Source organism: Marinobacter sp. EVN1, assembly GCF_000475375.1.
GTDB lineage: Bacteria > Pseudomonadota > Gammaproteobacteria > Pseudomonadales > Oleiphilaceae > Marinobacter > Marinobacter nauticus.
The window spans coordinates 1-57,671 of record NZ_AXCB01000023.1; the positions used below are offsets into that span (position 1 = coordinate 1).

Genomic DNA, 57,671 nt, shown 5'->3' on the forward strand with positions numbered 1-57,671 from the left:
GAACTGACTCATCCTGAGCAGCCCCGATTATAACCACCAACTTACAGAATACAAACCAACCATGCCTCATTCCTGAGGCATTCGCTGTAACGCTCAGCGTCTCTGCTGGTTGGACAACCACACACTCTGATACGGCTTCAGGGTGATTGACCCAGCCAGATCATCCACCTCCATTCCGGAGATCAAGTCTACCCAGCGATCCGTTCCGATCAGATTAATATCACTGAGCGCCACCTGCTGCACCTCGGGACTGATGTTATGGATACAGAACACCGACTGCTCCCGTCGCATGCTCTGGCGCCAGAACCCGAACAACTGCAACCCCAGGTGCAAGGTGAACTGCGTGGCGTTCGGATGGAACGCAGGTTGAGCGCGGCGTATGGCAATCAAACGCTTCAGCTCCCGGAATGCCTTGCTGTGGTGGGTCAGTGGATCTGCGAGAGTTTCCTCCAGTTGCGACAACTGCCATTGACTGCGGTTAATGGAGCGCAGGCGCCCGGTATGCTCCACCCGCGCCTGATCGTTCTCCGTGGCCAGCAAGCTGTGAATATAAAAGGCGGGAATGCCCTCGAGAGCCAGCATGATGGTATGCGCACACAGGAATCGCGCGAGCTGCCAGTGGTCAGCACCGCCTTCTGCGGTTCCTTTGAGGGCATCCCAGAGCGCAATGTTCATCTCATAGGGCTGATCCCGCCCGTCGGCCGTCCGGCGGTAGGACACCTTACCCCCAAACGACTCCATGGTGTTGATCAGGCGTTGCTTTTCATCTTCGGTCAGCAGACCATCTGTGGGCCGCAGACCAACGCCGTCGTGGGAAGCGATAAAGTTCAGATAGGTGGTGCCCAGCTGCGCCGGGGGCATACTCATCAGCCAGGTTTTCAGATGTCGGCAATTGCCGGTCACCAGCGTGTTGATCAGCAGGGGCGGCAACGAAAAGTTATAGATGGCATGGGCTTCGTTGGCATTGCCAAAATAAGTCAGGTTCTCCCGGTTAGGCACGTTGGTTTCGGTAATCACCACCGCGTCCGGCGTGTGATGTTCAATCAGCAAGCGCAGAATCTTGATCAGCTCGTGGGTTTGCTGCAGGTGAATACACGGCGTGCCCGGCTCTTTCCAGAGAAAGGCCACGGCATCCATACGGAAAATCATCACACCCCGTTCCAGGTATTGGCGGATGATCCCCGCAAACTCCAACAGTACCTGCGGGTTGGCAAAGTTCAGGTCTACCTGATCTTCACTGAAGGTGCACCACACATAGCGCTCGCCGTCGTCGGTCTGCACCGGATTGAGCAGGGGCGACGTACGTGGCCTCACTACCTGGCTGAGGTCGTCTTTCGGGTTGCCTTCAAAGAAATAGTCCTTACCCGGGTCGATGCGCTTCTTATAGTTTTCGAACCACCGGCTGCGGGCCGACATGTGGTTGATCACAAGATCGGACATCAACTTGTAGTCCCGGGCAATGGCCTCAATTTCCGGCCAGCCACCGTGACTCTCATTCACCGCCAGGTAATCCATCACCGAAAAGCCATCATCAGAGCTGAAGGGAAAAAACGGCAGTATGTGCACCGCGGAAACGGAGTCCTTAAGGCAGTCATCCAGGAAGCGCTTGAGCGTCACCAGTGGCTTCTCGTCCGATTGCTGAAGCGTATCCGCGTAGGTAATCAGCAACACATCGGTTTCGTCCCAATGGTTCTGGTGGGCCGGTGGGGCGTCGGCATTGGGCGCCAGCCCCATGGTGGCCAGTAACTGCTCCGCCAGAAAGTCACAATCTACCGAGGGATAGACGACCTCGAGCATACCTTGCAGCTTGCTCTTCAGTGGCTGAATCATGGCCGATATTCCTGATTGTCCAGTTCAACAGCCTCCAGCAGTTGCTCACGAATGTCCGGAATGGCACTGGTCACCCGGTTCCAGCTGGGGATGAAGGGGGTGTCCATGGGGTTATCCAGGAAGTAGGCACCGGCGCGCATCACATTCTGGGCAAACAATTCCACCGCCTTTTCTTCCTTGTGCCGATCAAAGCCGAGCCCGTTGATCACGGCGTCGTTCTGATAGGTTTCCACAAAATCCAGAGCAATACGGAAATAGGTCGCCTTGATGGTGCGGAACTTTTCATTGGAGAACACTTCGCCATTGGTGGCCAGCTTTCGGAACAGGGCCTTGGCGATATCCACGCTCATTTTGGACAGCCCTCGGCTGGCATCCTCCGGCGAGAGATCCTGATGCTTGTGATCGTAGACATCAGCAATATCCACCTGGCACAGGCGATTGGTGGCGTAGTTTCGTTTCATCTCCGAGAGCACACCAATCTCGAGCCCCCAGTCACTGGGAATGCGCAGGTCATTGATAACATCTGTGCGGAACGAGAATTCTCCGGCCAGGGGATAGCGGTAGCTGTCGAGGTAGTCGAGAAAATCGTTCGGGCCGCAGACTTTTTTCAGGGCACGGATCAACGGGGTTACCAGCAGACGACTGACACGGCCATTCATCTTGCTGTCGGCGACCCGGGCGTAATAGCCCTTACAGAACATGTAGTTGAATCCAGGGTTGGCCACCGGGTAAATCAACCGTGCCAGCAGGTCCCGCGAGTAGGTCAGGATATCGCAATCATGCAACGCCACCGATTTGCTCACCCCGGAGGCCAGGACATAACCGAAGCAATACCAGACATTCCGCCCCTTACCCATTTCAGTTGGGGCCAGGCCCTGCTCGCGAAGCTTGAGGTCGATGGCCCGCAAACGCGGCCCATCGTTCCACAGTACCTTGAACGGCTGAGGCAGTTCGGAGAAGTACTCCAATGCGTGCCGGTATTGTGCTTCATCGGCACGATCGAGCCCGATCACGATTTCTTCCAGGTAAGGCACCTTTGCCAGCTCCTGGACAATGTGTTTCAGGGCGGGGCCTTCCAGCTCTGAATACAGCGACGGCAACACCAGTGACATGGGCCGCGCTTTACGGAACTGAAGCAGATCGGCCTCGATGTCTTCTACCGGTCGTCGCACAAGATTGTGCAGGGTCGTTACTATGCCATTCTGGTAAAAGTCGCCCATGGCGCCTCTCCTTTACTTTTGGCCACACCAGGCGGCCTAGTAGCCGTACTCAAAAAGAAGATTGAGTACGCATTCGTTCCAACCCTCCGGGCCGGGCTTCAGGGAGCGCATGGGGTGCTTCTGCGATGGTAACTGGACCTGATCGCTGTTCACCCCGCGAATCACCACCGGGATATCCGCGGCCTCCAGCATGCGCTGGTCGTTCGGGCTGTCGCCCAATGCGATGGTGACTAGCGGCTCGCCCCGATAGTGCTCCCGGTATTGCTCCAGCAAAAAGCGGGCCCCCTCGGCTTTGTCGAAGCGCCCCATGGCGTGCCAGAAACGCCCCCCCTGCACCAGACGGAGCCCCTCACGCCCCAGTGCCGCACTGAATTGGTCCAGCTCCGGGTCACTGCCTTGCCAGATCAGCGGCTCCGTACCCAGGCGCTGCCGGGCCCGAGAGGCCTCCACCTCATCCAGGCCCGCAACCTCCGCCAGTTCCGCATCCGCCATATCCGAAAAGCCCCGAAACTGTGCACCTGCCTTTCTCTGCACCATAAGCGTGCGAAGGACCTGCTGGTGATCTGCTCCAAAATTCATCACCTGTTCTTCGGTGCGGCCCAGACAGCCCGCCGGGATAACCGCCGCCGCACCGTTCTCGACGATAAAGGGGGCCCGTATGCCCATCGCGTTTTGCAGATGGCGCATCTCGGCGGCGGTTTTACTGGAGTTAAAAATCAAGGGGATACCGTTAGCGGCCAACTTTGCCATGGCCGGCGATGCGGCCCGCCAGCTGTAGCTGTGATGGTCCAGCAAGGTGCCGTCCAGGTCGGTGAAAACTATCAGGTGTGGTTGCATTTGGTTCACCTGCTCTGCAATCTGTTGTTAGGCTTCAACCCTATACATACGCAGTATTCATACCAAAGCCAGGTCGTTTTATGAGCAACAACAGCTTTCAGGTGGAACATCGCTACCTGGAATTACCGGACAGCTTCTACAGCCGGGTACAGCCATCCCCCCTTTCTGAACCGCGCATGGTTTGCTTTAACCAGGCCCTGGCCAGCGATATGGGATTTCTGGTGCGGGATGAAAATGACTGGGCGGCCATTGGTGCCGGCGCCGAACTCCTGGAGGGGATGGACCCGGTCGCCATGAAGTACACCGGGCATCAGTTCGGCATGTATAACCCGGAACTGGGCGATGGCAGAGGCCTCTTGCTCTGGGAAACCGTGGGGCCAGACGGCACCCGCTGGGACTGGCACCTGAAAGGGGCAGGCACCACGCCCTACTCCCGCTTCGGCGATGGCCGGGCAGTACTCCGGTCAACCATTCGTGAATATCTGTGCAGTGAAGCCATGCATGGCCTGGGAATACCCACCACCCGGGCGCTGTTCATGATCAGCGCCAAAGACCCGGTGCGCCGGGAGTCCATCGAGACCGCCGCCGCTTTGATGCGGGTAGCGAAAAGCCACATCCGGTTTGGCCACTTCGAGTTTGCAGCCCACCATGAAGGGCCGGACGCCCTGAAAACATTGCTAGAGCATGTGATTGCCCTGCACTTCCCTCACCTGATCAGCTTGCCGGAGGACCAACGCTACGCCCGCTGGTTTGAGGAAGTGGTGGAACGCACCGCCAGACTAATCGCGAAATGGCAGGCCGTTGGCTTCTGCCATGGGGTGATGAACAGCGACAATATGTCGATTATCGGTGACACTTTTGACTATGGCCCCTTCGCCTTCCTGGACGATTTCGACGCCGGCTTCGTTTGCAATCACTCCGATCACGAAGGCCGCTATGCCTACAACCGCCAGCCCCAGGTAGGCTTTATCAACTGTCAGTACCTGGCCAATGCGTTGTTGCCGATCATGGACGAGGATACCGTTCGCCGGGGAATTCGACGCTATGAAACCGCCTACAACGAGCATTTCAAACACCAGATGCTTGCCAAACTGGGGCTGGAGGAAGCGGAGGAGTCAGATATGGGCCTGATCATGGACACCTTCAGCATGCTCCACGAACACCGCGTGGACTACACCCGGTTTTTCCGCGGCCTGTCCAACCTGCACGGCCATGGCACCGCGCCGGTTCGTGATCTGTTCGCAGACCGCAGCGTGGCAGACGAGTGGCTGGAACGTTACGAAGCCAGACTACAGAAGGAAACCCGTGGCCACGATGAACGGGAATACGCCATGCGCCGGGTAAACCCGAAGTACATTCTGCGCAACTACCTGGCCCAGCAAGTCATCCTGGAGGCGCAGAACGGCGACTATGAGCCAATGAAGGAACTGCTCAAGGTGTTGGAAAAGCCCTTTGATGAGCAACCCGAGTATGAGAAATACGCTGCCCTGCCACCGGATTGGGGGAAACATCTGAACATCAGCTGCTCTTCCTGAACGGCCGCTATTTCACCAGGGCATCTTCCTCATGTTTGACGGGCGCCAGCGCATCCAGCCTGGCGCCGTGTCGCATCATAAACAGCACCAGAAGAATCGCAGGCACGCCCATCAACCCCGCAATCAGGAAGAACTCGGCGTAGCCAAAGTTCGCCACTACAATCCCGGAAAAGCCCCCCAGGAACTTGCCCGGCAGCGTCATCAGCGAGCTGAACAAGGCATACTGGGTGGCGGTGAACGAGGCACTGGTCATGCTGGACAGCCAGGCAATCAGCGCCACGTTGGCAATACCGCCACTGAGGTTATCGGCACTCACCACCAAGGCCAGCGCCGCGATATCCGGTGGTTGCTGGGCTAGCAGCACGAATAGAAGATTGGTTGCCGCCGTCATGACGGCACCTGCCAGCAGTATCCGGCGCACGCCATAGCGCACCACCAGCACCCCACCGACCATGGAGCCAACAATGGTCATAAAAAACCCGAACACCTTGGTGACATCGGCCACCTGGGTTTTACTGAAACCCATAAAATCCAGATAGAACGGATTGGCCATCACCCCCATGGCAATATCCGAAATGCGATACACCGCCACCAGCACCAGAATGGCCACCGCCAGCTCCCGATACCGACGGAAGAAGTCCAGAAACGGGCCAGCCACCGCGGCATAGAACCAGCCAGTTAACCTGGCCAGGCGTTCCGGCAGGTGGCTTCGTTTCTCCACCTCTTCCTCAATTCGATGGGCAATGTCCTGCGCAGCCGCAAAATGGTTTACTTCCGGCTCTTTCACGATCAGCACCGTCAGGGCACCCACACCCACCAGCGCTGCCATTACCTGGTACGACACTTCCCAGGACCAGAATTCCGCCACATACAGTGCACCGGCGCCAGCCACCAGCAACGCCAGCCGATAACCAAAGATGTATGTGGCCGCTAACGCCGCCTGCAGACGCTCCTGAGCAATCTCAATGCGATAGGCATCAATGGCCACATCCTGCGTGGCGGAGGAAAAAGCCACCAACAATCCGAACAACGCCAGTGTCTCCGGAGCCGCCAGGGCGTTCGTCTGGGACATCAGGTACAACCCGGTGGCAATGCCCGCCTGGGCCAGCAGAATCCAGCTGCGGCGCTTGCCAAATAAACGGTCCAGCACCGGCAGTTTCAGCCGATCCACCACCGGTGCCCAGAACACCTTGATGGAATAGGTAATGCCAAGCCAGCTGAAAAAACCGATGGTGGCGGTCTCCACCCCAACGTCTGCCAGGCGGGCATTGAGGGTGGAAAACACCAGCAGAAAGGGCAGCCCCGCCGAGAACCCGAGAAACAACATGGCAATCACTTGCCAGCGGGTGTAGGTGTAGGCGGTATCCCGAATCAGGGCTACAACATTGGGGGGAAGATAAATAAGAGCCTCTCCGAATCAGTCGCGAAAGTTGTTGAACTGCAGCGGGATGTCCAGTTCTGCCTCACGCAACATGGCAATGGCTTCCTGCAGGTCGTCCCGTTTCTTGCCGGTAACCCGTACCTTGTCGCCCTGAATGCTGGCCTGCACTTTCATCTTCTGCTCTTTGATCATCTTCACGATCTTCTTGGCCATGTCCGTTTCAATACCCTGCTTCAGGGTGAAATGCTGCTTCACCAGCTTGCCCGCTTTGCTTTCGCCATCTTCCGACAGGGCACGGGTGTCGATGTTGCGCTTGGCAAAGGCCATTCGCATCATGTCCACCAGTTGCTCCAACTGGAACTCCTGCTCGGCGCTCAAAGTCAGGCGCTTGTCCTCCAGCTCGATGTCCGCCTCAACATTCTTGAAATCCCAGCGGTTACCCAGTTCACGCTTGGCCTGATCCACCGCGTTGGTAACTTCGTGCATTTCGATTTCTGAAACAATGTCAAAAGAAGGCATAGTCGTTATTCTCCAAAGGCCACGGAGGGGTATACTGTGGCGACAATTTGATTACGGATGTTCGAAACCGCCAAGAATACCAAGAGCTGTGGCGAACCGCATCTGACAATGGACTGGTAAGAAGTAGATAAATAATGCCAAACCTCGATCTTCCCATTCTCGTAGTAGACGACGCCAAATTCAGCAGTATGGTGGTGGGCCGTACGCTGCGAAATGCCGGATACCGCGACATACGCATCGCCAACAACGCACCGGCTGCCCTGAAACTCATGGAACAACGCCCGGTCAGCGTACTGATTGCAGACTGGCTGATGCCGGAAATGGACGGCCTGCAGCTGACCGACCAGGTTCGCCAGCAAGACGAGCAGAACAACCACTACACCTATGTGATTCTGCTCACCGCCCGCGAGAGCGTGGAAGCCTTGTCGGAAGCGTTCGACCGGGGTGTGGACGACTTCATCTACAAATCAGACATGACCAAACAGCTCATCCCTCGCATCTTTGCGGCGGACCGCATGGCAGACCGGCAGAACACCCTGCTGCGCGCCAACGCGCTGCTGGTGGAGAACAACCGGGAACTGGAATCCAGCAACATCATTGATCTGGAAACCGGGCTGACCAACAACAAATACGCGCGTCAGCGCTTGCAGAAAACCCTGCGCCACGCCGAATCCCGGGGCGGGTCAACCGCCTACGTCATGTGCGGCATCCGTAACTGGCAAGAGCTGAAGCGCAAACATCCGCCCAGCGTGATGAGCGAACTGTCGATCGGCATCGCCCGGCGCCTGAGCACATTGATTCGCCCGATTGATGCCCTGTGTCGGGTGGGTGATAACCAGTTTGCGATTGTCTCCTACTTTCCCAACAGTGATCACTGCACCACCACCGCGTTCCGGCGCATTTTTGACGGCATCAACCACAAAGCCCTGAAAACCACCGCCGGCTTCATCTCTGTGGAGGCCGGTATGGCCCTGTGCAAAGCCGATGCCCAGGACGGCACGCCAACAGTGCAGGATTTGGAGCGCGCAGCCGTGCAAGGATTGGTAGATGCCTATGAAACCCGTCGTTTCACCGAAACCACCCCGGAGATACGGGAAGGTGTGTAGCGATCACAAACAGTAACACTGGGACACACTTCACAAACAGACAGGAAAGGCGATCAGGCTTATTCTGACATTGTGGAATCAAGCAGTATCCACCCATGGCGGAGGAGCCGAGTAGTACCTCCGCCGCCATATGGGTACCGCAGGTGGATTCCTCAGGATCAACGAATTTTTCAGGCACTTTCGTTCTTTCCGAATTTCTTAAGCCAGCTTTTATAAGCTGGCTTTTTTATTGCCTGCGAAAATCCCCCGGCGTCTTACCCGTCGCGGCCTTGAACTTTCGGTGAAACGACGTGGTTTCGCTGTAGCCCAGGCGCAAGGCAATATCCGGAATACTCATGTCGGTATTCTGCAAATAGTCCTCCGCCATCTGCTGGCGCACCTCATCCAGCAATTTCTGGTACGACACCCCTTCCTGACTCAGCTTTCGCTGTAAGGTACGGCTGGTCATCCCAAGATCCTCGGCGACCATATCCTGACGGGTAATGCCCTCGGCGAGCTGTTTCTGGATGCTTTGCTTTACCTTGCTGGTCAGATCCGTGTCGGTGTCGAGCAACGCCAACTGAGACAATGCGTGTGCTTCCAGGGTTTTTCGCAATAGCGGGTCTGGCTGACGCAGGCGGGTTGCGAGCAGTGCCTGAGCAAAGGTGACACTGTCCTCCTCTGCATCAAACTGTACAGGGCATTGCCAGCGCAAAGCATAGGCCTTCTCATGCTCCGGGCCGGGAGAAGGCCGCCTCAGGCGAACTTCCAGCGGCGTGGCGTCCGTGCTGTCTGCCAGCCATCGCGCATAGTTGATCCAGGAGGCAAAGACATTGTCCACCACCTGGGGCCACACCACAGGATCGGTAAAATTGCAGGTCCAGATCAATGTCGCGGAATCGCCCTTCATCTTGAGGCGGGTGGTACCCATATCCCCCACCAGCTTCTCATAGGGCGCAATACGGGTAACCGCTTCCCCCAACGTGGCGCAGCTCATGGTGATGTAACCCAGCACACTGTAGGAACCGGGTTGCACATAGTCGCCGGTCTCCAGTCCCAATACCGGGTTACCGGTATGTTCGGCCAGCAGGTGAATAAATGCCTGGAGCTGTTCACCGCCGATTCGGCCCTCATCGGAATCCAGGATCTCCGGCTTCAAACCCGCCTTTTCAAACAGCGGATCAACCGCGATACCTTTGGCATCGGCGTAGCGAACATACTGCCGCAAAGCGGCGACGGAAGCTGTGCCCAACGCATTCATGGTGATGACTTTCGTTGTTGGAATTGTTTGAAAAGTATAAACAAAAACGCCCGGTTATGAACCGGGCGTTTTCAGGGCATCAACAAACCATCAAAGCTTGCGGCCTTTGCCAGCGGCAATCCGCAGGCGCAGCGCGTTCAGCTTGATAAAGCCTTCCGCATCTTTCTGATCGTAAGCACCCTGGTCTTCTTCGAAGGTGGCGATCTTCTCATCGAACAGAGAATCGTCAGACTTACGGCCGACCACGTCTACATTGCCCTTGTAAAGCTTCAGGCGAACGGTGCCGTTCACGTAGTTCTGGGTCTGGTCGATCAGCGCCTGAAGAGCCTCACGCTCCGGGGACCACCAGTAACCGTTGTAGATCACCTCAGCATAGCGCGGCATCAGGCTGTCCTTCAGGTGTGCCACTTCACGGTCCAGAGTAATGGACTCGATGGCGCGGTGGGCGCGCAGCATGATGGTACCACCCGGAGTTTCGTAACAGCCGCGGGACTTCATGCCCACGTAGCGGTTCTCGACGATGTCCAGGCGGCCAATACCATTTTCACCGGCCAGCTTGTTCAGGGTTTCCAGCACCACGTGGGGCTTCATTTCCTGACCATCAACGGCAACGATGTCGCCTTTCCTGTAGGTGAGCTCCACGTAAGTGGGCTTGTCCGGCGCGGCTTCCGGAGATACGCTCCAACGCCACATGTCTTCCTCGGCTTCCGCCCAGGGGTCTTCCAGGTTGATGCCTTCGTAGGAGATGTGCAGCAGGTTGGCGTCCATGGAATACGGGCTCTTGCCCTTCTTCATTTCCACGGGGATGTTGCGCTCTTCACAATACTTGAGCAGCTTTTCGCGGGAGTTCAGATCCCACTCACGCCAGGGAGCGATCACCTTCACGCCTGGCTTCAGGGCATAGGCGCCAAGCTCAAAACGAACCTGGTCGTTACCTTTACCGGTAGCACCGTGAGAGATGGCGTCTGCACCCGTCTCGTTGGCAATGTCGATCAGGCGCTTGGCAATCAGCGGGCGGGCGATAGAGGTACCCAGCAGGTACTCGCCTTCGTAGATGGTATTGGCGCGGAACATCGGGAACACGTAATCGCGCACAAACTCCTCGCGCAGGTCCTCGATGTAGATTTCCTTAACGCCCAGCGCTTCGGCTTTCGCACGCGCCGGCTCCACTTCCTCGCCCTGGCCAATATCGGCGGTAAAGGTTACCACCTCACAGTTATAGGTATCCTGCAACCACCGAACGATGACGGAAGTATCCAGGCCACCGGAATAGGCCAGCACCACCTTTTTAATATCAGACATGCCCTTGCTCCAGACTGAACAGAATGGATGTGTTGAAAAGAAGGGCAACATTGTACGGGATGGCGGGGGGAATGGCTATAAAGCCCCTACCCTGCCAAAGGATAGGGGCGCCATGGGAGGTAATTGTGCGAAGTTAGCCAGCGGCCTGGGATTGCTGGTTTACCACCTCTTCGCGGATGCCGTCCCAGCCTTCTTTGATTGAACGAAGCAGTTCAATCACTTCATCCAATTTCGCAATATCATTCTTGGCGTTGGCCTGCGACAAAGCACGCTCCATATAGTCATAAAGCGCCTCTAGTCGCACCGCTAAGTCGCCACCGTTATCAAAATCCAGGAAACCGCGCAGTCCTCCAATAATTTCAAGAGCCTTGCAAATGAGCTTGCCCTTGCCCTCAAAGTCCCTTGCCTGAATCCTTGCCTTTGCCATGTTTATGCGCTCAATGGCTCCGCTGTAAAGCAGCTGAATCAGTTTGTGCGGGTCTGCATCAGTGATACTGGTTTGGGTGTTTACGCGCTGGTATGCCTGTAAACCGTTCATAATCAACCTCTTTCCGCGATATTCTTTGTCGTTTTAGGGACGACAGAAATCAAACTTTCGCCTTTAATTACCGCTACTATTCTGCGGTGCCAAAGCTGCCAATTGCTGCTGTACATAATTGCCAGTACTTTGAATCTGAGAAATCAACTGATCTGCCGCAGAAAATTGCCGAATCAACCTTTCCTCATAACTAGCAATCCGGTCATCTAGCTCAAAACGCTCATCTTCAATACGTTCAAGTGTCTTGCTGAGACCTTCTGTTCGGTTTGCCAGCGTGCCGTCACTGGCCAAAAACTTTTCAACCGAATCCACCATCTGGCGTGCAATTCCGTCCCCACTTTCCGACTCAGAAAAAAGCGCCGTCACCTCATCAGGATTAGCTTTTAGCTGCTCTTTGAACTTAGTCTGATCAAATTCAAGCTTACCACTGCTCGGATCCGTCGTGATGCCAATATCTGCCAACATACGAACCGGCGAATCTTCCAGCCCCGTCGGAACTGACGTCAGCATTTGGCGCAACTCGCTCTGAATGGCACGGATCGCCGAATCACCATTCAAAACCCCGCCTCTTTCAGAGGCAGGGTTGTATCCGGCAACACTTTTAACCTGATCTTGGAGCGTATTGAACTTGTCGACGAAGGCCTGCACCCGGCCAGTCACCTCATCAGGATCTTGAGCAATTTTAACCGTTGAGGTTCCAGTTTCCGTCAGAGTGAAAGTGACACCATCAACAACCCCCTCGACAGTGTTGCTCGACCGCGTCACTTCAATACCGTTGATATCCAAAATCGCATCTTTAGCAGCTACGGTTTGCTCCATATTAGAAGTAACGCCATCAAAGACAAACTGAGACAAACCACTCATGTCGATGTCATTACTATCGTTATCTGTCACCGAAATCGAGACCTCATTGGCGGTACCAGATTCATCCGACGACATTACCAATCTATAACCACTACCGGTGTCCACGATACCCGCAGAAACTCCGGCATTTGCACCGTTAATGGCTTCAGCGATTCCCTCAAGAGTATTATTAGACTCGTCAATGACAATATCCGTTGCATTGCCTCCCACGTTCAAGGTCAATGTACCGGTTCCGACTGGAGTGGTATCACGATCCGTAAATTCAGTAGAAGCCAAAGACTGAGCACGAGCCAACTGTTTCACATCTAGGTTATAACTGCCCCTGCTCGCTTCAGAAGACTCAACAGTGACACGAACTACGGATTCATTCGATGAAGAAGCAGTATACGCGCTCATACTGTCAGACTTGCTCAGCGCTTCCATAGGAGAGCGCAGAGCTTCAAGAGCACTACGAATCCGTCCATAGGCAGAAATTTTTGCCTGGGTCTCAGATTCTCGCCGGTCGAGACGCATTTCAGTAGGCGCGCGCTCTGCCTCAATGAGCTGGTTAACCAGATCATTGGTAAAAATACCCGAACCGGCTCCTAACGATGAAATTGCTGCCATAAATCTGCCTCCTAAAAAGGCTTTTGCTACGACCTAGTTAACGGCCGAAGGCGGCAAAGCTTTGCCACTTTCTCAACGATTTAATGTTACAGTTCGTAACGACAAAACCAGCTATAAACAAAATCACCGCCGGATCCTTGCGGATGCGGCGGCGCTGAACAACCGTAACCCAATGCCGGCCAGCGGCAAAAAATCACACCTTCACATTGAATAACGTCAGCGGTTCATCCTGCTGCAATTTTTCTGCCAACCTCAAAGCAACCTCATCCGGAATCTGGCGAATAACTTCTTGAGTCTGTTGATCAACTACCTTGACGATGGCTTGCCCTCGTTCGCTATCCACCTCGAACTGCAAGTCCCTGCTGACCGACTGCACGTAATCGTTCAACTGAGACACTGCCTCATCCAATTGCCCGGCCGGTTCAACAGACCTCGCCATCACTTTGCCTGCCCCGGGCGACTCCTGGGGCTTAAGCGACTCGATCCGCGACGCTTGCTCAACTGATGAGGCTACTACCTGAGCGGAGACGATACTACCGTCGTTCTGAGGCGACGCGTTTGCCCGAGCCGGAGACTGGCTACCGTAACGCACCAATTTGAGATCCGGGCTATTCAGGTTCACGTCATTCATGACTCACCTCACTTTCCTGATACGGCGCAAGCCGGCTCTCCTAGTGGAAGAGCCGACGGTTCACCGTGCTACCCCAATTACTGCAGGAGGGATAGAACCTGATTTGGCCGAGCATTAGCCTGTGCCAGCACTGAGATACCAGCCTGCTGCAATACATTGGCCTTGGCCAACTTCGCCGATTCCGAGGCAAAATCTGCGTCGAGAATCCGACTTTGTGAGGCACTCAAATTTTCAATGCTGTTGCCAAGATTAGAAATAGTGCTTTCAAAGCGGTTTTGCACAGCACCCAAAGTTCCTCGCAAACCGTTCACGGTGTCGAGAGCAGCATCAACCTGATCCAGCAGACTCTGAGCGCCTGCCACAGTTGACGCAGTCGCCGTAACACTTAATCCACTTGCCGCAACATTGATATTTGTAGCGATACTAATAGAGATACGATCAACTGCCGAGTTGTTTGCACCGACTTGGAACTGCTGCGCTGTGAAAGTTCCATCCAACAAGGCAGTTCCGTTGAACTTAGTTACAGAACCAATTCGATCTATCTCGTCTTTACGCTGACTAACTTCTTGGTTCAGAGCGATACGGTCTTTATCGCTATTCGTAGCGTTCGCAGACTGTACAGCCAGCTCACGAATTCGCTGCAAGTTGTTGGTGACTTCATCTAAAGCACCCTCAGCTGTTTGCGACAAAGAAATACCATCATTTGCGTTCCGCTGGGCAACCGTCAGACCCCGAATCTGGGCATCAAATTTGGTCGCGATCGCCAAACCTGCGGCATCATCTTTAGCGGAGTTAATCCGAAGGCCGGAGGAAAGGCGTTGCAGAGCCTGATCACCTAGATTTTGAGATTTTCCAAGCTGGTTTTGGGCGTTGATAGAGGCAACGTTGGTATTGATACCCAGAGCCATAGTATTTCCCCTTAATAACAAGTCATCACTTCGAGAAAAGGTCGTCGCCGAGAAACGCACCTTGTAGCTAGCGCGACCCTGTTATCTGACTTAACGACCGCACCAAGCGATGCTTTAGAAAAAAACGACACTCTTTTGTTAAACTTTGTAAATTGAGGCGGCTGAGTTATGACCACCCCGGCTCCTTTGACTCGAAATTCATTTTCATCCAAGGATCTTCTTCCAATCGCTCTTGCTCAGCTACAACCCCCGAAAAATGCTCGGCAACTTCATCAAGGAACTTCAACAGCCCCTCCCGCCAGGTTGTCATAAAAGCTGGCAGATCCTCATCCTCGCAGGCGAAACCATGACATAAAGCCACATGTACAAAATGCAGCACTGTTCCGCCTAAAACCCAACTTTGGTACTGCTGCGCCGCAGTAACCGGTTTTTTTTCCGTTAACCCGGAGGTTTTGGATACAAGACGGAGCGTATTCGCAAGCAAGGCCAAGTCCTTGCGGCCACGTAAACGCTCTTTTGAGATTATTTTTTTCAGAAGCGCCGCCCCCCTCTCCAATTCGCCTTCCACAGATGGCATGGCATCATCGAGGGTGGACCTGGAGATGCTCCGACTGTTGCTCTCGATTAGGTTTTCAAGGTCAGTCATCTCATCGTGAGTAAAGCGATTTACGGTTGACTCAAATTCATGTGGAGCCAACCAAAGTGCGCCCTCAACTGCAGCGCCATCTGAACAGTTGAAAACCTCTGTCTCTGGCGCCTTTCTTGCTATTTCTCGAAGAAAACCCTCAACATTGACCTTTGCTGCATAATAATCGAAGCGGGTTTGAACCACCCCAATTCCAGAGGCCGCAGGCACTGAGAAATCCTGCCTTTTAGATTCGCCTACCCACTTACGAAGCCCAGCCGCTACCTCACCGACAGCTTTTTCGCCATATACCGAATATGACGAATGATCATGAGCATTATCTACATAACCAAAATCCGTCCCGAGCATGAATATCTTTCTACAACCCAAGGTATGAAGTATCGATAACGCTGCATTTACACAGGTCGGGTTACAATTAACAAATCCGTCCTGACCAACACCAGCCAACCACGATAGAGCGCTATCAAACCTATAAAATGTGTAGGCTCGGCCAAACAACGAAGCAACCTTGGGATTGACTTCATTGCCCGCCAACAACGTGGTTTCCTTCAACAGATCACTGCCAAGTTCTGAATGAAGCTCGTAGATCATGTAATTCGGATCTAGTTCAACATGCAAATCAGGCTTTATCCCGGCGGTTAAAAGCGGCCGAAGCCCTGTACCGGCACTAACAACGACAACCCGATCCCTGATCGCCACGAGGCTGCTTAATCGTTCATCTAACGAGGGTCCACTGCCAACGATTACTACCGGCTTGTTGTGACCACTGAGGTTTCTCCGTGGAAGATACTTGATTCCAAGGCGACAGTTGGCAATTGAATTTTTTAGGCGCATCAACTCGTCGTCGTAGTTCGACCAGCTCGCAGCAACAAGCGCAAGGTCCCGACCAACATCCATAGCGACTCTCGCTAACTCAATGTCCGCTAGGTGGTTATAGTAGAGCGTTGTGTAAGGATAAAGTGGGACACTATGGGCCAAATGCCGGGATAATAGATCCCTCAATTCCATCTCGCTGGAGGCAAAACCGATCGCGAAGTTTAAGGAAAAACCTTTCTTTTGAAAGGTAGAACAGATCTTTGCCCAGTCTACGGTGAACAAGCTCAACGCAAATTTTTCAGGCTCCCTCTCCACCACAATGGCGTTGACTATTGTCGCTTGCTCAACCATCGATTCGATATGGAATCCTAAGCCACACCCCAGGAAAACAATCGAAGGAAACACGCTGCCACGCTTATAGCCTTGAAAATTTTCAGGGGTTACTGGACTCATCTCTATAATTCTTTGAATGCTACGCGCTGCAAACCTCTGTTTATTGTAAGAACTAGGCCAAGCCGGACTATACGTCAGAAACCTCCTATCCGGGCGATGGTCTTTTAAGAAGTCACGCACCTCGTCACGTGAGTATTCACGCGCAAGCCCTCGATAGCATGACCGACCATCAAACGTCATATCGACATCCTTTTCACCAGGAGTGACAACCAACTCGGCGCGGGTCAGCATCAGATTGTCAAGCATCTGATAGATGCGCGGAAGATGAACCTTGAAATAGTTGAGGTTCTTCTCCTTTCGCTGCAGGTATATGCGCGCCGGATCATCTTGATGGCTCACCATTAGGGCTATCTCCGTAAATTCCAAAAATATGTTTCAGGCTGGCATTTACTTTGCCAAAACAGGTTGTTTTTTACCACGCGTTTAACAATCAACTCATGAAGACGGCAATAGCTTGCCGTCAAAATTTCACCGCACCTTCCTTCCGAACTTCTTGGAAATACCATATCCAACTGTATTAATTACGTTTTTTTACATCTGGCACGATCAAAGCATCCAGTAAAACAAACGAGCATTATCCTACTAGTCAAACAGGCGATACCATCTTGAGGTATTGCCAATCCCAGAGCACCGATGCAGGGAGATCCAAATGCCTCAGGTAATAAACACCAACATTGCGTCACTGAACGCACAAAGAAATCTGAACTCCTCTCAAAATGATGCGAACACCGCGTTACAGAGACTTTCTTCAGGATTGAGAATTAACTCGGCGAAAGACGATGCTGCTGGACTTGCTATTTCCGAACGTTTTCAATCGCAAATTAAGGGTATCGATGTTGCCATTAGAAACGCCAACGACGGGATTTCATTGGCACAGACGGCGGAGGGCGCTTTGGATGAGGTGACTTCTAACTTGCAGCGAATTCGTGAGCTAGCCGTTCAGTCAGCTAATGCGACAAACAGCCCTTCTGACAGGGAAGCTCTGAACCAGGAAGTCCAACAACGTATCCAAGAGATTAACCGGATTGCCAGCCAAACCTCATTTAATGGTTTGAAGATACTTGATGGCAACTTCAACACCCAGACGTTTCAGGTGGGAGCAAATACGGGCGAAACGATCAGCGTAAGTGGCCTTGATGCTCGCGGTAACATGATAGGTGGCGTGGTGAACGAAACAAGCGGCATACTCTCACTGACAGACGCTTCATCAAAAACATTGGGAGACATCTTTAACGATGGCGAAACCACCAATTTGACTGTTGACATATCGGGTGTCAGCGGCGCTTTCCCATCGATTAGCATTACTGCAGCAGGCTCATTACAAGATGTCGTCGGTGCCATAAATGCCGAAACTCGAAATACGGGGGTCAGTGCATACCTAAACAGAACCAACAACGAAATTTTGCTATCGTCTCAGTTTGGTGAACAATACTCGATAGACATCGGAGTGAATGGCGGCACAGCCCTCTCTGGGATAGCATTGGATCCAGCAACAAATACCATTTCAGTCAATGATACGGACGTCTCGGATCAAGCCGGAGCTGACCTAGCTATGATCAACGTCGACTACGCGATCGAAACGATTAACGGCTATCGTGCCCAACTCGGTGCAGTTCAAAACCGGTTCGAATCAACCATTGCAAATCTCAGCACTACCTCAGAAAATCTGTCTGCGTCGAACAGTCGAATTCGAGATGCAGACTTTGCCAAGGAGTCTGCTGAACTAGCAAGGACGCAGGTACTGCAACAGGCGGGCCTGTCAGTGCTAGCGCAAGCAAATGCGCGCCCCCAACAGGTACTACAGCTTCTCCAAGGGTAAATTGGGCATCCCTAGAAAGGGGGCTCAACCTGCCCCCTTCCTAGGCGGAACCAAGAGCTGCCCCATCATTCAAAGGACATGCTAAGCTATACCCAGTTGAAATATAGTGAGGCTCAATATGCAGCCCAAAGCTGTTTTTCAGGCCCTAATGGAGGGGGATTTTCTTGACCCCAAAAGGGCAACTATAATTTGGGAACGATGCCGGGATAGAGAGATACTCGTGTTCGAGGATGAGAGATCTGGTGTAATCTATCTGGATCCATCTCATACCGGCAACCCTCCTGACTACTACAAAACGAAAAACGTCCCTTCGGGTATCAAACCCAGAAATGACATGGACGTGGCAGACACTGATCGCCGAGATCAATTGTTAAAGCCAATAATAGCTAACAAGCGTTGGCTGGACTTCGGTTGCGGTGCAGGTTTTCAACTTCGAAAGAGCCATGAGTATGCATATGATCTTCTGGGTTTCGAGCTGAATGCGAATAATCTAGAGTCACTTAAAGCCGACGGACACACAGTAACCGATTCTCCTAAAGAGATAATCAAATTCAGACCCGAAATTATAAGCCTGTTCCATGTCCTCGAACATTTGGATGACCCAATTTCACATCTAGAGTTTCTGCAGAAATCCTCCGCTCCTGGCGCTAGGCTTGTGGTTGAAATTCCCCACGCACGGGATTGGCTACTTCATCACGGCCCCAGCTCATTCAAAGATTTTACTTTCTGGTCAGAACACCTTGTTTTACACACCAAAGAGTCACTACGGTATATTTTAGAGGAAGGTGGATGGTTGGTAGATGAGATAATTAACGTTCAGCGCTACCCCTTGTGGAATCACTTAGCATGGTTCGAACTAAACAAGCCAACAGGAATAGGCCGGAGCGCACTTGATGAAAGCAGCCGTCAACTCGCCAATGCCTATCAAGCCTTTCTCGCTGCTAGAAACCAAACTGATACCCTCGTTGCACTAGCAAGGAGCAGACCTTGAATAATAGATACATAGCTCTGATTCCTGCTCGATCAGGCTCTAAAGGTATACCAAATAAAAATATACTAAACCTATTGGGTCAGCCCCTGATTTTCTGGAGCATTCAACAGGCATTGGCCTGCACAAAAATAGCCGAAGTGTTCGTTTCGACAGATTCCCCGGCGATCGCTGATATTGCCAAAAGAAATGGAGCTAAAGTTCCGGAACTGCGCCCTGCTCACCTCGCCGAAGACGCCACTCCGACCGAAGATGTAATGCTGCAAGTTGCCCAAGATTGGCTCGACTGGGAACCGAATACAGTAATGATATTACTTCAACCCACCTCGCCTTACCGGCGGCCGGGTACGATAGCAAGCGCAATTGAGCTTTTTGAAAAACAAAATGCAGATTCTCTCGTATCTGTGTGTGAAAGCCACTCGTTTTTCTGGAAGAACCCGTCGATGCCTTCAGCACAGTACGATTACATGTCAAGGCCGCGCCGGCAAGATCTGGCTCCTTCTGAGCGACCGTACAAGGAAAATGGATCGATATATATGACAAGACTTCCGATCCTCAAGGCGTTCGGTAATCGCTTGGGCGGAAAAATAGTAATGTTCTGTATGACTGAACAAGAGTCTTGGGAGATCGACTCTCCAACGGACTTTAAAATAGTTGATATGTTGATGCAGCAGGAAAAGCGATGATAATAGAACGCAACATAACGCCTTATACTGTTTTTGCAGACGACGAAATCAGCATTGCTCTACAAAAAATAAGTGCAAACAAAAGCGGGTTCGTTTTTGTTGTCGCGTCCAATGGAGTATTAGAAGGCATTCTCACCGACGGAGATTTTCGTAGATGGTTATTGAGAACAGAGAACTTTGATCTTACGCAACCGGTTTCGGTGGCTGCAAATTGTAACTTCATCCACGCTGCAGAATCTTCATCCAACTCGAAACTAGAGGAACTACTCTCGTCAAGAGTGAAATACCTACCTCTGCTTGATTCAAATCAGAGGCTCGTAGCGATGGCGCTGCATGAAAAGGCGTCTATCGAAATAGATAACTTCTGCATACACGAACTCAGTAAAACCTTCATAATTGCAGAGATTGGAAACAATCATAATGGAGACATCCTGCTGGCTAAGCGACTTGTTGACGAAGCCGTAAAGGCTGGCGCCGACTGTGCGAAATTTCAACTTCGCGATATGGAGTCAGTTTACAGAAATGTATCAGACGACGGCGAGGATCTAGGAGCTGAGTATACACTTGATTTACTGAATCGGTTCCAGTTATCAAAACACGAAATGTTTCAAATCTTTGACTACTGTAAAGAGAAAGGCATACTTCCCCTATGTACTCCGTGGGACGAATCAAGCTTAGAACGGCTTGAAAGTTATGGCATGTCAGCTTACAAGGTAGCGTCAGCGGATCTCACCAATCATGACCTTCTACAAAAGCTAACCGGCACTGGAAAGCCTTTAATATGTTCAACAGGAATGTCAACTGAACGGGAAGTGAAAACAGCTATAGACTTATTAGATAGATCAGGTTGCCAGTACATTCTATTGCACTGCAACTCTACTTATCCTGCTCCATTTAAAGATATAAATCTCAGGTATTTAGAACGACTAAAAGAACTTAGTTCTTCTGGCATTGTAGGATACTCTGGACATGAGAGAGGCTCCGCTATTGCAATCGCAGCAGTAGCATTGGGCGCAAAAGTAATAGAAAAGCATTTTACTCTTGATCGTTCAATGGAGGGAAATGATCATAGAGTTAGCCTCCTACCAGATGAATTCCGCCTTATGGTTGAAGGAATTCGAGAAGTGGAACAAGCTCTCGGGAAGAAATCAGAACGCTATGTAACTCAAGGAGAGATGATGAACCGAGAGGTTCTCGGAAAAAGCATCGTCGCCAAGAGAAGAATCTCAAAGGGCTCAATCGTAACTGACATGGATATTGAAGTACGTAGTCCCGGCAAGGGAATTCCTCCTTACCGAAAAAATGAACTTATTGGAAAGCCCTCAGATCGTAACATTGAAAAAGGCGACTTCTTCTATGTTTCAGACTTAAGAAAAACCAAGATAGAACCTAGAAACTATAGCTTCTCTCATCCTTTTGGAATTCCAGTTCGGTATCACGACTTTAAAAATCTTGTTCCACTTTCGAACTTAGATCTTGTTGAGTTTCATCTCAGCTATCGAGATCTTGAGCTATCCCCATCAGATTATCTTGACCCAAACGGTTACGAGCTAGACCTAATTGTTCACAGTCCTGAGCTTTTCTCTGGTGATCATATTTTAGACTTAAGTTCCCCGGACTTTAAGTATCGTAATCGATCAATCGATGAGCTTCAAAGAGTAATAGAGGTGACGCGAAAACTAGAGCCATATTTTAACACCAAGCATGACACGCTGATAATCGTAAACGCTGGAGGGTTCACCCAAAACGGATTTATTGCTAAAGCACTAAGATCGGAGTTTTATGAGCGGGTTGCTAACTCTTTATCAAAATTGGATGCGAAAGGAACCGAAATTATTATCCAAACCATGCCACCTTTTCCTTGGCACTTTGGGGGACAAAGTTTTCACAACTTATTTATGGAGCCAGATGAAATTGTAGAATTCTGCAACAAGTATAATTATCGGATCTGCCTGGACACCTCACATTCAAAACTGCTATGTAATCATATAAAGATGGACTTTTCTCGCTTTATAAAAATGGTTTCACCGTTCACCGCGCATCTTCACATAGTAGACGCAAAGGGAACCGACGAAGAAGGCCTACAGATCGAAGAAGGAGAGCTTGATTTTTCCTCATTAGCGCGCAATCTCAATAAATTTTGTCCAAACGCTTCATTCATTCCAGAAATCTGGCAAGGTCATAAAAATTCCGGCGAGGGTTTTTGGGTTGCTCTTGAAAGGCTAGAGTCGTTTAACATTTAAATTAAAGGTTCGGAATTTTACAATGACGGCAATCGGATTCGAAAAATCAAAGGCATTCTATTACGAGAATGGTTTCTATCTTACCTCCGACCCTAAAAGGCTTCACAAACTCATAAGCCACTATGAACTCTATAAAAAAATTATTGATTTACCAGGCGAAGTTGTCGAATTTGGAGTCTTCAAAGGCGCATCACTAATTCGATTTGCCACATTCCGAGAATGCTTGGAAACATTCAGTTCCAGGAAAATATTTGGATTTGATGCATTCGGAGATTTTCCAGTTCCGAATGATGGAGTGCAGTCCGACCAAAAATTCATATCGGAATTCTCTCAAATTGCAGGCAAAGGCATTCCAGAATCTGAATTAACATTACGCTTAGACGACAAAGGTTTTAAAAATATCGAATTGATTAGCGGAGACATTCTTCAAACAGCCCCCGCTTTTTTGTCCGAAAATCCTCACATTCGGGTTGCACTCTTACACATAGACTTAGATGTCTATTCTCCAAGTAGGCTCGCGTTAGATCTTTTCTATCCCCGCATGGTAAGTGGCGGATTAATTGTGCTTGACGATTATGGTACTGTCGAAGGAGAAACCGTTGCGGTCGAAGAGTTTCTTTCTGACAAAAACCTGAAATTAAAAAAATTACCACTAACTAACATACCAACTTACATAGAAGTGCCCTGAATTCAAATTTTCAGTCAAAACTGGCACACCTTTCGCAACACCTCCCCCAAACCCCGGCAAACCGTCAAAAAACTGCAGACCTTTGCCGCATCGGATATTGGCTGGTAACGAGGTGTTCCATGCAAGTACAACATCATAACGCGCATCTTTCCCGCTCCGTTCAGGCTCAGGTCGCGCGCCTGGTGCTCCAGGCAAACCTGGCGTACGGCGAGTCCAACAGCAACGGGCTCTCCTACATTCAGCGGCTGAAAGCGCGCAATGAATGCCGGGAATACCTGAATCAGGCGCTGGCGCTGGAGGCCGATCACGTAGCGGCCCTTGGCCTGCTCGGCCGAGTGGAGATGGACGACGGCCAGCTTGAAAAGGCCCATGCCCTGTTCAATGCCAGCCTCAATCGGCAACCGGCGCAGGCCCAGCAATACTGCAACCTCGGCTATTGGGCACTGAAGAGCGAGCGCCCCGCCCTGGCGGAGGAGTATTTCCTGCAGGCACTGGAATGCGACCGGCAATCTGCCGCCGCTTTCTGCGGGGTTGCTCATGCCAAACGGCTGCAAGGCCAGTTTGATGTTGCCTACCTGCACTACCGAAAGTTACTCCAAAGCGGATCGGAATGGGACTCTGTCTATTCCGGCATGCTCTCCTGCGCGCAGCACCTTCAGGTTCACAAAGCCGACAGCGATCTGGCGCTGGACGCCATTGCCCTGCTTCGGCAGGAAGGTCTGCCACACCAGGAAATCGGCCACTTTGTCGGCGCAATCATCCAGCAGCAATACGACCTGGATAACCCTAACGCCGAAATCTTCCTGGATGCCGCGGCAGAAGATGAATTGCTGATCCTGGCGCTCCAGAAAACTCTGATGCCCAATGCCGCTGTGGAAGAACTGGTGGTGCTACTGCGCCGCGCCATTATGGCGGAGGTCGCTCAAACGGCCAGCCTGAGGGACGAACTGCAGCCCCTCTGCCTGGCGATCGCGGAATACGCCGACCGCACCGGCTTCGCGCTGGCCGCGGAAGACGATGAGGAACGCCTGGCGGCCACCATCAATGAAAGCATCATGGCGCAATTTGCCGTGGGCGAACCTCAAGAGGCCCTGATTGGCTCGCTGATGATCAGTGCCATGTATGGTGCGCTTTTCCACCAGAACTTTGCAGTTCAACTCGGCCAATGGAACCTGGTGGACTGGCCACTGGCCATGCAACCCATTATGGCAGCCAGCTACTACAGCCGGGCAGAAGAAGAGGCCATCAAGCAGAATTTTGACGAAAAAGCCGAGGAACTCTGCCTGGAGAAAACCGATGTGCCCCAGGCATGGCCGGCCTGGAGCCAGCTGGCCTATCGGACGGAGACCAGCCTGAAAGCCGTGATGGCGCAGGAACTTGGCCTGAACACCGACAACCTCCCCGCCGCATTGCGGATTATGGTGTGCGGCGCTCAGTCTGGCCAGCGAGCCATGGAGCTGGCGCAATACCTGAACGATGTCGAAGTAATTGCAGTTGATGAATCCCTGGCCAATATCGCCAAAGGCACCCGCATGGCCCAGAGCCTGAACATGGACAACATCGTGTTCTGGCCCTGGTCCATCGCACAGCGTTTTGTGGCCGATGGTCACAAGGTCCATTGGGTGGAAGTGGGCCGTGTGCCCTCACCGGCCATGACCGAGCTTTCTCTGGCCGCACTCATCAATACTGCCTCGAACACCGGTGCCATTGTGCACATGCACACGGCGCTGGCCGAGCAAACCCAGGGCGACAAACAGATTCGCCGCCTGGTCGCGGAGCACAATCTGCAGCCCACTCGTACCGCCCTGCGTCAACTTCGCAGGATGGTATTGGCCAACCGGCAAGATACCCTCTGGACAGAGCTACTGAAGGACGAGGACTTCTACAGCCTGGGCGGCTGCCGCGATCGATGGTTCCGGCCGCAGGACGCCAACCAGCTCAAAGAGCTGCTGGCCCTGGTGAGCAATGAAGTAGAGTGGAAGCTGATTAAAGCCCGGGATGAGGATGGCCACAGCCTGGCCACCGGCCCGGTACAGCGCCAGATCCAGGCGGAAGCCCTGGGTAGTGAAGTTCAAAGCCTGATGGGGCAGAACCTGAGCGTGTATTTCCAGCGTCGGCGCTAATCGGCGCCACCCAGATCCCGGGACAATCCTCACGCGAGGATGCCCGGGGTCTTCAATTCGCTACAGGTAGGGAATCAAAGATTCACCGTAAAGATGTAGATCTTCCAGAACCTGCTGCTTTTTGGGCGTCAGCTCAGGATCAGAGGCCAATCGCTGAAGTTCCCGACCGTAAGCCTCCAATGAACGCCACCCCTTTTTCGGCTGCATCAACCGTTCGGTACGAAACTGCTCCCAGCGCTCCATTTCCTCGCCAATCAGGGTATCCGGATAGTTGCGGGCACGGTAACGGAACAGCATCTCCGGCAGGCGCGCGTCTTCAAACCTCACTTCCTGCTCGGCCAGGGTATCCACGGGTTGGGTCAGCAACCAGTTGAGTTTCTCCCGGTCGGTTTTACTGATAAACCCGCCCGCGTACAGTTGTTCGTCGGGATCGGTCAGGTCGCTGCCCTGAAAATCCTGTTCGAATGCCTGGGCAATGCGGGCGGGCAGGTCTGGTGCTTTGCGCAGCTTCGCCAGGTTGGCCCGCAGTACGTCCCCATCCAGCTCCAGCTCGGCCAACTGCTCCTTTGACAGCGTGGAGAGCATGGTCGCCGGCGCCAATACCGGGCACTTGTTCAGTTGCACACCTTTCAGCGGGAACCGGCTAACGCCCTCCCCCAGTTCCGCCTGAGACGTAAATACCCGCTCACGGATCTCCTCGACCGAGGCGTTGATCAGCTCCTCGGGATCTTCCCTAAGATCGTAAACGATCACCTGGTTTTTATTGCTCAGGCTCTCTGCCAACGGCGCCACCAACGCGCAACACCCCCTTGTTGCCGGGTACTTGGCGGAAATATGAAACACCGGCTTCATAGCGGCGGTATCCAGCATTTGCCGTGCGGAGTGTTTGTCTTTGTTGTTCAGAACGAAATCAAACAGTTTGGGCTGTTTTTCCTTGATCAGCTTTGCCACGGCAATGGTGGCCAGCACATCCGACATGGCATCGTGGGCAGCCTCATGAGCAATGCCATTGGCCACCGTCAGCTCTTCCAACCTGAAACTCGGGCTGCCATCTTCTTTGCGGGGCCAATTGATACCGTCCGGCCGCAAGGCATAGGTCAGCCGCACCATATCAATGATGTCCCAGCGAGAGTTCCCGTTCTGCCATTCCCTGGCGTAGGGATCCCGGAGATTGCGATACAGCGTATGCCGGGTAACTTCATCATCAAACCGCAGGCTGTTGTAGCCCACAGCGCAGGTACCGGGCTGGCTGAAAGCCTCATTAATCTGGGCGATAAACTCGGCTTCCGGAAATCCGTCCTCCAGCGCTTTCTGGGGAGTAATACCAGTAATCAGGCAGGCTTCAGGGGCTGGCAGGTAATCGTCGGCTGGCTTGCAATAGATGACCAGCGGGTCTTCGATGATATTCAGATCCGCATCGGTGCGCACACCCGCAAACTGGGAGGGCCGGTCATGAACCGGGTCTACGCCAAAGGTTTCGTAATCGTGCCAGTAGAAAGAGCGGATCAAAGGAAGACTCCTGCATGTTGGTTCAGAGGCAGGAGTCTAGCAAAATCAAAACAGCTTGGTACCCATATCCGTCTGATGGGTGCGCAGGCGGTCAATGCCGTCCGGGCCAACCAGTTGGCTCAGATCCACGGTCATGTTGGTAGGCAGGTTAATAAATACCCCTTTCCCAACACTGATGGTGTTGGCACCGTCCAGCGTTTGCCAGGCTACGCCGTCATCGCGCTGAAAACCGACGAAAAACGCATCTGTAAACCCGATAGTGCCATCAGCACTGCCATTATCCTCGCCTACGGTCAGTGATTGCAGGTGGGTAAGTGGCGTGCAGTTAGCTCCGGAAACACAGGAGTTGGGATCAATACCAATGTGAGAGGCACGGTAGTTGGTGGCCGCGCCACCATTGCCATCAAACAGATAGGTATCGTAAACGGCACCGGTTGAATCCTGTACTTTCAGGCCGATGTCGCCGCTGAAGCTGGTGGTATGGGACGACACCGAGCCCCTTGCCTGCCCGAAACCCATGCGGAATCCGGCAAGGCCCGCGGCATCTTCCGCCAGTTCGATGTAGGGCATGCGCGCTTCGAAAGGAATTTCATCCCCGGCATTGTAGGTCTTGCCATTGAAGACCTCGCCGTCGTTACGGGCGATGTGACCAAGGGCCAGGTGGGTGGCAGAGAAGTCCGTGCCGCCATTGATCTGGCCGGCCTGAATATCGTCAATATTCACACGGGTCTCTACATCCATGGTCAGCGTCATGCGCGTGAACTCATGGTTCTGGCCGGGGATGTTTTCAATCTGCATAAAGGCCTGCCCGGTTACCTTGCCCATCGCATTATCTGAAATGGGCTCCAGTTCTGCCTGGGAAACGGGCGAAATACCCAGGCAAAGCATGGCAAGGGCAGCGCATCCGTACGCTTGCGTTGTCATAGATTGTGTCTCTGATTGTTTTAGTGAGTCAGTTTCGACACCCGACTCCATGCCTGCCCGCTGGTATTATTATTTCGGTGCTGGCATGCGGCCCGTTATTCTTTGTAACAAACTGTTTCTTTTTGACCGCAACACGACTATATCCGACCGAGGCTCGTATATTGAGTGAGGTACATCACATTCATTCATTACCTGACCGTCATTTGTCGTTCAAGCTTGATGTTCGTCACAGGATTAAACTAGCTGAAACACCAATATGTCGCTTAGCGAACTTGTAATGTAGCCCGCATATACATAAGGCTTCATATTGGTATACTTACGCCCTTTCATTGAAGGCCCCATACGGCACCCCATGACCACCAGAATATTGATCTGCGACGACTCTGCCCTGGCGCGCAAACAAATGGCCAAAGCTCTGCCACCCGGCCTGGCAGACGACATCCTGTTTGCTGGCGATGGCAAAGAGGCTCTGACCATCCTGCGCGATCAAAAAGCCGAACTGTTGTTTCTGGACCTGAACATGCCGGAACTCGACGGCTACCAGGTGCTGGAACACATCCGTTCCGAGGATCTCCCGGTTCTAACCATCGTGGTCTCTGGTGATATCCAACCCGAAGCCCGGGAACGTGTGCGTAAACTGGGCGCCATCGATTTCATCAAGAAGCCAACCGACACCGGCGTTGTCTCCCGACTGCTCGAAGAGTACGGCTTCTATCGCCCTTCCGAGCTTGAAGACACTGCCCTGAACGACGCCAGCCTGCACAGTCGAGAAGCAGCAGCGCCGGAAATCTCAGTGAGCCTGAGCGACTACCTGCAGGAGATCTCCAACGTCGCCATGGGGCGCTCCTCCGACTTGCTGGCCCGGCTGCTGAAGGTATTTGTCAAACAACCTATCCCCAAAGTTGCGTTTATCGCCAACTCCGAGCTGCACATGGCAATATCGGCTGCGCAGCGAGCAGAAGACTACTCAGCCGTTTGCCAGGGCTTTACCGGCGCCGGTATCGCAGGCGAGGCTCTCCTGCTGTTTGAGGACGCCAGTTTCCGGGAAATGGCCGAACTGCTTCACTATGACGTGCTGGAAGGCGAATCCGTGAACGTGGAAGTGCTCATGGATATGTCGAGCATCTTGTTTGGCGCGTTCATCAACGGTATTGGCGATCAGCTCGACCTGAAGCTGGGCCTGGGTCATCCGACCGTTCTCGGCCAGCACCGCCCGGTTAACGAACTGTTGGATCATCACAGCAAGCGGGAAGAACAGCTGCTGTGTATTGAGATCAGCTATGCTCTGGAAAACCGGGATATCCGCTGTAACATGCTGATCCTGCTAACCGAGGACTCCATCCCATTCCTTGAAAAACGCCTCGCGTATCTGGTGGATTGACTATGGCCTTTAATCAGGACGCCAACGAATTCCATTGGCTGATGGACATGCTCGAATCCGTCGAGGTGGGGCTGGTCGTGCTGGACCTGGATTTCCACGTCCAGGCATGGAACGGCTTTATGGAACACCATAGCGGCATTACCGCCAGCCAGATTCGGGACAAGGTACTGTTTGAAGTCTTCCCGGACATCCCGGAAGCCTGGCTTACCCGAAAGGTAGACGCCGTCGCCATGCTGAACACCCGGGCCTTTACGTCCTGGGAACAGCGCCCTTACCTGTTCAAGTTCCGGAATACACGCCCGATCACAGGCACGGAAGAATACATGTTCCAGAACCTGACCATCAGCCCAATCACCGCTCCGAACGGAGAGGTGGAGAAGGTGTGCCTGCTGATTTACGACGTAACCGAATTCGCCAGCAGCAAACGGGCCCTGGAACGTGCAAACGAACAGCTGGCGAAACTCAGCATGACAGACCGGCTAACAGGGCTGCTGAACCGGGGCACCTGGGAAAACCTGGTGGATGCCGAATATGAACGTTTCCGGCGCTATGGCCAGGCCACAAGCCTGGTGATGTTCGATATCGACCACTTCAAACCGGTGAATGACACCTACGGCCACCTGGCCGGAGACGAGGTGATTCGCCATACCGCCGAGGTCACTCGCAATAACATCCGGCAATCGGACAGCGCCGGCCGCTATGGCGGTGAAGAGTTCGGCATTATTTTGCCAGAAACCGATGCCGAGAGTGCCCGGGTCATTTGCGAGCGCATTCGTGAGGCGATTGAGAACAGCACGGTTAGCACAACCGCAGGCGATATTCGCTACACAGTGAGCATGGGCATCGCGCAATTAACTGAAACGCCAGAGAACTATATGCAGTGGATGCAAAAGGCAGATGAGGCTTTGTATAAAGCCAAGGAAAGCGGGCGGAACAAAGTCGTAGTCAGTTAATATCCCCCTCCCTCTATTGAGAGAGAGGGGAATGGGCAATTAATCCTGCTGCCAGCTCTGTACCGCTTCCTTACCGTACTTGTCACGCCACTCATTCAGAGTCTTGTGATTGCCACCGCGGGTTTTCACCACTTCACCGGTGTGCGGATTCTTGTAGGTCTTCAGCGGACGCTTGGCGCGGGTGCCAGTTGCAGTCTCAGCCTTGGCACCAGCAATAGAGGGATCAATCGCAGACAGAATCTGCAGAACGTCCTTCGGTGATTTGTCATACTCTTTCATCAAATCGCGAACTTTGTTTTCAAATTCCAGTTCGCTTTTCAGTGCCTGGTCCTTTTCGAGCTTCTCCAGCTCGGCGGCCAGCTTTTCCATCAGCTGCTTCTTCTGGTAATAATCATTAATCTTTGCCATGGAAATAAAACCTTTTATCGTGGGGTTTTAAATACTGATTGAATATGACCGAAAGTCGAAACAAATAATAATAGAAAAACCGAAACGAGGCAAAATAAATTACTTAAATCCCCTTAACAAAAAAGCCGGCACAATGGCCGGCTTTGTATTTCACCTAAAGATCAAAGGCGTAAATCAGCCTGCCCTAACGGCAACACACCCTTCAAATCAAATAAAACGCCGTTGCTATTGGTATAAGCACGCAGTTGCTCCGCTGAAAGAGCGGCATATTCCCGGTGCGGTACCGCAAGAAATACCGCATCATATTCACCGGCTTTCGGTTCCGGGACCAGAGAAATACCATACTCATGTTCGGCTTCTTCATTATTGGCCCAGCAATCGGTGACATCCACCTGACAACCGAAATCCTTTAACTCATTAACCACATCAATAACGCGGGTATTACGCAAATCCGGGCAGTTTTCCTTGAACGTTAGCCCCATGACCAATACACGAGAATTGGCAATGGTATGCCCCCTCTTGATCATCGCTTTGACCAGTTCAGCGGCAGCGTACGGCCCCATATTGTCGTTCACACGGCGGCCAGCAAGAATAATCTCTGGATGGTAACCAATGGCCTGAGCTTTATGGGTGAGGTAATACGGATCTACACCAATACAATGCCCGCCGACCAATCCGGGTTTGAACGGCAGGAAATTCCATTTAGTACCAGCAGCGGCCAATACTTCATGGGTATCGATCCCGATGCGGGCAAAAATCATCGACAGCTCATTCATCAGCGCAATATTCAAATCCCGCTGAGTGTTTTCAATAACCTTTGCCGCTTCCGCTACCTTGATGGAACTGGCCTTATGGGTTCCCGCAGTAATGATGTCGGCGTAAAGATCATTTACCTCATCGGCAATCTCGGGCGTGGAGCCGGAGGTCACCTTCATAATGGTGGTAACGCGGTGTTCCTTATCGCCCGGGTTGATACGCTCCGGACTGTAACCGGCAAAGAAATCCTGATTGAACTTGAGGCCGGACATCTTTTCCAGAACCGGCACACAGACTTCTTCAGTGGCACCGGGGAACACCGTCGATTCATAAACAACGATGTCACCCTTCTTGAGGACTTTACCCACACTCTCACTGGCCTTTACCAACGGGGTAAGGTCTGGCGATTTGTATTCGTCAATCGGGGTTGGCACGGTCACGATGTAGACCTGGCAATCGGCAATGCCATCCAGAGAATCCGTAAACGACAGTTTCGACGACGCCGCCAGTTCATCCCGGCTCACCTCGCGCGTGAAATCAATGCCATCCTTCAGCTCGGCAATCCGTTTGGGGTTGATATCAAAACCAACCACCTCGCGCTTTTCGCCGAATGCAGCCGCCAATGGTAAGCCCACGTAACCAAGGCCGATTACCGCAATCCTTTTCATATATTCTCCTGCCTTAAATAAGGTCTAAGCGCTTGGGCGAACGATCGCATGATCAGCGCATGCCCACCCCGTTATCCTACTGGAATCAGAATATCAGAATCCGGCGCCATTGCCTCCAACGCCAGCTTAAAAGCGCGCTTGGCACCCGAATCGCCATGGACAACGCGAATTTCGGCGGGCGTCTCAGGAATACCTGCAATGAACCGAAGCAAATCATCTTGCCCGGCGTGAGCAGAATAACCACCGACTGTGTGAACGCGAGCCGAAATGCCATATCGTTCTCCGTCCAGCTCCACCCATCCACCACGCGGCCCGTAAGTCAGAATATCCCGCCCTGGCGTTCCAGCCGCCTGATACCCCACAAAAACCACGTCATTTCGGGCATCGCCCAGCATCGCCTTGAGATAATTCACCACCCTTCCACCAGCACACATACCAGATCCTGCAATAACCACGCAGGGACGATGAGTGCGAGCCAAATACTCAACCGCATTCAAATGGTCCTCGTGGGAATTGATCACTGTGAGCTGCTCAAACGACAGAGGATGCCGGCCGGCACTGGCAAGTTCTCGGGCCTCATCATCCCAAAATGGCTTGAGATCCCGATAGATTCGGGTGAATTCAGCGGCCAGCGGGGAATCCACAACAATTTCCAGATCCTGCCATCGGAGTGGTCCAGAGGAGCCTTCTGCACTCGACTGCAAAATCTCAGTCTCCCCAAACTCGGCAATCAGTGCTTCGATCTCATAAAGCAGATCCTGGGTGCGACCGATACTGAATGCCGGAATCAGCACCGTACCGCCGTCTTCCAGGGCATGCTCAAGAACCGATTTCAATCGATAGCGGCGGCTCTCCCGGTCTTCGTGGTTCTTATCGCCGTATGTGCTTTCGATGATCAGGCGATCAGCCTTCTCAGGTGATAACGGCTCTGGCAGGAGTGGTGCATGACTCGCGCCAAGATCCCCGCTGAAAACAATACGTTCGTTGCGATGGCCATCGTGGAGCTCGCATTCCACATAGGCAGAACCGAGAATATGCCCGGCCCTCTGCAACCTGATTCTCAGTGCAGCATCGCCCTCAGAAACCAGCTCATGCCACTGACCATAGGGCAGCGGTACCAGTTTGCTGCGTATACGGTCCAAAACCCGGGTAATCAAAGCCCGATCCCGTGTAAAGCCGATCTTCAGCGCGTCTTCGAGGATTTCCGGCAGCATAATGGCTGAGGGTTCAGAGCAGACAATGGGCCCCTCAAATCCGGCTGCCAGAAGATAGGGAATCCGCCCGACATGATCAATATGGACGTGAGTGACCACAAGGGCGCGGATATGATCAATGGGGAAGTCTATCGCCAGCTCCGTGACGGAGGAGGCCGCGCCTTTCTCCTGCCCCTGGAAAAGACCGCAATCAATCAGAATACCAAAGTCCGAGACCTGGAGCTCATGGCAGGATCCAGTGACGCCATTCACAGCACCATGGTGTTTTATCTCAATCATTCAACAATCCTTGTTGCATGATGCAGCTAGCCCAAATGCAGAACTTTGCCTTCCGATTGGACCGGATGCTTGACGTTGTTTACATTACGCCAGATTAGATCTGCAGTCTCACCATTAGGTGCATAACCTGTTGGAGCATTTGTAAGCAACTCTATAATACGCTGACAATCAAACGCATGACTCGCTTGCGTAAGTTCGGCTAAGAGGTCTTCCATTTTCTGCCAGGGCAGCGACACCTCCCTGGCCATCATGATTCTGGGATGTGAAGTACCTTGAGGATTATCGCCAATCAACAATTCCTCATAGAGCTTCTCTCCAGGCCTTAGACCCGTATACGTTATTTCAATGTCACCATCGGGACGTTCTTCCGTTTTTTCTGTAAGGCCCATTAAGTGGATCATCTTACGAGCCAGATCCGCTATCTTGACCGGCTCCCCCATATCCAGAACGAACACTTCACCACCACACCCCATACTTCCAGCCTGAAGTACAAGCTGACTAGCCTCTGGAATAGTCATGAAATATCGTATTATGTCAGGATGAGTAACGGTTATTGGCCCGCCATCGCGAATCTGCGACCGAAACAATGGGACGACCGAACCAGAAGAACCCAGCACGTTCCCAAAACGTACCATAGAGAAAATCGTACTGTTTTGCCGTTGAGCCAAGCCTTGAAGCACCAACTCCGCTAAACGTTTGCTCGCCCCCATCACATTGGTTGGTCGAACGGCTTTATCAGTTGAGATCAGAACGAAACGCTCAACGCCGGAAACAATGGCTGCCTCTGCCAAGTGTAACGTACCAAAAACGTTATTCTGGACCCCCTCAATTACGTTGTGCTCAACCAATGGCACATGCTTGTACGCTGCTGCGTGGTACACAGACTGTACGCCAAAAGCCCGCATAATCATCTCGCAGCGTCGCCGGTGTGCGACGCTGCCCAATAACGGGTGTATTTCTACCCCCAAATCCTCGACAGCATTGGTAGCCGACAGTTCGCGCTCAATACTGTAGAGCGAAAATTCATTCAGCTCGAACAAAATGAGCCGCTTGGGCTTATGTTGGAGAATCTGCCGGCAAAGCTCCGAGCCAATGGAGCCCCCTGCCCCGGTCACCATGACAGATTTGCCATACAGACTATCTGACACCAAGGCAGCATTTGGCCTCACAGGATCCCTACCAAGCAAATCTTCGATATCCAGATCCCGAATATCGTTAATGCGCGCCTGGCCTGCAACCAATTCCGACATGGAGGGAACCGTTTGAACTGGCACCTCCAGTGATTCAAGCTGATGTAACAATCCTCTGCGGTCTACACTCAGATCTGGATCCAAAGCGAGCAGAACCCGGCGAACACCATACTTCTGAATATACTTGGTAATTAAATTGATACTGACCACGGGCAACCCATCAATCATCGTTTTGTGATGGGACTTATCAAACGCGATAAACAAAACCGGCCTGTATTCCGTGCCTTGCCTAAGAGCAGACGCGAGGGCCATACCCGTCTCGCCCGCACCTACGATTGCTACGCTTTCCTTTTTCCTTTGCCCAGGGTGGTTCACCAGCATTCGCACCCCCAGCCTGGTACCGCTAACAAATATAAAGGCCAAAGCGCCGTATATGACAGGCACGGACCTGGGCACAGACACTTGCAACATGTACCCCAGAACAATAAGAGCCAGGGAGGACGCCGCCACACCATAGACAATGGTTAAAAATGCCCTGTCTCCCAAAAAACGGATTACGGCCCGATACAATCCCAAACGAACAAACACAACGATGGTAATCAGGACGGTAATACCCGCAACAATTAGATGGCCCCGCGTAGGCAGCCACACCCCCTGCTCCAGCCGCAGAGCAAAGGCCGCCCAGATTGCAAAAGACAACACCAAGATGTCGGAGGAAACCGAAATGGCGCGCTTGTGAAACCTTGGGAGATTAAGAAACCAATTGATCATTATTAGCCCTTCACCCGATCACCAGAACCTTTCCCCGTCACCGTCTGTATGATGAATCTAAAATAATTCAGTAAATTAAGCTCCGCCAGCATCCGAGCGTCGGTCTCCGCCAGAAGATCCGGGGTGGACATATCAATATCATTAACCTGGGCTAATCCAGTGATGCCCGGTCGAGCCTGTAAAACACCTCTTTGTTCTCTTGCTGCAATCAATTCTTCTTGATTAAACAGGCAGGGCCTTGGCCCTACCAGGCTCATTTCGCCCTTGAGCACATTCCATAGCTGAGGCAATTCGTCCAGCTTGGTGCGCCGTAAAAACTTACCAAAAGGCGTGATAGCCTCTGCACTGGCCAAATGGCTGGCTACGGAAGCCGTGTCTTTTTTCATCGTGCGGAATTTCACCAAAACAAACGGTTTTTTGTGCCTACCGACCCGTTCCTGCATGAAAATCGGTGACCCAGTATCGAATAGCCCGATTAACGTCAGCAACAGCAGCACCGGGAACCCGAGAACCAATCCACTTAAAGAAAAAACCAGATCAAAAAAACGAATCACAGAAACCGCCCACTATCAGGATAAAAGGAATTATTGAACGTTTCATTATTTTGCAGTGTGGGGGCAACGCCTAATTCACCCGAACGGCCCTTGCCAAACCCTCTTCAACGGATACTGGCGGCTGCCAGCCGAGTAATTCCCGGGCTTTGGATATATCCACCTGCAAAGAGCCGAGCAGGCGCTTCGCCACTGCCTTTTTTCCAAACAAGGACGCGCCCAGCATCAGCAAGCCAGATGGCACAGGTAGCAACCGAGCAGGCTTACCCATGGCGTTGGCGACGTTCCGCAATAACTCAGTAGTCGAAATATCCTGCCCATCAGCAGCCAGAAAAACCTGATTAGCGGCCGCCGGACTGTCTACACAGGTCACAATAAGATCCACCAGATTATCCAGGGCTACAAGTGAACGTTTATTACGAACAGCTCCAAGAGGGAGTGGCAGCCCTTTTTCCATCAAGCGTATCATACTGGCAAAGTTGCCTTTCACTCCCGGGCCGTATACAAGCGGCGGACGAATAATGACCAGCTCCATACCTGTTTCTGCACATAGTGCCTGAAGTTCCCGCTCGGCCTCATACTTCGAAATACCATAAGGGTCTTCGGGTGCGGGCGCAGCTTCCTCCGTAAACGGCCTACCTGGCGGTGTGTGCTCGCCATTTACCTTTATAGAGCTGACAAACAGAAAACGTTTCACGCCGGCCTCCAACGCATGCCGGGCAACGTTCAGCGTACCGTCCACATTGACCTTTCGGTACTCGGCAAGAGGATCTACCGTATCATCATTCATAATGTGAGCGCGGGCGGCACAATGAACGACAACATCAACCGAGCCAAGTCTTTGCCCTAGTGCTCCGAGTTCGCTAAAGGAGGAAACCTTAACCGTCTCAACCGGCAAATTCACGTCGCTACGGCCTACAGCGAGAATATCTCGGTGCTCACTGAGCAACCGTTTAATAAGTGCAGAGCCAACAAAGCCGCTACCACCCGTCACCAGGATATGCTTATTCACACATTGCCCCTGTTACAAAACATTCCTCCAGACGCTCAAGAAACCGATCAAAGCTCAGCGACTTCCGAAGGCCTTCACGATTTCCATCGAAGTCATCCGCGATCAACTCGCCACGCTCTATCGCTCTGAAAGTCTCAACGACGGATCCAACCAAAGGTGGAACCACAACCCCCAAGCCATTACCCGACACCCATTGCGAAACACTGGTTTGTTCTCCGCAAATCGCCATCACGGCAGCACCGGAGAACACGTAGGACGATGACTTACTGGGAAAAGCATAACGAGTAACCTCGTCTTCTATCGGGAGAAGCGCCCACTCATAGTCACAATTCAACTGAGCCGCTTCAGTTGCCGAAACCTGTCCAAGGTATTCAACCTGTGAAAAGCGACCGGCAAGTGCCTTTATATCCGGAGCAAAAACACCACCGCCAGCAAAAGCGAATTTAAGTGTTCCGCCGTTTTCAAGATATTGAGTGATTGCGTCGACAAGTAATGGGATACGCTGCAACCTTCCGGCGTTCCCACAGAAAGTCATACCCTTTACTCGATCTGTAGGGGGATTTACGTCATCAAACGAGACTGCGGGATTGCTGATAACGTAAATGGGAGCCTTGGTGCCAGAACGCTTGCGAATTTCTTCCGCCATCTCATCCGTAATGGTAATTAATGCCTGTGCGTGGCGCATCGTAACACCGTCCATCCAGCGGAGCAGTTTATAGACCAACGGCTGAACCCTCATCACCACCGAGGCCGCTTCCGGATGAATATCCTGCAAATGATAAACGTACCGCGCACCAAACAGTCGGGCATAGAGCATCACGACGAACGGAACCAGAACGGGGGGATCTGTTGATACGTAGACCTTTCTCGGGCGGGTGCGCAACAGAGCATAGAGAACCCAGCACATGAAATAAACGGAATCCAAAGCGCGTACCAGAATACCGCTCGAGGAGCTCGACCAGGCCTTACCCGGCAGAAACTCAACGCCGTCTCCCCGTTCACACTCGGCAAGGTGCTTTCTGATACCCGCATGATCCTGCAGGATAACCGACACGGAATAAGAACCGGCCAGTTTTTCCGAGAACCGCAAAAGCGCTTCGCCAATGACCGGATATATGGGCCAGAAGCTACGATTAATAATGGCGATATCTCGCCGACCAGAATGTGTTGTTGTCATGCAGGATGCTCAGTACCGCTTCCAGACTGTCTGCATCACATAATCCCGATAACTATGAATTATCCGAATCACCTTTTCAGCCACATTTGGCATGCTGTAGTCCTCCACTAATCGCATGGAGCGCTCATCTCCCCTGCCCTGATTGTCGAGTATCGCCAAGCCCTGCAACACGCGTTCAGTACTAAGTCCCACCATCATGGCAGCGGTTTCTTCCATGCCCTCCGGACGCTCGTGAGCTTCACGAATGTTCAGGGCCGGGAAGTTTAGGATGGAGGCCTCCTCGCTGATGGTACCGCTGTCTGACAACACGGCCTTGGCACTCAGCTGTAACTTGTTGTAATCCTTGAAGCCCAGCGGTTTCAGGAGGCGAATATTCTGGTGGAACTGCACCCCCATGGCATCTACGCGCTTCTGGGTGCGCGGATGGGTGGAGACAATCACCGGGTAGCCGTACTGCTCTGCCACCGCATTCAGCGTATCTACCAGGGCCAGGAAGTTTTTGTCCGAATCCACGTTCTCTTCCCGGTGGGCACTCACCACAAAGAACTTGCCCTCCTCAAGCCCAAGACGGCCCAGAACATCAGACGCCTCAATGCCCTCACGGAAGTGGTTCAACACTTCAAACATCGGGCTACCCGTTTTCACCACACGATCAGGCGGCAAGCCTTCCCGCAGCAGGTAATCCCGCGCAATGGTACTGTAGGTTAGATTGATATCGGCGGTGTGGTCGACAATGCGCCGATTGATCTCTTCCGGTACCCGCATGTCAAAGCAGCGGTTGCCAGCTTCCATGTGGAAGGTGGGAATCTTACGGCGTTTGGCGGGAATTACCGCCATGCAGCTATTGGTATCCCCCAGCACCAGCAGGGCTTCAGGCTGAACCTCCGCCAACACCTTGTCCACCGCGATAATCACGTTACCGATGGTCTCTGCGCCACTGGCACCGGCAGCACTCAGAAAATGATCCGGCTTGCGGATACCCAGATCCTGAAAGAAGATCTCATTCAGTTCGAAATCGTAGTTCTGGCCGGTGTGAACCAGAATGTGTTCGCAATACTCATCCAGTTTGGCCATCACCCTGGAGAGGCGAATAATCTCTGGCCGGGTGCCAACCACGGTCATTACTTTGAGTTTTTTCATGGTAGTTCCAGATTGGTTCAGGCTTCGGTACCCACCGGGCACGCGAAAGTGTCCGGGTTTTGCCGGTCAAAAATTTCATTGGCCCAGAGCATACACACAAGCTCGTCTTCACCCACGTTAGTAATGTCGTGGGTCCAGCCCGGTACGGTTTCCACAATTTCAGGCCGGGTTCCGGAGGTATGTAACTCGTAGAACTCCCCGGTGATCATGTGGCGGAAACGGAAGCAGGCCTCACCTTTGATCACCAAAAACTTCTCTGTTTTTGAATGGTGATAATGGCCGCCACGGGTGACACCGGGGTGAGCCGTAAAAAAGGAAAACTGGCCGGCATCTGGAGTTTTCAGCATTTCAACGAACACCCCACGCTCGTCTCCGTGCTGTGGTACCGTGTAAGTGAAGCTCTCTGGCGGCAGGTAACTCACGTAAGTCGAATAGAGTGCCCGCACAAGCCCAGAACCGACCCGCTCGGTAATCAGATTATCCCGAGTGGCTTTGAAACGGTACAACTGGCTTGCCAACTCTCCAACCGTGATCTGGTAAACCGGCTCAACCCCCACAAATGGGGTTGATTGGGCCTCTCCCTCTAACACCCTGAGAAAGCTCGCGATTACATCGTCAACGTACACCAGGTTGACCATCGCATCCGGGTCATTGATTTGTACCGGCAAATCCCTGGCAATGTTATGGCAAAAGGTAGCAACCGCAGAGTTATAATTAGGTCGCGCCCATTTACCGAAAACATTGGGCAGGCGGTATATATAAACCGGGTTACCATTGGCTTTATTCAAAGCCAGCAACGCATCCTCTGCTTCACGCTTGCTGGAGCCGTACTCATTGTCTCGCTCAGCCTGAATGGATGAACTGTAAATAATCGGAACAATCCGGCCAGTAGCCTCAACAGCGTCACACAAGACTTGGGTTAAACCAGCGTTACCTATACGAAACTCGGATGGGTCTTGCGGCCGGTTGATACCCGCCAAATGAACAATCCAATCCACACCACAGAGCAGACCAGCCAAGTCTTGTTCATTGTGCTCCCGTGTAAAGGGCACCACCTCGAATCCCTTTTTTTCCTCAAGGTGCAATTGCAGGTTTTTGCCAATGAAGCCGTCCGCACCGGTTACCAGTACTTTCATCAATCAGTCCTCCGGGTTCAGGTACTCACCCCGTTCCAGGGCACGAATGAATTCAAGCTTTCGCAGCAACGCTTGCATACCTGCGACATCCAGGCGATCGGTATTGTGGGAGTTATAATCCTCTGTGTGAGAAATCTTCTCCTCGCCCTGCTCCACAAACTTACCGTAATTCAGATCTCGCAAGTCCGGTGGAACCCGGAAGTAGTTACCAAGGTCTTCCGCCGCTGCCATTTCTTCCCGACTAAGAAGCACTTCATAAAGTTTCTCGCCGTGGCGAGTACCAATCTCGAGTATTTCGTGGTCTGGAACCTTCAATAGTCTCGTCAGGGCGTGAGCTAAGGTCTTAATGGTGGCTGCCGGTGCCTTCTGAACGAAAATATCACCCGGATTACCGTGCTCAAAGGCATAAAGCACTAGATCTACAGCATCGTTCAACGTCATCATGAAACGAGTCATATTCGGGTCGGTTACGGTAATGGCTTGGCCAGCCCGGATCTGATCAACAAATAATGGGATAACAGAACCTCTAGATGCCATTACATTCCCATACCGCGTTGCACATATCACCGTACCATTCGCACTCCGGGACTTCGCAACAGCCACTTTCTCCATCATGGCCTTGGAGATTCCCATAGCATTAATAGGGTAGACCGCTTTGTCCGTAGAAAGACAAATAACCCGTTCTACACCGCAATTGATTGCCGCCTCAAGCACATTTTCAGTGCCCAACACATTCGTTTTCACCGCCTCTAATGGATGAAATTCACACGAAGGCACTTGTTTTAACGCGGCGGCATGAAACATGAAATCTGAACCACGCACCGCGTTGACCACGGACTGATAGTCCCGAACATCGCCAATGTAAAACTTCAATTTTGACGACCGGTACCGTTTACGCATATCGTCCTGCTTTTTTTCGTCACGACTGAAAATGCGTATTTCAGAAATATCTGTATGAAGAAATCGATCCAACACAGCGTTTCCGAAAGAACCAGTTCCGCCCGTGATCAAAAGCGTTTTATCTTTGAACATACCCCTACCGCAACCTATTTAAATAATCTGAATGTAACCGCTGATCCGATTTGGAAAACCTCATTTTTAAAACTCTCGCAGGATTTCCGGCAACAATAGAGTAAGGAGCAACGTCGCGAGTAACGACCGAGCCCGCGGCAATGATCGCTCCATCACCAATTTCTATACCGTTCAGGATAATAGCCCCGTATCCAACCCAAACGTCTTTACCAATCACAGTGGTCTTCCAATGCTCACGGCCGCTATCGCGCATTAAAACAGCAGGTGAAGTGAACGAATGGTCGCCGCCAACAATTGCAACATTACCTGCTAGCATCGTGTAGTCACCGATCACTATAGATCCGTCAAGGTAACAACCGCGACCTAAGAAACAGTAATTCCCCAACTCAACCTGACGAGGAAAGATGAAAACGCCCGAGGCGATGCGGCAATGATGGCCGACAGATTTTAGTCTATAAATAAAGTACTTCTGGACATTGAACAAAATGTACAACGCAAAGGATTTCAAAAGGCTTTTTACTGAGGACATTTCTATCAACCCTGAATTGACCCAGCTATCTTGAACTCATTAAGGCTCTCTTTTATCTTCTCGATTTCTGAGGATTCAGAAAATTGGTTATCGAACTCCGAAAACCACCGGTCAAAAAACGGAATCTGTTTCAGAAAACTGACGCGTGGGAACTTTTTTGAAAATCGATATAAGATAAAAACCAAAAGAACCGAAACTGAAATAAGCTTGGCACGCAAGAGGTTTTTCGTTGAAACTCGAAAGTCCTGACTGGCTTGATCCCTCACCATTTTCCGAGCATAGTGTACCAGCCTATCAGAGGCGATCGAACCATCAATATTTTCATAATAACCAGCCACATCCTCATCTCGCAGGGGCAAATCCTGAGCGCCTGGCGAAGACCTGAGGTATTCAAGAAACTGATCTTTGGAGGTTAGAAATCTAGCCTTCTTTAACAAGACACTATCGAAGTAGTCCGGTAGATCAAACGGGCGTAAGATTTGGTAATGCTTTTTAAGGTAATGCGACTCAACAACCGTCGTCGAATACCAGGAAAGTATTGTATCCGCGGCCATGATCCATTGCTTGGCGGAACCAAAAGAAATGACTCTGAGATTATTATATTTATTTTCGAGGTCATATACTTTTTCCAGATTCAGCTCATCAGGATGGGGGCGATATATAAGCACGCTACATGGATTCTCAATCAGCGCTTGCTCGAGCCACGCCAGAACCTCGTTTCTCGACTTCGAGTGAATTTCCACGAAGTCTTTGAGATCAGATCCAGCGACCGATTCGTTCATGCGAAGTCTGTGCTCGGAAATATCAGCGTAGGTGAAACTTGAGAGGAAGAGTATCCAGTCTTGGGTCTCGTTCAATTTAAACTTCTCGGCTAGCCGTCGCTTCTGTCCAGTACAGTATTCCTCGCCTACCCCACTCATTAAATCCAAATGTGGCGCCCCGATTGTCAGGAGGTTCTCCGATGGAACACCAAAATCTCTCAGGCGATCAAACGTTGTTTTTCCCCAGCAGACATGGACAGCATTCATAGCTGTCCCAGAAGGGTTATGATGACCAAGTCGCTCCCATTTATCGGACAAAACTTGTTCGTATTGTAGATTTATAATGCTCTTTGGCCTTCCGTATCTGGCTATCAGCCGGGCAACGCTAAGCTCATTATACAGGTGTGGAACAATTAGAATATCCGGTCCTGCCCCGAGTAAATTGAAATCATGCCCTTGATAGAATTGGGTAACTGCGCACTCAAAACCCGCATTAAAAAATTTGCTCTGCAATAATAAGGCTGTTTCAAGCTCCCGATTCTTTCGCTCATATACTATGATAACTCGCCCACTACTCATATCAACCTGTAACCTTTTCCATAAAAAACTCTATTTAATAATCCAACAACAAAGAAAGAAAAAACAATAAAATTAAGGTAGGAAAATCCATAGGCAGGAATAATAGGTGACAGTAAAACAATGAAACCAAAATAAACAAATAATCCAAGCTTCCAGCCCGACATTCTTGAGCGATCTTTTAAAAATGCTAAGGTTAGCCCGAACATCCCTCCAATAAAAGAGGACATCGCAAACAAACCCAAGAATCCGAAATCGTAGTAAATTGCAGCAGGCAGAGAAACGAACGCCCCCACATCGGAAAAAATACCCGGCTGAAGAGGCTCGCTAAATAAAGAGAGCCGAGCTAGGATCACGCTAAATGGGTAGAGAAAATAACTACCAGGCATTGAACTCAGATCACCAATAACCTGAGCAGTCCATTGACCGTGACTCAAGTATGAAATAATGTATAGTAATAGCAATTCTAACTGTGAACTCTCTTGAACCACATAGCCCTCAACAAAACGCCCCTGAAGACCATTTATCGCACGCGAGAGCAGTGTGCTCAAATCAACGCCGCCCATCGATGCACTAGACTTTATTATTTCTGCGACGTAAAAAAAAGCAGGCACACTCAACAGCACGATCATTAACAATGCTTTGATTACAGCCTTATAATTAATTCGCCCCGGCCTTAGAAGAAATGCAAGGACCATCACCAAAAGCCCGAGCAAAATATTGCTTCGCCCCCCGTTTAGAGCTGCATGGCCGAAGATCACCAAAAGAGCCAAGAATACATAAAACAAAAAGGCCTTAGAGGTAAATAATTTTGAATTTATCACAACTAAGAACAGCCCGACATAACTGAAAGGTATTAGTAAATTGCCAGCCATGCTTACTAAAGATCCACCATCTGACGCCAGCCACTCATATCGTGCAGCTCTAAGGCCTTGCATATAGTCTATACCTCGGACATATACGCGATCATATGCGACCATTGCCAATCCGAAAATAGAACCAAAGCAGCAAAGGAAAATATTTCGTCTTATGTTCCTAATCTGTTGTATTGTTAAAATCGCATCAAATTTTCTTACCTTGAATTTTTCGACGATTAAACTCAATAACAAAACCAGAGAACAAAAAGATAAATTTATAAAAGCAAGAAAAACGTAGTTTTCAACTTGGGCTTTTACAGGGATTAATATAACGATTACGAGAACCAGAAAATTGACGAACAAGAACAACGAGTACAGCTTCTTAGATTCGGAAGAAAAAAAGTTAATGCGGCGTCGCTCTTCAGACTGAGAATGCATCATCGACAACCATGTTCTGGCCACACACATATTCAGACGAGTCGGAAAGCAAAAAGATTATCGGTCCTACAACACTTTCTTTATTCAACATTCCAATGGATCGAGAATGAGACCTATAAGCTTCAAGAAAATTCTCATCCTGTTGGTCGAAGATCCCGCCTGGGCTTACAGAATTCACTCTAAATCGTGTTCCTTTAGTGAAAGCTGTAAAATATGAGTTGAGATGAATTAGAGCAGACTTTGATGCAGCATACTCAACCGGTACCGTCATCTCAGTTCCAGCATAGATATCAAATCTCGGCGCGATCACTCCATAAATTGAAGAAATGTTCACAAGTGAAAATTCCAGTTGCTTTTCCTTTGCATAACGAGCACAAAACTGCATAAATAGAAAATAACCACCGAGGTGTAAACTTAAGTTTTCGCAAAAATCTTGATATGTTACTTCCAGTACTTTCCGCCCGTAGTTCTTATTTCTTGGATAAGCTGAATTTACAGCACCTGTTATTTTCAGCCCAAACTCCGCTGCAATATCAAACACGGATTCTATTGAGCTATTATCGGTTATATCGATCTGAACTGGAAAAACGCTTTTTTTTCCGAACTCTTGGGCCAAACCGCTAACTGAAGCTTTGTCCATATCGGCAGCAATTACGCGCCCACCCTCCCGCACTACAGAACGAACAATTTCTCGTCCCAACAAACCGCCCGCGCCAACAACAAGTATCACTTTATTTTGCAACAACATTTTCAACCTCGACGTAAAGCAGTTCAGCAAACTTGAAATCCAGGATGTCATCTATGTCAACAGCACGCTCTTTCGGAACCACCACAGATTTGAGTCGCCCGTCAAACAGGCGATTCCGCTGCAAGATGAAACCCTTTTTCATAACGTAGGCAACGGTTGTGACATCAAATGCCTCTGGGGCATCCTGCCGTCGGGCATAACCATCTGAAGGACATAGGATCGTGGTAGTTCCGTCCAATGCTCTGGATACCATATTGAAATAAGGACTTCTGGTTGCTGGTGTAACGGTGATGACCGCATCGGTTTGGGAGTCCAAAGCGTTAATGGCTTCTTCAACGTCTTCAGTCGACCTGAGAGGACTTGTCGCGGGAAGGCTCAAGAAAGTATCAAATTCCTCTCCCAAGTCCTCAAGGTATCGAATAGCGTGGCGCCACGCTTCCCACTCTGGCGATTTATCGCCCGCCAGTTCCTCAGGACGATCGATAACTTCTGCGCCATATTGCTTCGCTACAAGCTTTATCTCGGAATCATCTGTCGAAACAAACACCTTCGAAACTTGCGGGAGTGCTTTCGCCATATTTATTGAATGGCCGATCAAAGGCACGCCACCCAACAAGAGGAGGTTTTTCCGGGGCAAACCCTTGGATCCGCCCCGCGCAAATACAAATGCGTATATCTTGCTCACAAGGGTTCCTCCACTTCAGCCCAAGCAGATTGATCACTGGACATCCTTATAGATTCAACCAGTCGCATTACTTGCATGGACGAATCCAACGTAGATTCAAAATCTGCTTCTCCCTTTATGGAGCCAATGAACGCAATCATTTGGTCAATATACATCTGATTTCGGTCATAGTTCGGATCTTCGTACACCGTCTCAGTGCTACCATCCGCATGAAAAAGAAGTACCTTATTTGCCATCAGGTCCCATTCAATGGTGCCGATGGCACCAATTGCCTTAAAGCGCCGGGTGGGATGACGCTGAAGAAAGTCGAGGTGCACGTGAACCAACTGGCCTCCGCTTTGCTGGAGTAGGACATCTACATTGTCCTCCACATCAATCTCCAGGCTACCGGCGTTGCGAATGACGCCCAATGCACGAGAGAACGGGCCGAAGAACCAGTTCAAATAGTCTAACTCATGGCTCAACTCTAGCAGTGCTCCGCCGCCAAGATCTTTAACTGCTGAAACGCCCCTGCGATAGTCGCTTCCGGGGCGCCAATCTGGCAGGAACTGCCCCACTTCCGCGAATGCAGTGCTAATTGGCCCCACTGCCGCATCATCAATAAGTTTTTTCACTATTTGTGCCGCAGGCATGAATCGCAAGTTGTAAGCAACGCCAATGCGGGCGGTATAACCACTCAGCTTCGTCGCATCAAGTTCACGAACTGAGGTACAGAGGGGCTTTTCGATTAACACAGGTATGTTCGCGGCCAACAGCTCATCCGCGTGGATTAGATGGTAGGGCGCGGGTGAAGCTATCACCGCAAAATCCGGGTTTTGCCTGACAGCGGAGGCTAAGTCCGGTACGACCTCTGAAGCGCCGACCTCGGCAGGATTAAGCATCCGGCCTGAAGCACTGACACAAACCAAGGACAAATCCGGGAACAGATTTCGCAAATTCGTGATATGTCTCTTCGCGATACTTCCACTTCCGACCACCAGAGCTCTATTGAGGTGTGCGTTAGTCATAGAAGCTCGACTTCTTCTTGTGCTTTCTTGAAATCATCCATTTTGCCAATGTCGAGCCAGTATTCATGCACCGGAAACATCGCGACGTTTTTGGCAAGATCAATCTGTTTTTCCAACAAGCTTGGCATATCAATTCGTTCGCCAGGCTCGACGCAACCCACCAGTTCCGGCGACACAACGTATATACCGGCGTTAATGAAGCACTTCTGAACCGGCTTCTCCTCCATACTCTGTATATAGGTACCGTCTGTCTGAACAACGCCATAAGGAACCCGGTGCTCATACTCACGAACACACATTGTTGCGATACTGTCATGTTCAAGATGGAAGTCCAGGAGGCCACGGTAGTTCACTGTGGTGAGGAGGTCGCCGTTCATCATAATCAGTGGGCGGTCAATCTTTTCCTTGGGCAACAGTCCCAATGCCCCGCCCGTTCCAAGGGGCTCTTCTTCATGAACGTACTCGATTTCAACACCCCAATGCGAGCCATCGCCAAAGTGCTCTCTGATCATTTCCGGCAAATAGTGTGTTGAAATGAAAAAACGATAAAACCCGGCTTTGACCAGACTTTCCAGAATTAGTTCAAGAATGGGCTTGTCACCAACCTTAAGCAATGGTTTGGGGCACGTGTTCGTCAAGGGCTTCAATCGAGTTCCGAATCCGCCCGCCATTAAAAAGACCGGGTTTTCGACCGTTCTGCGCTCCATTAGCCCATGCAAGGTTTCAAGCCCGACGACTCGACCTTCTGAATCCAGTAGCGGGATCTGAAGTAGTTCGAGATCTTCCATAACGGAGAGGATCTTATCCTTGGACCAGTCAACATCAGCCACGTGGGGCTTAGCGCACATCACATCCCTGACAGGCGCTGTCAGCGGAACATGTCGTAACAAGGCTCTACGGATATCGCCGTCGGTCAATGTACCCACTAATTTATCGTGGTTCTGCACTATCAAGGCAATTCGCAGCCCACCCTTATCAAGAACTGCAATCGCGTCTTCCAGCGGCAAATCCGGCTGGATAAGTACGTTCTGCCACTTTTTCATGTATCAAGTATTCCGTTTGCAAAAGGAATTGGTGTTCCGGGGTCTTAGAGAACGTCTTTGGCTGTCAAAGACCCAGCTTTAATGAAGGTTTTTGGCGCTACTGTCACTCCGTGGGTAATCGTTGCTCCGGCACCAATAAAGGTACCGGCCCCAACATTTGCATCGCCACAGAGGGTAGCGCCGGGTGCGAGGTGACAATGCTCTCCTAAACAAGAATCATGATCGACGGAGCTGCGGGTGTTAATGATCGTATTAATTCCGATCCATGCGCCCGGTTGTACAACACATCCCGCCATCAGCTGAACGCCGTCGCCTATGTGAGCGTCGTGAGAGACCCAGGCAAAAGGATGGACGAGAGATGGGAAGTGAAAACCCATTGCTCTGAAACGCTCGAACACACCCTGACGAATGAGACTTCCGGGCATCATTCCAATTCCATTGAGCAAAAGAACCGTTTGTGGGTTTACCCGAGACAAATATTCATCCCCTCCGAGAGCCTTCAAGCCATTCCAGATCTCGTTGTGTGTGCCCTGAAACTTCGGATCGCAAACGCCGAGGATATTGGCACCGCACAGTTCTGCGAGTTCCCGTACAACCTTCGCATGCCCGCCCGCCCCTATTAAAATAAAATCTCTGGACGCGTGGTCAGATGTCGACACTCGGGTCACTCTGGCACATCTCCCTCAGAGAAGGATTGTGAAGCAACTTTGCCCACCATATCCCAAAGCCCCATTGGAGAAACCCCTCGTCCACAGCGGGCAGTGGATAATGAGCCTCGGTCGATTTTTTCGCCTTTCTTAACTGCTTCGCAAAAAATCACCTGCTGCCGAGCTGCCTCGCGAGTATCCCATTCACTAGGCTGCGGTTTTTTAATACCGTCACCGAGTGCCCGCTCAACATCTCGTATGGTGCGCACCAAATCGGACAGCTCATCCGGCTCAAGAGAAGCCCCATGATCCGGTCCCGGCAATCTGCGGTCCAGCGTGAAGTGCTTCTCGATAATGGTTGCCCCGAGTGCTACGGCGGCTGTCGGTATAACCAGACCCTGTGTGTGATCAGAGTAGCCAACAGGCAAACCGAAAGCGTTTGCGAGGGTCCCCATTGCATTGAGGTTCACCTCTTCAATCGGCGTTGGGTATTGCGAAGTACAATGAAGCAACGAAACCTTGCCTCGCAGAGACGCCTGAGCCTCAGGATTGCTCCAGAAGCGCCACACCTGCTCAAGGCTTTCCGGCTCTTCCCCGTGAACATAACCAAATGCGACGATAGCAAGCGCCTGTTCAATTTCACTCAGCGTCGCCATGCCTGTAGAAATGATCAGTTCCTTGCGGGTTTGGGCAAAAGCCAGCAATAGCGGGCCATTAGTGATTTCCCCGGAAGGGATCTTGTAATAGGGAAGGTCCAGTGTTTGCAAGAAAGCCAGGCTCTGAAGATCAAACGCTGTTGATATGAATGTTATATCCAGTTCCCGTGCGTACCGCTGGAGCTCGAAATGCCATTCGGTTGGCAACTCCAGTTTTTTCAGCATAGCGAGCTGGCTTTCGAGCGCATCCGTGGTCGCTTGCTGATATTTCGCTTTCGGCGCTGTAAGGGCTGCCAGTCGCTCTGCGTTAAAGGTCTGGAATTTAACGGCATCGGCACCTGAATCCGCTGCTACTTTGACCAGTTCAAAGGCCATGTCGCGGTTGCCGTTATGATTCACGCCGGCTTCTGCGATTATTCTAACCATTAATATTCGCCTTCCTGAGACCGGGGTAAATTGAAGAATTGCTTAGGTCCCGAAGGCTGAAGGCTCCGCAAGACCTCTACGATTATCTTTGACGTTTCACCGGTGCCGTACGGATTCTCACACGTTTTGGATATTCGCCGGGCATCGGCTGATAGAGCATCATCAATCGACTGTTTAAGCTCTTTTTTGCTGGTGCCTGCGTGTATTACAGACTCTGCTGCCAGGCGGCCCTTTTGCCGGACACCGACGTTGACTGATGGCGTTCCGAGCGAGGGCACTTCAATGACACCGCTGGATGAGTTACCAATAACCGCGTCACTGCAATTCACGGCACTGAGGTAACACTGCATACCAAGTGATGGTACAGCGAATACCTTACCCAACCGTTCGCTGGCATATTGTTCAAGCATCTGAATCAATCTGTGACCACCGTTGTCTGAGTTCGGGTATGTAAGCAGCACCTGGTGTTGGGGAAACTCATCAAGTGCCGATAGCAGGTTCTCAAAGGTCTCTTCGCTGTCTTCTTCCCCCACCGTCACCGGGTGATAGGTCACCAGAAAATACGGCTGCCTCATTTGGAGATTAAATTTTTTATTGATTTCGGCAAGGGGAATTTTTGGCACCGTTCGAATATTTTCGATCCCCAATGCACCCACATTCCAAACATGTTCCGGAGCCTCTCCCATCTGGATAACCCGTTGGCGATACTCATCAGACGCAACAAAGTGGTAGTGGGAAAGCTTGGTTATTGCATGGCGGATAGAGTCATCGTAGGCACCCTCAGTGATTTCTCCACCATGTAAGTGAGCAATGGGGATACGCATGACAGCAGCAACTTGTGCAATTGCCAGAGCCTCGTATCGGTCACCTAGAATAACCAGGCAATCGGGACTAAGGCGTTCTAGCGCGTCCGCAAAGCCAATTGCACCCAGCCCCATGGATTTCGCAACGCCACAGCTTGTGTCGGAAGCGAGGAGCATTTCCACCTTGGCATCTATGGTAAATCCGTCGGCCTCTATGGTTCGCCATGTTTCTCCGAATTGCGGTGAGAGATGCATGCCACTCACAATAAGCTGCAATTTGAGTTCCGAATGATTAGCCAGTTTCCTCAATAACGGACAAAGTAAGCCGTATTCTGCTCGGGTTCCGGTAAATACAGCGATTGTCTTCATATCTGAACCGGTTTTACGCCACTGGGTAAATTAACAAGGCGCTGTGCAATGTTTCTTGAAGTGCGGAGATCACCTCGTCGGCAATGAGCATACATTGGAAGATCACACATCAATTGCCAGACCGGCCGGGTCATGACATTTTTTGCGTTGGTCACCTCAAGCAGATGATTTCTTGAGTGTTCATCGGGGCACAGAACCGCATTCAACCAAAAGTTACTTTGGCAGCCTTTCGGCTCATCAACAAACTGGAACTCAGTATCTTTCAGAAGATTCCGGTATTGCGTTGCCAGCGCACGCTTCTCCGCAAGAAACTCTGATAGCTGTTCAAGTTGAGCAACCCCCAGAGCAGCGTTGATATTAGGCAATCGATAGTTATACCCAACTTCGTCATGCACGTACTCATAAGGATGAGGTTTTTTTGCGGTTGTGGTTAGGTGCTTTGCGCGTTTACCAACCTCAGCATCGCAAAGGATCATACCGCCACCACCGGTGGTTATGATTTTGTTGCCATTGAAGCTTACAGCAGCGATCTCCCCAAAGGTGCCCGTGTGGCGGCCCTCGTAGAAACTGCCAAGTGATTCCGCAGCATCTTCTACCAGGCGAAGGTTCCAGGATTTGCAAACCCTCAGAAGGCCGGCGAGGTCTGCAGGGTGCCCAAATGTGTGCATGGGCATGCATGCCGTTATTCTTCGTCTGGATTCTCGCTCAATACACACGCCCTCTGCATCAAGATCCGCATGGTTCTTCAGCCAATTTTCAAGGGCTAACGGACTAAGCCCAAGCGTTGCCTCATCCACGTCAATAAACAGTGGTTCTGCCCCGCAATAGTGAATCGCGTTGCAGGTGGCTACAAAAGTCAGCGCCTGGGTAATCACGAGGTCGCCGGGAAGTACGCCCGCCAGTTTTAGGCTGACATGGAGTGCTGCTGTGCCGTTCACCGTCGCTACTGCCGCGCCGGCGCCAGTGTATCCAGCCAACTCCTTCTCGAACTGATCCACGTAAGCGCCCACGCTGGAGACGAAGGTAGAATCTATGGTGTCTGCAACGTACGCCTTTTCACGCCCTGAAAACACTGGCGCGTGCAGCGGTATGAATTCGTTAGTACCGTAGTGATCTTTTACAAATTCAACAAGCCGGTTCAGGGACATGTCAGACATTGTAAATTCCAGCTTTGTAGTGCTTGAGATTCTCAGGGTTTGTAAACCAGGACACGGTCTTTCTCAAACCATCTTCGATCGAATGCTCAGGATAAAAACCTGTTAATTCACGTATCTTCGCGTTCTCTCCCCATAATCTGAACACTTCTGATTTTCCGGGGCGAATCCGTTGTTCATCGGTAATAAACTCAACATCACTTTTCATAATATCTCGGATGAGGTTAAGCGTGTCACCAACTGAAATCTCGAAGTTAGACGCAATGTTGACCGTTTCTCCAACCGTATTATCGGAGTTGGCCAGAGCAAGGAATCCGCGGCAGGTATCTTCGACGTAGTTGAAGTCTCTTGTGGGTGATACATCTCCCAGTTTGATGGATTTCTGGCCGGCGGCTATCTGGGTAATGATGGTTGGAATAACCGCACGGGCAGACTGCCTCGGACCATAGGTATTGAAAGGGCGCGCAACAGTAACCGGTAGATCAAACGCGTTATAGAAACTCATTGCCATGGCGTCAGCAGCTATTTTGGAAGCACTGTAGGGAGACTGGGGCTGCACCGGGTGCTTTTCATCAATCGGCACGTATTGAGCAGTACCGTATACTTCGCTGGTGGACGTATGAATTACGCGTTTTACGCCATTTTCCAGCGAAGCCTGGCAAATATTCAGGGTACCCTTGATGTTAGTATCAACGTAGCTATCTGGAGCCACATAGGAGTATGGGATCGCAATTAATGCCGCCAAATGGTAAACGATGTCGACATCTTTAGTGATGTGTTTACAGTAATGCGGGTCTCGCACATCGCCGTTAAGTACCTCGATTTGATCCAGGCAATCAATATTTTCCAGCCAGCCCCAGTAATTGAAAGAATTGTACTGGGAAAGCGCTTTTACTCTGTAGCCTTCTCGGACCAACAATTCCGTAAGGTGAGATCCGATAAATCCATCTGCGCCTGTTACCAATACTGTTTCTTTCATTGCGTGTCCTATCTAATTCTGAGGTTTCTAAAATTTACGATATCAAGCCAGGAAAAGTTCTTTTCGGGTTAAACGCCATTTCCGGTATTTAAGGAGCGTTGCAACACCACTTCCTATTGTCATTGCAATGGTCACTGCCCAATAGTTCGTGAGTGGCGCAATCATAACCAATGCGATAGCTGCAACCGCTAGGCCAGCGAGATTTGCAACAATAATGCTTTTGTCCCGGGTTGTTGTGTAGAGGCCGTACTGGAACACATACCCACCGATGAAGATTGCCATAGCGACGATAATCGCAAAGAAGAGCATCAAATTATCGTAGTAGATGGTCTCTTCCAGCATCGGAAAAACGACAACCCCGGCTATTGCCGCACCCACCATCAAAAACGTTAGCCAAACAGCGGATTGCTTTGCGAGTTTGCTATAGGCGTGCTCAAACTCTGACTTGTTCTGCTCTTTATAGGCTTTCATCATTCTTGGATAGTAAAAAACGAAAACGCCTGACTCCATAAATGAGAGCATGGCTGATGCCACCCCCATGTAGACGCTGTACGCTCCCAGTAAAGCCAGACTGTTGAGGGCTTCAAAAGCATAACGATCAAACGTGAAAAGTGATCTCACAGCAACTGACGACAATAGCAGCGGGATCGCGACCATTACTCCGGTCCGAATCCAACGCCAGTCAATCTTTGTAAGCACACCTCTCCAGTCAAGTTTCAGTAGCGGCCCGATACCAATCAGGATACTGAGAGCTGAACCCGCTATCCAGAAGAGCAACAGGTCAGATATGTTCCTGAATTCCGGAGCCAGCCACATCGTTATGGCAAAGCACAGGGCCCACAGAGCCTGTTTGATGAATATGACTAGGGTTGCGAGTAATGGCTTTTCTATGGCCACAAGCAATCGCATCAATTCGGTAGACAGATGCTCCAGAACGACCAAGGCAATAAACCCTGCCATCACGCTCCAGGGAAGCATTTCCAGAAAAAACACAATGCTGAATGCAGGTAGCACAACCACATACATCAGGCCAAAGAAAACAAGCTGATTCGATAGTAACCGTGACCACTCGGAACGAGGACGAGCGACAAGGTCTCTGGTACTAAAAGTATAGAACTCAAAACCCACAAAGTAGATCGAATATGAGACCGTCACCGTAATCAGGCCATACAACCCAACCTCTTCAGGCGGCAGAAACACAGCAAGCGCAAGAATAAACGCAAACTTTACCGCCAGAGTCACAGCCCTCAGGCCGAGATTTAAAAGTTGGATCGTCACTGTTACTCGTTGGCCTCATTAGACGCAGCGACCTGTGACCGAACCAATGCCAAGAATTCGGCAAAAAATGCCGAAAACACCCCACCTATTAGCGCCATAATCGTAGCAAGGGTAATAATCAAAATTCTCGCCGGCCCGGTTTTCTCAGCACCCTGCCTTGCAAGAACTAACATTTCGGCTGCTTTCAAAGCCTGGAGATCACTTTCAAGCTTGGTTTTTCTGTCAAACGCCTCAGCTAGCACCTGGCCGGAATCCTGGCCATTTTTAAGCACATCGATTGATTGATCGATTGACCGCATTTGGCTTTCAAGGCTTCTCTTCTCGCGCTCGAGAAGTGCGTTGTGCCTCTGCTGAACTTGCTCTACAAGGTACCGGTGAACCGTTTTCACATGCTCTGCGTTTTTAGTTGTTGATTCGGAAACCAATCTGATCAGACCAGTATTCTCAGGGTTTGCGAAGCTCGTGGTGAACGGAAAATTCTCTCCATTTTCAGATAGATAGGCAACCTCCCGCTCTGGTAGCCAACGACTCTCCAGCGTAGCAATGGTGGTAGCCGGAGGCTCCAAGAATTCGTCCGCCCCTTTTTCCGCAACCTGAATAAGGCTGGTATATTGATAAGTGTTCTCTGTCACAAAGGCGTAAGCAATCCCGACCAAGATGCATGAGAGGAAGACCGCATAGAAGACTCGACGGCGTTTAACGATAGTGGCAGCGAGGTCAATCAAGGTGATCTCATCCTCGTACCGCTGATTTTGCGTAGCACTCATCAGGTAGTTCCGCATTCGTTATTATGTTTGTCGGGCACGCTACCCTCCCCCTGCATCTTACCTTGTGCTTCAGGCTTTGACGGCATTGTGATGTGTAGCGTGCGCCCCGGAAAATAGGTGCGAATACTACGCCAACCCGCCCCACTTTTCAGTTACGCCTTGTTAGGCTGCCTGCTGTTCTGAACAAACGCTTTTACAAAAACACCAAGTACACCCAGAATTCCACCTAACATAACAGCGAGTATAACGATCAGCGCCCGTTTCGGTTCGCTTTTTTCCTGGGGAATAACGGCGGGGTCTACCGTTTTAAACACGTATTCGCGCTGGGCATTAGCCAGCATCACGGTTCGAGTCTCGCTCTCGATCAACTGATAGAACACCTGCTGCATTCCAGAGATGTTGGTTTCACGGAGCTTACCTTCCAGATAGGCAATGCGGGCCTCGGCATCTTGCACGTCCTGCTCGCGCATCCGTTCATTGATATCTTTGATCAATAATTCCAGCCACTGTTTCGCAGCAACTGGTGATTCACTGGCAATGGCTACCGTAACCAAGCCCGTGTCTTTATTGTCTCTTACGGTCAGCAGTTCGCGGAATCGTTCGACCATATCCCAGTTCGTGGGCCTGAGGCTTAAACCATCTTTGTTTTTCTGCCACTCTCCAGTCTTAGGATTGTAGATTTCTTCATCTATAGACCATTCTTGCGTAACCATGTTCCAGTTTTTGGATGCCATTAACGGCACGCTCAGGTCATGGCGGCGGATAAAATCTCTCAGAAACGCCCGGGATTTCAAGGTTTCTTTGGCAATTACGGTGTTGTTGGAGCTGCCACCGCCAAGATTAATCCCGGCCAAGCTTGCGAGCCCTCCAAGTTGACCGCTAAGACCGTTGACACCGCCCTCATCCTGAGCGGGAGCAAGGAGCACACTAGCTTTGTAGATATTGGGCTTATGTAAGGCGTAGGCCACTCCGACACCAGCGAAAACGATGACAAAAGCGATGATTATCCACTTTCCACGCCATAGGGTGGCTAACAGTTCGCGGAGGCTGATCTCGTCGGCCCGGTCGTCTTGGTTAACTGGCACTTGACTCATTACAGATTACCCACAGCTGCGGCGCCCAAGGCCATTTGATAGACAATCTGGCTTACATTAGTCCAGAGCTCCAGCTGGTTCAGGCGGTCTACGTCTATAGGCATGATGATGGTGTCGCCCGGCTCCAACTGCTGGCTTCGGCCGCCGAACCATTGGCTGCGTTCGGGTAGCATTACCGAACCATCCGCTTTCACTACGTATACTCGGCTTTCATCGGCCTGACGGGTGGGGCCGCCGGAACGCTGAAGGTAGTCGTCTACAGTTAGCCCGGGCTGATGTAAGTGGCTGGTAGGGAATTGTACTTCGCCGAAGACGGAAACGGATTGCGGAATGGTAGGAACGATCAGCTGGTCGCCATCCTGAAGGCGAACTGACTGATAACTCTCGTCGCTTAGTACCGCAGCTAAATCGATGACCATGCGGCCAACCGGGCGGCTGTTCTGCACATCTTCCAGCAGGTCTTCTACCTGCTGCACTCGTTCCACGTCCTGGCCACCAAAACTGTCGCCTTGCAATTGCACGCCCAACAGGTCTCCTTGCAAGCGTTCTTCGGCTTCACGCAGTCGTTGTGCTTCCAGTTGACGGAGTTTTTCACGGGTGAAGATGGCGCCCGCAGGGAAAGCATTGCTGCTCAGACCGCCAGCCCGCTGCACCACTTCCTTAAGGGTTTCCCCCTCTCGGAAGGTATATTCCCCCGGGTAACGCACTTCACCTTTCAGGATAATCGTTCGGGGTTGGGCGAACTGGGGGATGGATTTGATCAGGATGGTGTCCCGGCTCTGCAATATTAGACTGCTTTGTCCCGCCATGGCAGCCGCCAGATCCACATTCAGGATGTGCGTTTGACCAATTCCGCTTTCATCCTGGGTGTAGCGGGCGATCTCGGCCTGGTAAAGCGAAGCGGAATCCTTCAGGCCGCCAGCTACGAACACTGCATCTGCAAGCCTGTGACTGGCCGGCATGGGGTACTCGCCTGGGTAGCGCACCGGACCGCTGATACGGATGGTTTGTTGAGGGGCGCCCGGCTTCGCCTGAGCTTTCAGTCGCTGCAATACTGGGGCAAAGAGGTTTTCGCGGGTGAAGGTTTCAGGTTTTTCTTCATCGTCGTTTTTCGCCGAGTTATTTGTGTTAGCGGCATCTACCTTTTCGATGTCTACCTTTCCGGCATCAGCAAAGAAGAACACGCGGTCTCGTTCTTCCAACTGCAGGTCATGTTCACCGCCGGGGTTTCTAACTGCCTCTCTCAGGCGCAGATTAAGCACCGAGATGGTGTCATTTCTAGGGTTGGTTCTTATAATGGCTGCGTACTGTTTGTCTGCCACGGGAAGCAGGTCAGCATCCAGGTTGCGAATGATAGAGCTCACTCGCATGCCGGGCATCCATGCAAACTTCCCAGTGCGCGTAGCAGCGCCCTTGATTTCGACGAACTGGCCGGTGATGTCAGAAATGGAGGGAATGCTAACCCTGTCGCCAGCCTTAACTTGTGCATTTCGACCTTTAGGGCCTGTGTAGTCGGCTTCAGCAATGATTCTCAGGAAGTCTGCATTAGTTCGTTCGATCTTAACCCGCTGCGGGTAGGCTTGGGGAGTAAGGCCACCAGCCATGCTTACCAGCTCTTCCAGAGTGTTTTCACCATTGAGTTCGTATAAAGCCGGGCGATAAACCTCGCCTTCAATGCCAACTCGTTTGCCCACCGGCGGAATAAAGATAACATCACCTGGTTGCAGGCGGTTGTCGGCGCGGCTGTCACCGTTCAGAAGAAGGTCGTAAAGGT

The 57,671-nt window shown here is 51.3% G+C and carries 49 protein-coding genes and 1 pseudogene (1 of these 50 running past the window's edge); 10 read left to right on the forward strand and 40 right to left on the reverse strand.

The window, feature by feature from the left end; all coding sequences use genetic code 11:
• Positions 1 to 93 precede the first annotated feature (93 nt).
• The 3 genes from Q674_RS31640 to Q674_RS31650 are packed head-to-tail and all read right to left on the reverse strand — an operon-like array spanning position 94 to position 3,887.
• Positions 94 to 1,830: an alpha-amylase family glycosyl hydrolase gene (locus tag Q674_RS31640; protein ID WP_023008996.1), complete on the reverse strand. Its 1,737-nt coding sequence runs from the start codon at positions 1,828 to 1,830 to the stop codon at positions 94 to 96.
• On the reverse strand, positions 1,827 to 3,050 hold the full coding sequence (locus Q674_RS31645) for a glycosyl transferase (RefSeq protein ID WP_022992716.1): 1,224 nt from the start codon (positions 3,048 to 3,050) through the stop codon (positions 1,827 to 1,829). Before Q674_RS31645 ends, Q674_RS31640 begins: the two co-directional genes overlap by 4 nt.
• A gap of 36 nt (positions 3,051 to 3,086) precedes the next feature.
• Positions 3,087 to 3,887, reverse strand: coding sequence for an HAD-IIB family hydrolase (locus Q674_RS31650; RefSeq protein WP_023008997.1), 801 nt, complete (start codon positions 3,885 to 3,887; stop codon positions 3,087 to 3,089).
• 80 nt (positions 3,888 to 3,967) lie between these two features.
• Between Q674_RS31650 and Q674_RS31655 the strand changes: the two genes are divergently transcribed.
• Complete coding sequence (locus tag Q674_RS31655; RefSeq protein WP_023008998.1) at positions 3,968 to 5,422, forward strand: protein adenylyltransferase SelO; 1,455 nt, start codon at positions 3,968 to 3,970, stop codon at positions 5,420 to 5,422.
• Positions 5,423 to 5,429: 7 nt separating this feature from the next.
• Here Q674_RS31655 and Q674_RS31660 read toward each other — a convergent pair whose 3' ends face one another.
• Both Q674_RS31660 and Q674_RS31665 read right to left on the reverse strand, forming a co-directional pair.
• Positions 5,430 to 6,758 (reverse strand): AmpG family muropeptide MFS transporter, encoded by a 1,329-nt coding sequence (locus tag Q674_RS31660; protein ID WP_200865918.1) that lies wholly within the window; start codon positions 6,756 to 6,758, stop codon positions 5,430 to 5,432.
• An 81-nt stretch (positions 6,759 to 6,839) separates the two neighbouring features.
• Positions 6,840 to 7,322, reverse strand: a complete 483-nt coding sequence (locus tag Q674_RS31665; protein WP_011786031.1) for a YajQ family cyclic di-GMP-binding protein — start codon at positions 7,320 to 7,322, stop codon at positions 6,840 to 6,842.
• Between the two features lie 134 nt (positions 7,323 to 7,456).
• Between Q674_RS31665 and Q674_RS31670 the strand changes: the two genes are divergently transcribed.
• Positions 7,457 to 8,428: a response regulator gene (locus Q674_RS31670; protein WP_023009000.1), complete on the forward strand. Its 972-nt coding sequence runs from the start codon at positions 7,457 to 7,459 to the stop codon at positions 8,426 to 8,428.
• A gap of 226 nt (positions 8,429 to 8,654) precedes the next feature.
• Here the strand turns inward: Q674_RS31670 and Q674_RS31675 are convergent, their stop codons facing one another.
• The 7 genes from Q674_RS31675 to Q674_RS31705 all read right to left on the reverse strand — a co-directional run bounded on the left by Q674_RS31675 (position 8,655) and on the right by Q674_RS31705 (position 16,798).
• Positions 8,655 to 9,668: an AraC family transcriptional regulator gene (locus Q674_RS31675; RefSeq protein WP_023009001.1), complete on the reverse strand. Its 1,014-nt coding sequence runs from the start codon at positions 9,666 to 9,668 to the stop codon at positions 8,655 to 8,657.
• A gap of 90 nt (positions 9,669 to 9,758) precedes the next feature.
• Positions 9,759 to 10,970 carry an argininosuccinate synthase gene (locus tag Q674_RS31680; RefSeq protein WP_011786034.1) on the reverse strand — a complete coding sequence of 404 codons (1,212 nt, stop codon included), beginning with the start codon at positions 10,968 to 10,970 and terminating at the stop codon, positions 9,759 to 9,761.
• 133 nt (positions 10,971 to 11,103) lie between these two features.
• Positions 11,104 to 11,508 carry a flagellar export chaperone FliS gene (fliS, locus tag Q674_RS31685; RefSeq protein WP_023009002.1) on the reverse strand — a complete coding sequence of 135 codons (405 nt, stop codon included), beginning with the start codon at positions 11,506 to 11,508 and terminating at the stop codon, positions 11,104 to 11,106.
• Between the two features lie 63 nt (positions 11,509 to 11,571).
• Positions 11,572 to 12,978, reverse strand: a complete 1,407-nt coding sequence (gene fliD, locus Q674_RS31690) for a flagellar filament capping protein FliD (RefSeq protein WP_023009003.1) — start codon at positions 12,976 to 12,978, stop codon at positions 11,572 to 11,574.
• Between the two features lie 193 nt (positions 12,979 to 13,171).
• Positions 13,172 to 13,609 (reverse strand): flagellar protein FlaG, encoded by a 438-nt coding sequence (locus tag Q674_RS31695; protein ID WP_023009004.1) that lies wholly within the window; start codon positions 13,607 to 13,609, stop codon positions 13,172 to 13,174.
• 77 nt (positions 13,610 to 13,686) lie between these two features.
• Entirely contained in the window at positions 13,687 to 14,517 is an 831-nt protein-coding gene (locus Q674_RS31700; protein WP_023009005.1) for a flagellin, read from the reverse strand.
• A 166-nt stretch (positions 14,518 to 14,683) separates the two neighbouring features.
• On the reverse strand, positions 14,684 to 16,798 hold the full coding sequence (locus Q674_RS31705) for a 6-hydroxymethylpterin diphosphokinase MptE-like protein (RefSeq protein WP_152526073.1): 2,115 nt from the start codon (positions 16,796 to 16,798) through the stop codon (positions 14,684 to 14,686).
• Between the two features lie 283 nt (positions 16,799 to 17,081).
• Between Q674_RS31705 and Q674_RS31710 the strand changes: the two genes are divergently transcribed.
• The 6 genes from Q674_RS31710 to Q674_RS31735 all read left to right on the forward strand — a co-directional run bounded on the left by Q674_RS31710 (position 17,082) and on the right by Q674_RS31735 (position 24,979).
• Positions 17,082 to 18,251: a flagellin gene (locus tag Q674_RS31710; RefSeq protein WP_022992703.1), complete on the forward strand. Its 1,170-nt coding sequence runs from the start codon at positions 17,082 to 17,084 to the stop codon at positions 18,249 to 18,251.
• Positions 18,252 to 18,369: 118 nt separating this feature from the next.
• Entirely contained in the window at positions 18,370 to 19,242 is an 873-nt protein-coding gene (locus tag Q674_RS31715; protein ID WP_022992702.1) for a class I SAM-dependent methyltransferase, read from the forward strand.
• A complete protein-coding gene (locus tag Q674_RS31720) occupies positions 19,239 to 19,925 on the forward strand; it encodes a cytidylyltransferase domain-containing protein (protein WP_022992701.1) in 687 nt (228 codons plus the stop codon). The genes Q674_RS31715 and Q674_RS31720 overlap by 4 nt, the downstream gene beginning before the upstream one ends.
• Positions 19,922 to 22,168, forward strand: coding sequence for an N-acetylneuraminate synthase family protein (locus tag Q674_RS31725; protein WP_023009008.1), 2,247 nt, complete (start codon positions 19,922 to 19,924; stop codon positions 22,166 to 22,168). The genes Q674_RS31720 and Q674_RS31725 overlap by 4 nt, the downstream gene beginning before the upstream one ends.
• A gap of 22 nt (positions 22,169 to 22,190) precedes the next feature.
• Positions 22,191 to 22,856: a TylF/MycF/NovP-related O-methyltransferase gene (locus Q674_RS31730; RefSeq protein WP_023009009.1), complete on the forward strand. Its 666-nt coding sequence runs from the start codon at positions 22,191 to 22,193 to the stop codon at positions 22,854 to 22,856.
• A gap of 119 nt (positions 22,857 to 22,975) precedes the next feature.
• Positions 22,976 to 24,979: a hypothetical protein gene (locus Q674_RS31735; RefSeq protein WP_023009010.1), complete on the forward strand. Its 2,004-nt coding sequence runs from the start codon at positions 22,976 to 22,978 to the stop codon at positions 24,977 to 24,979.
• 60 nt (positions 24,980 to 25,039) lie between these two features.
• Here the strand turns inward: Q674_RS31735 and sbcB are convergent, their stop codons facing one another.
• Positions 25,040 to 26,488 carry an exodeoxyribonuclease I gene (gene sbcB / locus Q674_RS31740; RefSeq protein ID WP_023009011.1) on the reverse strand — a complete coding sequence of 483 codons (1,449 nt, stop codon included), beginning with the start codon at positions 26,486 to 26,488 and terminating at the stop codon, positions 25,040 to 25,042.
• Positions 26,489 to 26,533: 45 nt separating this feature from the next.
• Entirely contained in the window at positions 26,534 to 27,412 is an 879-nt protein-coding gene (locus Q674_RS31745; RefSeq protein WP_031210174.1) for a DUF6160 family protein, read from the reverse strand.
• 352 nt (positions 27,413 to 27,764) lie between these two features.
• On the opposite strand from Q674_RS31745, the gene Q674_RS31750 reads away from it, so the two are divergent.
• A complete protein-coding gene (locus Q674_RS31750) occupies positions 27,765 to 28,793 on the forward strand; it encodes a response regulator (RefSeq protein WP_023009013.1) in 1,029 nt (342 codons plus the stop codon).
• Positions 28,794 to 28,795: 2 nt separating this feature from the next.
• Positions 28,796 to 29,746, forward strand: coding sequence for a GGDEF domain-containing protein (locus Q674_RS31755; protein WP_023009014.1), 951 nt, complete (start codon positions 28,796 to 28,798; stop codon positions 29,744 to 29,746).
• Between the two features lie 39 nt (positions 29,747 to 29,785).
• Here the strand turns inward: Q674_RS31755 and Q674_RS31760 are convergent, their stop codons facing one another.
• The 26 genes and pseudogenes from Q674_RS31760 to Q674_RS31885 all read right to left on the reverse strand — a co-directional run.
• Positions 29,786 to 30,154: a histone-like nucleoid-structuring protein, MvaT/MvaU family gene (locus Q674_RS31760; protein ID WP_022993291.1), complete on the reverse strand. Its 369-nt coding sequence runs from the start codon at positions 30,152 to 30,154 to the stop codon at positions 29,786 to 29,788.
• A 161-nt stretch (positions 30,155 to 30,315) separates the two neighbouring features.
• Entirely contained in the window at positions 30,316 to 31,578 is a 1,263-nt protein-coding gene (gene tviB, locus Q674_RS31765; RefSeq protein ID WP_023009015.1) for a Vi polysaccharide biosynthesis UDP-N-acetylglucosamine C-6 dehydrogenase TviB, read from the reverse strand.
• A 71-nt stretch (positions 31,579 to 31,649) separates the two neighbouring features.
• A complete protein-coding gene (locus Q674_RS31770) occupies positions 31,650 to 33,071 on the reverse strand; it encodes an MBL fold metallo-hydrolase (protein WP_023009016.1) in 1,422 nt (473 codons plus the stop codon).
• A gap of 26 nt (positions 33,072 to 33,097) precedes the next feature.
• Positions 33,098 to 35,032, reverse strand: a complete 1,935-nt coding sequence (locus Q674_RS31775) for a polysaccharide biosynthesis protein (RefSeq protein WP_023009017.1) — start codon at positions 35,030 to 35,032, stop codon at positions 33,098 to 33,100.
• 2 nt (positions 35,033 to 35,034) lie between these two features.
• Positions 35,035 to 35,586 (reverse strand): sugar transferase, encoded by a 552-nt coding sequence (locus Q674_RS31780; protein WP_023009018.1) that lies wholly within the window; start codon positions 35,584 to 35,586, stop codon positions 35,035 to 35,037.
• A 70-nt stretch (positions 35,587 to 35,656) separates the two neighbouring features.
• Complete coding sequence (locus Q674_RS31785) at positions 35,657 to 36,595, reverse strand: UDP-glucose 4-epimerase family protein (protein WP_023009019.1); 939 nt, start codon at positions 36,593 to 36,595, stop codon at positions 35,657 to 35,659.
• Positions 36,588 to 37,772, reverse strand: coding sequence for a glycosyltransferase (locus Q674_RS31790; protein ID WP_023009020.1), 1,185 nt, complete (start codon positions 37,770 to 37,772; stop codon positions 36,588 to 36,590). Before Q674_RS31790 ends, Q674_RS31785 begins: the two co-directional genes overlap by 8 nt.
• 9 nt (positions 37,773 to 37,781) lie before the next feature.
• Positions 37,782 to 38,912: a non-hydrolyzing UDP-N-acetylglucosamine 2-epimerase gene (wecB, locus tag Q674_RS31795; protein WP_023009021.1), complete on the reverse strand. Its 1,131-nt coding sequence runs from the start codon at positions 38,910 to 38,912 to the stop codon at positions 37,782 to 37,784.
• A gap of 17 nt (positions 38,913 to 38,929) precedes the next feature.
• Positions 38,930 to 40,048, reverse strand: a complete 1,119-nt coding sequence (gene wbjC, locus Q674_RS31800; protein ID WP_023009022.1) for a UDP-2-acetamido-2,6-beta-L-arabino-hexul-4-ose reductase — start codon at positions 40,046 to 40,048, stop codon at positions 38,930 to 38,932.
• Between the two features lie 3 nt (positions 40,049 to 40,051).
• The gene (locus Q674_RS31805) at positions 40,052 to 41,080 is read right to left on the reverse strand and encodes a polysaccharide biosynthesis protein (protein WP_023009023.1); all 1,029 of its coding nucleotides are present in this window, start codon (positions 41,078 to 41,080) and stop codon (positions 40,052 to 40,054) included.
• A 52-nt stretch (positions 41,081 to 41,132) separates the two neighbouring features.
• Positions 41,133 to 41,300: pseudogene (locus tag Q674_RS41675) on the reverse strand (DapH/DapD/GlmU-related protein); the annotation flags it as partial.
• Positions 41,301 to 41,614: 314 nt separating this feature from the next.
• Positions 41,615 to 42,949 carry a surface carbohydrate biosynthesis protein gene (locus Q674_RS31815; RefSeq protein WP_023009025.1) on the reverse strand — a complete coding sequence of 445 codons (1,335 nt, stop codon included), beginning with the start codon at positions 42,947 to 42,949 and terminating at the stop codon, positions 41,615 to 41,617.
• On the reverse strand, positions 42,946 to 44,265 hold the full coding sequence (locus tag Q674_RS31820; RefSeq protein ID WP_152526074.1) for an oligosaccharide repeat unit polymerase: 1,320 nt from the start codon (positions 44,263 to 44,265) through the stop codon (positions 42,946 to 42,948). The genes Q674_RS31815 and Q674_RS31820 overlap by 4 nt, the downstream gene beginning before the upstream one ends.
• Positions 44,225 to 44,989 carry an oxidoreductase gene (locus Q674_RS31825; RefSeq protein WP_023009027.1) on the reverse strand — a complete coding sequence of 255 codons (765 nt, stop codon included), beginning with the start codon at positions 44,987 to 44,989 and terminating at the stop codon, positions 44,225 to 44,227. Before Q674_RS31825 ends, Q674_RS31820 begins: the two co-directional genes overlap by 41 nt.
• The gene (locus tag Q674_RS31830) at positions 44,973 to 45,674 is read right to left on the reverse strand and encodes a cytidylyltransferase domain-containing protein (RefSeq protein ID WP_023009028.1); all 702 of its coding nucleotides are present in this window, start codon (positions 45,672 to 45,674) and stop codon (positions 44,973 to 44,975) included. Before Q674_RS31830 ends, Q674_RS31825 begins: the two co-directional genes overlap by 17 nt.
• Positions 45,671 to 46,681: a Gfo/Idh/MocA family protein gene (locus tag Q674_RS31835; protein WP_023009029.1), complete on the reverse strand. Its 1,011-nt coding sequence runs from the start codon at positions 46,679 to 46,681 to the stop codon at positions 45,671 to 45,673. The genes Q674_RS31830 and Q674_RS31835 overlap by 4 nt, the downstream gene beginning before the upstream one ends.
• Positions 46,678 to 47,724, reverse strand: coding sequence for a nucleotidyltransferase family protein (locus Q674_RS31840; protein ID WP_023009030.1), 1,047 nt, complete (start codon positions 47,722 to 47,724; stop codon positions 46,678 to 46,680). Before Q674_RS31840 ends, Q674_RS31835 begins: the two co-directional genes overlap by 4 nt.
• 44 nt (positions 47,725 to 47,768) lie before the next feature.
• Positions 47,769 to 48,383 carry an acetyltransferase gene (locus tag Q674_RS40895; protein ID WP_161629368.1) on the reverse strand — a complete coding sequence of 205 codons (615 nt, stop codon included), beginning with the start codon at positions 48,381 to 48,383 and terminating at the stop codon, positions 47,769 to 47,771.
• A gap of 5 nt (positions 48,384 to 48,388) precedes the next feature.
• On the reverse strand, positions 48,389 to 49,453 hold the full coding sequence (neuB, locus tag Q674_RS31850) for an N-acetylneuraminate synthase (RefSeq protein ID WP_023009032.1): 1,065 nt from the start codon (positions 49,451 to 49,453) through the stop codon (positions 48,389 to 48,391).
• Positions 49,453 to 50,625, reverse strand: coding sequence for a UDP-N-acetylglucosamine 2-epimerase (neuC, locus tag Q674_RS31855; protein WP_023009033.1), 1,173 nt, complete (start codon positions 50,623 to 50,625; stop codon positions 49,453 to 49,455). The genes neuB and neuC overlap by 1 nt, the downstream gene beginning before the upstream one ends.
• Positions 50,622 to 51,782 (reverse strand): LegC family aminotransferase, encoded by a 1,161-nt coding sequence (locus Q674_RS31860; RefSeq protein WP_023009034.1) that lies wholly within the window; start codon positions 51,780 to 51,782, stop codon positions 50,622 to 50,624. Before Q674_RS31860 ends, neuC begins: the two co-directional genes overlap by 4 nt.
• A complete protein-coding gene (locus Q674_RS31865) occupies positions 51,775 to 52,758 on the reverse strand; it encodes an NAD-dependent 4,6-dehydratase LegB (protein WP_023009035.1) in 984 nt (327 codons plus the stop codon). Before Q674_RS31865 ends, Q674_RS31860 begins: the two co-directional genes overlap by 8 nt.
• A 42-nt stretch (positions 52,759 to 52,800) precedes the next feature.
• The gene (locus tag Q674_RS31870; protein WP_023009036.1) at positions 52,801 to 54,036 is read right to left on the reverse strand and encodes a lipopolysaccharide biosynthesis protein; all 1,236 of its coding nucleotides are present in this window, start codon (positions 54,034 to 54,036) and stop codon (positions 52,801 to 52,803) included.
• A gap of 2 nt (positions 54,037 to 54,038) precedes the next feature.
• Positions 54,039 to 54,803, reverse strand: coding sequence for a Wzz/FepE/Etk N-terminal domain-containing protein (locus tag Q674_RS31875; RefSeq protein ID WP_031210179.1), 765 nt, complete (start codon positions 54,801 to 54,803; stop codon positions 54,039 to 54,041).
• Between the two features lie 152 nt (positions 54,804 to 54,955).
• Entirely contained in the window at positions 54,956 to 55,897 is a 942-nt protein-coding gene (locus Q674_RS31880; RefSeq protein WP_023009038.1) for a Wzz/FepE/Etk N-terminal domain-containing protein, read from the reverse strand.
• Positions 55,897 to 57,671: the 3' portion of an SLBB domain-containing protein gene (locus Q674_RS31885; RefSeq protein ID WP_023009039.1), read on the reverse strand. Its footprint extends 775 nt past the window's final position; 1,775 of the gene's 2,550 nt are visible here — the last part of the coding sequence; its start codon lies beyond the right edge, outside the window; its stop codon occupies positions 55,897 to 55,899. The genes Q674_RS31880 and Q674_RS31885 overlap by 1 nt, the downstream gene beginning before the upstream one ends.

Excerpts from the sequence above, each read along its gene's own strand:
- Q674_RS31640 (WP_023008996.1), bottom strand. The coding sequence starts at position 1,830 with ATGATTCAGCCACTGAAGAGCAAGCTGCAAGGTATGCTCGAGGTCGTC.
- Q674_RS31645 (WP_022992716.1), bottom strand. The coding sequence starts at position 3,050 with ATGGGCGACTTTTACCAGAATGGCATAGTAACGACCCTGCACAATCTT.
- Q674_RS31650 (WP_023008997.1), bottom strand. The coding sequence starts at position 3,887 with ATGCAACCACACCTGATAGTTTTCACCGACCTGGACGGCACCTTGCTG.
- Q674_RS31655 (WP_023008998.1), top strand. The coding sequence starts at position 3,968 with ATGAGCAACAACAGCTTTCAGGTGGAACATCGCTACCTGGAATTACCG.
- Q674_RS31665 (WP_011786031.1), bottom strand. The coding sequence starts at position 7,322 with ATGCCTTCTTTTGACATTGTTTCAGAAATCGAAATGCACGAAGTTACC.
- Q674_RS31670 (WP_023009000.1), top strand. The coding sequence starts at position 7,457 with ATGCCAAACCTCGATCTTCCCATTCTCGTAGTAGACGACGCCAAATTC.
- Q674_RS31675 (WP_023009001.1), bottom strand. The coding sequence starts at position 9,668 with ATGAATGCGTTGGGCACAGCTTCCGTCGCCGCTTTGCGGCAGTATGTT.
- Q674_RS31680 (WP_011786034.1), bottom strand. The coding sequence starts at position 10,970 with ATGTCTGATATTAAAAAGGTGGTGCTGGCCTATTCCGGTGGCCTGGAT.
- fliS (WP_023009002.1), bottom strand. The coding sequence starts at position 11,508 with ATGAACGGTTTACAGGCATACCAGCGCGTAAACACCCAAACCAGTATC.
- fliD (WP_023009003.1), bottom strand. The coding sequence starts at position 12,978 with ATGGCAGCAATTTCATCGTTAGGAGCCGGTTCGGGTATTTTTACCAAT.
- Q674_RS31695 (WP_023009004.1), bottom strand. The coding sequence starts at position 13,609 with ATGAATGACGTGAACCTGAATAGCCCGGATCTCAAATTGGTGCGTTAC.
- Q674_RS31700 (WP_023009005.1), bottom strand. The coding sequence starts at position 14,517 with ATGGCTCTGGGTATCAATACCAACGTTGCCTCTATCAACGCCCAAAAC.
- Q674_RS31710 (WP_022992703.1), top strand. The coding sequence starts at position 17,082 with ATGCCTCAGGTAATAAACACCAACATTGCGTCACTGAACGCACAAAGA.
- Q674_RS31715 (WP_022992702.1), top strand. The coding sequence starts at position 18,370 with ATGCAGCCCAAAGCTGTTTTTCAGGCCCTAATGGAGGGGGATTTTCTT.
- Q674_RS31725 (WP_023009008.1), top strand. The coding sequence starts at position 19,922 with ATGATAATAGAACGCAACATAACGCCTTATACTGTTTTTGCAGACGAC.
- Q674_RS31730 (WP_023009009.1), top strand. The coding sequence starts at position 22,191 with ATGACGGCAATCGGATTCGAAAAATCAAAGGCATTCTATTACGAGAAT.
- Q674_RS31735 (WP_023009010.1), top strand. The coding sequence starts at position 22,976 with ATGCAAGTACAACATCATAACGCGCATCTTTCCCGCTCCGTTCAGGCT.
- Q674_RS31745 (WP_031210174.1), bottom strand. The coding sequence starts at position 27,412 with ATGACAACGCAAGCGTACGGATGCGCTGCCCTTGCCATGCTTTGCCTG.
- Q674_RS31750 (WP_023009013.1), top strand. The coding sequence starts at position 27,765 with ATGACCACCAGAATATTGATCTGCGACGACTCTGCCCTGGCGCGCAAA.
- Q674_RS31755 (WP_023009014.1), top strand. The coding sequence starts at position 28,796 with ATGGCCTTTAATCAGGACGCCAACGAATTCCATTGGCTGATGGACATG.
- Q674_RS31760 (WP_022993291.1), bottom strand. The coding sequence starts at position 30,154 with ATGGCAAAGATTAATGATTATTACCAGAAGAAGCAGCTGATGGAAAAG.
- tviB (WP_023009015.1), bottom strand. The coding sequence starts at position 31,578 with ATGAAAAGGATTGCGGTAATCGGCCTTGGTTACGTGGGCTTACCATTG.
- Q674_RS31770 (WP_023009016.1), bottom strand. The coding sequence starts at position 33,071 with ATGATTGAGATAAAACACCATGGTGCTGTGAATGGCGTCACTGGATCC.
- Q674_RS31775 (WP_023009017.1), bottom strand. The coding sequence starts at position 35,032 with ATGATCAATTGGTTTCTTAATCTCCCAAGGTTTCACAAGCGCGCCATT.
- Q674_RS31790 (WP_023009020.1), bottom strand. The coding sequence starts at position 37,772 with ATGACAACAACACATTCTGGTCGGCGAGATATCGCCATTATTAATCGT.
- wecB (WP_023009021.1), bottom strand. The coding sequence starts at position 38,912 with ATGAAAAAACTCAAAGTAATGACCGTGGTTGGCACCCGGCCAGAGATT.
- wbjC (WP_023009022.1), bottom strand. The coding sequence starts at position 40,048 with ATGAAAGTACTGGTAACCGGTGCGGACGGCTTCATTGGCAAAAACCTG.
- Q674_RS31805 (WP_023009023.1), bottom strand. The coding sequence starts at position 41,080 with ATGTTCAAAGATAAAACGCTTTTGATCACGGGCGGAACTGGTTCTTTC.
- Q674_RS31815 (WP_023009025.1), bottom strand. The coding sequence starts at position 42,949 with ATGAGTAGTGGGCGAGTTATCATAGTATATGAGCGAAAGAATCGGGAG.
- Q674_RS31825 (WP_023009027.1), bottom strand. The coding sequence starts at position 44,989 with ATGTTGTTGCAAAATAAAGTGATACTTGTTGTTGGCGCGGGCGGTTTG.
- Q674_RS31835 (WP_023009029.1), bottom strand. The coding sequence starts at position 46,681 with ATGACTAACGCACACCTCAATAGAGCTCTGGTGGTCGGAAGTGGAAGT.
- Q674_RS31840 (WP_023009030.1), bottom strand. The coding sequence starts at position 47,724 with ATGAAAAAGTGGCAGAACGTACTTATCCAGCCGGATTTGCCGCTGGAA.
- neuB (WP_023009032.1), bottom strand. The coding sequence starts at position 49,453 with ATGGTTAGAATAATCGCAGAAGCCGGCGTGAATCATAACGGCAACCGC.
- neuC (WP_023009033.1), bottom strand. The coding sequence starts at position 50,625 with ATGAAGACAATCGCTGTATTTACCGGAACCCGAGCAGAATACGGCTTA.
- Q674_RS31860 (WP_023009034.1), bottom strand. The coding sequence starts at position 51,782 with ATGTCTGACATGTCCCTGAACCGGCTTGTTGAATTTGTAAAAGATCAC.
- Q674_RS31865 (WP_023009035.1), bottom strand. The coding sequence starts at position 52,758 with ATGAAAGAAACAGTATTGGTAACAGGCGCAGATGGATTTATCGGATCT.
- Q674_RS31875 (WP_031210179.1), bottom strand. The coding sequence starts at position 54,803 with ATGAGTGCTACGCAAAATCAGCGGTACGAGGATGAGATCACCTTGATT.
- Q674_RS31880 (WP_023009038.1), bottom strand. The coding sequence starts at position 55,897 with ATGAGTCAAGTGCCAGTTAACCAAGACGACCGGGCCGACGAGATCAGC.